At 61.1% G+C, this 57671-nt stretch carries 38 protein-coding genes and 9 pseudogenes (2 of these 47 only partly in view); 21 read left to right on the top strand and 26 right to left on the bottom strand.

Going from position 1 to position 57671, the window contains the following annotated elements:
• From tssK to tssE, 6 genes are all read left to right on the top strand, one after another.
• A protein-coding gene (gene tssK / locus BJG93_RS30165) for a type VI secretion system baseplate subunit TssK (protein ID WP_027194901.1) crosses the window boundary here: on the top strand, positions 1 to 821 show its 3' portion. 532 nt of this gene lie to the left of the window's left edge; only the last 821 of its 1353 coding nucleotides appear in the window; the start codon falls outside the window, past its left edge; its stop codon occupies positions 819 to 821.
• The gene (locus BJG93_RS30160) at positions 818 to 1591 is read left to right on the top strand and encodes a DotU family type IV/VI secretion system protein (RefSeq protein ID WP_027194900.1); all 774 of its coding nucleotides are present in this window, start codon (positions 818 to 820) and stop codon (positions 1589 to 1591) included. The genes tssK and BJG93_RS30160 overlap by 4 nt, the downstream gene beginning before the upstream one ends.
• A complete protein-coding gene (locus tag BJG93_RS30155) occupies positions 1588 to 3390 on the top strand; it encodes an OmpA family protein (RefSeq protein WP_027194899.1) in 1803 nt (600 codons plus the stop codon). The genes BJG93_RS30160 and BJG93_RS30155 overlap by 4 nt, the downstream gene beginning before the upstream one ends.
• A gap of 96 nt (positions 3391 to 3486) precedes the next feature.
• Positions 3487 to 3972, top strand: a complete 486-nt coding sequence (locus BJG93_RS30150; protein WP_027194898.1) for an Hcp family type VI secretion system effector — start codon at positions 3487 to 3489, stop codon at positions 3970 to 3972.
• 139 nt (positions 3973 to 4111) lie between these two features.
• A complete protein-coding gene (gene tssH / locus BJG93_RS30145; protein WP_027194897.1) occupies positions 4112 to 6796 on the top strand; it encodes a type VI secretion system ATPase TssH in 2685 nt (894 codons plus the stop codon).
• Positions 6797 to 6807: 11 nt separating this feature from the next.
• On the top strand, positions 6808 to 7218 hold the full coding sequence (gene tssE / locus BJG93_RS30140; RefSeq protein WP_027194896.1) for a type VI secretion system baseplate subunit TssE: 411 nt from the start codon (positions 6808 to 6810) through the stop codon (positions 7216 to 7218).
• Between the two features lie 373 nt (positions 7219 to 7591).
• Here the strand turns inward: tssE and BJG93_RS30135 are convergent, their stop codons facing one another.
• Complete coding sequence (locus BJG93_RS30135; protein WP_027194895.1) at positions 7592 to 9439, bottom strand: YadA family autotransporter adhesin; 1848 nt, start codon at positions 9437 to 9439, stop codon at positions 7592 to 7594.
• Positions 9440 to 9740: 301 nt separating this feature from the next.
• On the opposite strand from BJG93_RS30135, the pseudogene BJG93_RS36565 reads away from it, so the two are divergent.
• Positions 9741 to 9822, top strand: a pseudogene (locus BJG93_RS36565) (transposase); the annotation flags it as partial.
• 101 nt (positions 9823 to 9923) lie between these two features.
• On the opposite strand, the gene BJG93_RS30130 reads toward BJG93_RS36565, so the two are convergent.
• Positions 9924 to 11198, bottom strand: a complete 1275-nt coding sequence (locus BJG93_RS30130) for a GGDEF domain-containing protein (RefSeq protein ID WP_231337659.1) — start codon at positions 11196 to 11198, stop codon at positions 9924 to 9926.
• 319 nt (positions 11199 to 11517) lie between these two features.
• Between BJG93_RS30130 and BJG93_RS30125 the strand changes: the two genes are divergently transcribed.
• Positions 11518 to 14334, top strand: a complete 2817-nt coding sequence (locus BJG93_RS30125; RefSeq protein ID WP_154671708.1) for a putative bifunctional diguanylate cyclase/phosphodiesterase — start codon at positions 11518 to 11520, stop codon at positions 14332 to 14334.
• Between the two features lie 8 nt (positions 14335 to 14342).
• Here the strand turns inward: BJG93_RS30125 and BJG93_RS30120 are convergent, their stop codons facing one another.
• A complete protein-coding gene (locus tag BJG93_RS30120; protein WP_231337671.1) occupies positions 14343 to 16316 on the bottom strand; it encodes a glycoside hydrolase family 28 protein in 1974 nt (657 codons plus the stop codon).
• 353 nt (positions 16317 to 16669) lie between these two features.
• A complete protein-coding gene (locus BJG93_RS30115) occupies positions 16670 to 16975 on the bottom strand; it encodes a hypothetical protein (protein WP_034477624.1) in 306 nt (101 codons plus the stop codon).
• 305 nt (positions 16976 to 17280) lie between these two features.
• Between BJG93_RS30115 and BJG93_RS30110 the strand changes: the two genes are divergently transcribed.
• The 3 genes from BJG93_RS30110 to BJG93_RS30100 all read left to right on the top strand — a co-directional run bounded on the left by BJG93_RS30110 (position 17281) and on the right by BJG93_RS30100 (position 20445).
• Positions 17281 to 18516 carry a DUF2252 family protein gene (locus tag BJG93_RS30110; protein WP_027194890.1) on the top strand — a complete coding sequence of 412 codons (1236 nt, stop codon included), beginning with the start codon at positions 17281 to 17283 and terminating at the stop codon, positions 18514 to 18516.
• 127 nt (positions 18517 to 18643) lie between these two features.
• Positions 18644 to 19144, top strand: a complete 501-nt coding sequence (locus tag BJG93_RS30105; protein ID WP_027194889.1) for a YciE/YciF ferroxidase family protein — start codon at positions 18644 to 18646, stop codon at positions 19142 to 19144.
• 182 nt (positions 19145 to 19326) lie between these two features.
• A complete protein-coding gene (locus BJG93_RS30100) occupies positions 19327 to 20445 on the top strand; it encodes a patatin-like phospholipase family protein (protein WP_027194888.1) in 1119 nt (372 codons plus the stop codon).
• Between the two features lie 59 nt (positions 20446 to 20504).
• Here BJG93_RS30100 and BJG93_RS30095 read toward each other — a convergent pair whose 3' ends face one another.
• The 4 genes from BJG93_RS30095 to BJG93_RS30080 all read right to left on the bottom strand — a co-directional run bounded on the left by BJG93_RS30095 (position 20505) and on the right by BJG93_RS30080 (position 25972).
• Complete coding sequence (locus BJG93_RS30095) at positions 20505 to 21626, bottom strand: asparaginase (protein ID WP_027194887.1); 1122 nt, start codon at positions 21624 to 21626, stop codon at positions 20505 to 20507.
• A 43-nt stretch (positions 21627 to 21669) separates the two neighbouring features.
• Positions 21670 to 23088 carry an aspartate ammonia-lyase gene (gene aspA, locus BJG93_RS30090; RefSeq protein WP_027194886.1) on the bottom strand — a complete coding sequence of 473 codons (1419 nt, stop codon included), beginning with the start codon at positions 23086 to 23088 and terminating at the stop codon, positions 21670 to 21672.
• Between the two features lie 115 nt (positions 23089 to 23203).
• Positions 23204 to 24499, bottom strand: a complete 1296-nt coding sequence (locus BJG93_RS30085; RefSeq protein WP_027194885.1) for a dicarboxylate/amino acid:cation symporter — start codon at positions 24497 to 24499, stop codon at positions 23204 to 23206.
• 192 nt (positions 24500 to 24691) lie between these two features.
• Positions 24692 to 25972 (bottom strand): DNA-binding protein, encoded by a 1281-nt coding sequence (locus BJG93_RS30080; protein WP_027194884.1) that lies wholly within the window; start codon positions 25970 to 25972, stop codon positions 24692 to 24694.
• 479 nt (positions 25973 to 26451) lie between these two features.
• Here BJG93_RS30080 and BJG93_RS30070 point away from each other — a divergent pair, with 479 nt between their 5' ends.
• Positions 26452 to 28233 (top strand): hypothetical protein, encoded by a 1782-nt coding sequence (locus tag BJG93_RS30070; protein WP_174566139.1) that lies wholly within the window; start codon positions 26452 to 26454, stop codon positions 28231 to 28233.
• A gap of 60 nt (positions 28234 to 28293) precedes the next feature.
• Here BJG93_RS30070 and BJG93_RS30065 read toward each other — a convergent pair whose 3' ends face one another.
• Together BJG93_RS30065 and BJG93_RS30060 are read right to left on the bottom strand one after the other, a co-directional pair.
• Positions 28294 to 29388: a hypothetical protein gene (locus tag BJG93_RS30065; RefSeq protein WP_051374212.1), complete on the bottom strand. Its 1095-nt coding sequence runs from the start codon at positions 29386 to 29388 to the stop codon at positions 28294 to 28296.
• 64 nt (positions 29389 to 29452) lie between these two features.
• Positions 29453 to 30361, bottom strand: a complete 909-nt coding sequence (locus BJG93_RS30060; RefSeq protein ID WP_231337656.1) for an MATE family efflux transporter — start codon at positions 30359 to 30361, stop codon at positions 29453 to 29455.
• Here BJG93_RS30060 and BJG93_RS30055 point away from each other — a divergent pair.
• The gene (locus BJG93_RS30055; protein WP_231337655.1) at positions 30360 to 30581 is read left to right on the top strand and encodes a hypothetical protein; all 222 of its coding nucleotides are present in this window, start codon (positions 30360 to 30362) and stop codon (positions 30579 to 30581) included. The genes BJG93_RS30060 and BJG93_RS30055 overlap by 2 nt on opposite strands.
• Before the next feature lie 181 nt (positions 30582 to 30762).
• On the opposite strand, the gene BJG93_RS30050 is transcribed toward BJG93_RS30055, so the two are convergent.
• On the bottom strand, positions 30763 to 33030 hold the full coding sequence (locus tag BJG93_RS30050) for a polysaccharide biosynthesis tyrosine autokinase (RefSeq protein ID WP_027194881.1): 2268 nt from the start codon (positions 33028 to 33030) through the stop codon (positions 30763 to 30765).
• Positions 33031 to 33429: 399 nt separating this feature from the next.
• On the opposite strand from BJG93_RS30050, the gene BJG93_RS30045 reads away from it, so the two are divergent.
• The 3 genes from BJG93_RS30045 (at position 33430) to BJG93_RS30035 (ending at position 36562) form a co-directional block, all read left to right on the top strand.
• The gene (locus BJG93_RS30045) at positions 33430 to 34362 is read left to right on the top strand and encodes a polysaccharide deacetylase family protein (RefSeq protein WP_027194880.1); all 933 of its coding nucleotides are present in this window, start codon (positions 33430 to 33432) and stop codon (positions 34360 to 34362) included.
• Between the two features lie 231 nt (positions 34363 to 34593).
• Positions 34594 to 35538: a glycosyltransferase gene (locus BJG93_RS30040; RefSeq protein WP_027194879.1), complete on the top strand. Its 945-nt coding sequence runs from the start codon at positions 34594 to 34596 to the stop codon at positions 35536 to 35538.
• Positions 35539 to 35635: 97 nt separating this feature from the next.
• Positions 35636 to 36562, top strand: a complete 927-nt coding sequence (locus BJG93_RS30035; RefSeq protein ID WP_027194878.1) for a glycosyltransferase — start codon at positions 35636 to 35638, stop codon at positions 36560 to 36562.
• 103 nt (positions 36563 to 36665) lie between these two features.
• On the opposite strand, the gene BJG93_RS30030 is transcribed toward BJG93_RS30035, so the two are convergent.
• The 4 genes and pseudogenes from BJG93_RS30030 to BJG93_RS30015 form a co-directional block, all read right to left on the bottom strand.
• Positions 36666 to 37790: a glycosyltransferase family 4 protein gene (locus BJG93_RS30030; RefSeq protein WP_034477617.1), complete on the bottom strand. Its 1125-nt coding sequence runs from the start codon at positions 37788 to 37790 to the stop codon at positions 36666 to 36668.
• 107 nt (positions 37791 to 37897) lie between these two features.
• Positions 37898 to 38497 (bottom strand): annotated as a pseudogene (locus BJG93_RS30025) (sugar transferase); the annotation flags it as partial.
• Positions 38498 to 39557: 1060 nt separating this feature from the next.
• Complete coding sequence (locus BJG93_RS30020) at positions 39558 to 41480, bottom strand: RICIN domain-containing protein (protein WP_231337654.1); 1923 nt, start codon at positions 41478 to 41480, stop codon at positions 39558 to 39560.
• Between the two features lie 53 nt (positions 41481 to 41533).
• Positions 41534 to 42178: an SCO family protein gene (locus BJG93_RS30015; RefSeq protein ID WP_027194876.1), complete on the bottom strand. Its 645-nt coding sequence runs from the start codon at positions 42176 to 42178 to the stop codon at positions 41534 to 41536.
• Positions 42179 to 42865: 687 nt separating this feature from the next.
• Here BJG93_RS30015 and BJG93_RS30010 point away from each other — a divergent pair.
• The gene (locus BJG93_RS30010; protein WP_027194875.1) at positions 42866 to 43951 is read left to right on the top strand and encodes a glycosyl hydrolase; all 1086 of its coding nucleotides are present in this window, start codon (positions 42866 to 42868) and stop codon (positions 43949 to 43951) included.
• Between the two features lie 662 nt (positions 43952 to 44613).
• Here BJG93_RS30010 and BJG93_RS30005 read toward each other — a convergent pair.
• The 6 genes and pseudogenes from BJG93_RS30005 to BJG93_RS29980 all read right to left on the bottom strand — a co-directional run.
• A pseudogene (locus BJG93_RS30005) lies at positions 44614 to 44874 on the bottom strand (alkaline phosphatase family protein); the annotation flags it as partial.
• 533 nt (positions 44875 to 45407) lie between these two features.
• Complete coding sequence (locus tag BJG93_RS30000) at positions 45408 to 46754, bottom strand: NAD(P)/FAD-dependent oxidoreductase (protein WP_027194873.1); 1347 nt, start codon at positions 46752 to 46754, stop codon at positions 45408 to 45410.
• 397 nt (positions 46755 to 47151) lie between these two features.
• The gene (locus tag BJG93_RS29995; RefSeq protein ID WP_027194872.1) at positions 47152 to 47622 is read right to left on the bottom strand and encodes a ribonuclease; all 471 of its coding nucleotides are present in this window, start codon (positions 47620 to 47622) and stop codon (positions 47152 to 47154) included.
• 336 nt (positions 47623 to 47958) lie between these two features.
• Positions 47959 to 48627: a response regulator transcription factor gene (locus BJG93_RS29990; protein WP_027194871.1), complete on the bottom strand. Its 669-nt coding sequence runs from the start codon at positions 48625 to 48627 to the stop codon at positions 47959 to 47961.
• An 18-nt stretch (positions 48628 to 48645) separates the two neighbouring features.
• On the bottom strand, positions 48646 to 49551 hold the full coding sequence (locus BJG93_RS29985; RefSeq protein ID WP_027194870.1) for a S1C family serine protease: 906 nt from the start codon (positions 49549 to 49551) through the stop codon (positions 48646 to 48648).
• Positions 49552 to 49796: 245 nt separating this feature from the next.
• Complete coding sequence (locus BJG93_RS29980) at positions 49797 to 50012, bottom strand: hypothetical protein (RefSeq protein WP_082194495.1); 216 nt, start codon at positions 50010 to 50012, stop codon at positions 49797 to 49799.
• Positions 50013 to 50335: 323 nt separating this feature from the next.
• Here BJG93_RS29980 and BJG93_RS29975 point away from each other — a divergent pair, with 323 nt between their 5' ends.
• Entirely contained in the window at positions 50336 to 50797 is a 462-nt protein-coding gene (locus BJG93_RS29975; protein WP_027194869.1) for a hypothetical protein, read from the top strand.
• Positions 50798 to 50872: 75 nt separating this feature from the next.
• Here the strand turns inward: BJG93_RS29975 and BJG93_RS36560 are convergent.
• From BJG93_RS36560 to BJG93_RS36550, 3 pseudogenes are all read right to left on the bottom strand, one after another.
• A pseudogene (locus BJG93_RS36560) lies at positions 50873 to 51346 on the bottom strand (UPF0182 family protein); the annotation flags it as partial.
• Between the two features lie 61 nt (positions 51347 to 51407).
• Positions 51408 to 51491: pseudogene (locus BJG93_RS36555) on the bottom strand (hypothetical protein); the annotation flags it as partial.
• Positions 51492 to 51657: 166 nt separating this feature from the next.
• A pseudogene (locus BJG93_RS36550) lies at positions 51658 to 51873 on the bottom strand (UPF0182 family protein); the annotation flags it as partial.
• Between the two features lie 351 nt (positions 51874 to 52224).
• Here BJG93_RS36550 and BJG93_RS29965 point away from each other — a divergent pair.
• Entirely contained in the window at positions 52225 to 52644 is a 420-nt protein-coding gene (locus tag BJG93_RS29965) for a DUF1810 domain-containing protein (RefSeq protein ID WP_027194866.1), read from the top strand.
• A gap of 71 nt (positions 52645 to 52715) precedes the next feature.
• Here BJG93_RS29965 and BJG93_RS29960 read toward each other — a convergent pair whose 3' ends face one another.
• Complete coding sequence (locus BJG93_RS29960) at positions 52716 to 53873, bottom strand: Vgb family protein (RefSeq protein ID WP_231337653.1); 1158 nt, start codon at positions 53871 to 53873, stop codon at positions 52716 to 52718.
• Positions 53874 to 53938: 65 nt separating this feature from the next.
• On the opposite strand from BJG93_RS29960, the pseudogene BJG93_RS29955 reads away from it, so the two are divergent.
• Positions 53939 to 54943: pseudogene (locus BJG93_RS29955) on the top strand (FAD-dependent monooxygenase); the annotation flags it as partial.
• Here BJG93_RS29955 and BJG93_RS36545 read toward each other — a convergent pair.
• Positions 54933 to 56596, bottom strand: a pseudogene (locus tag BJG93_RS36545) (IclR family transcriptional regulator). The pseudogenes BJG93_RS29955 and BJG93_RS36545 overlap by 11 nt on opposite strands.
• A gap of 165 nt (positions 56597 to 56761) precedes the next feature.
• Here BJG93_RS36545 and BJG93_RS29935 point away from each other — a divergent pair.
• Positions 56762 to 57671, top strand: a pseudogene (locus BJG93_RS29935) (MBL fold metallo-hydrolase) (it continues 49 nt past the right edge of the window).

The following is a 57671-nucleotide window of genomic DNA, read 5'->3' as shown; positions in this document are numbered from 1 at the left end:
GCGGCCAGTTTCAGGTGGACCACCGCTACGTGCCACCGTGCCTGACCCTTGCCGCCCATTCGCTGCATGTCGAACGGATCGAACGGCTCGCCGACATCCTGCAGGCAAAGAGCACGGCGCTCGGCGGGCGTAGAAGCGAACGGATCGAGCAGGTCGCCGAATATGGCGTGGCGGATGTGCAGCTGTTCTGGTTGCTCCACTGCATCCATACGGCCTGGCCGCAATTGCGGTTTTTTTGCACGCACCCGAGCCAGCCTCCGGAGCGTCTTTACTCGACCCTCGCACAACTCGCGAGCGTCCTCATGACGTTCTCGACCGGCTCGCAGCTCGCCGACATTCCGCCGTATGACCACGCCCGTGCCGACGAGGTGTTCGCCAAGCTCGAGACCATGATCCGCGACTTGCTCGACGCGATCATCCCGTCCCGCGTGGTCTCGATCGGGCTTACGCACAGGAATGCAACGACGTGGGCGGGCCAGTTCCTCGACGAGCGCATCGTGGAGAGTTCGGCCGACTGGTACCTGTCGGTCAACGCCGCGTCGCCGGCATTCGAACTCGTCGAGCAGTTCCCGAGGCTTTGCAAGATCGGTGCGCCGGACGACATCGAGCACATTGTCAATTCGGCGCTGCCCGGCATTCCACTCAAGGCCGTGCAGCGCGTGCCGGCCGCCATCCCGGTGCGGCTGGACAACCAGTACTTCGCGCTCGACGCGAGCGATCCGGCGCACGCGCGCATGCTCGCTGCCCGTGCCTGCCAGATCTACCTGCCGACGTCCGTTTCCGGGGCGTCGCTTGAACTATATGCGGTGTTGCGCTCATGAGCACGCTCACTCCAGTCCGCAGCAAGACGGCCCTGATGGACGGATTCGCCACTGCAAGCCGTACTTTCTCCCCGGGCATCCGCGACCTGCTGCGCGACACAGCCCTGCTGGTGACGCGTTTGTCCGAGGGTGGCCATCCTGAAGACGCTGCCACCCTGCGTCAACGTTGCCAACAACTAATGGCCAGCTTCGCTGCTGCGCTCGATCAGCGCGGCTTTGCGGCCGACGTCCGCGAAGACGCGGCGCTTGCCCAATGCGGCCTGCTCGATGAGGCGGCCCTGCGCAATCTGAGCGCGGAGAACAAGCCGGTGTGGGATGCCCAGCCGTTGCAGGTCGAGCGTTTCGGCAAGCACGACGCGGGCGAGCGCGTGTTCGAGCGGCTGGAACAACGAATGCGCGAACCGTCTGCGAATACCGAACTGCTCGAATGCTACGCGGCGATCCTTGGCCTAGGCTTCATGGGCCGCTACGCGCGTGAAGGAGAAACGAAGCGTGCGGCGCTGATGGCGTCGCTCAATACCCAGCTTGAAAAACTGCGCGCCGGAGGAAGCCCCGCTGGCGGGCGCCCGCTCGCGGGCCGTCCCTTCTTTGCCGATCACACCGGCAGGCGGCTGACGGACTGGTTTTACCGTCTCTCGCCTTGGGCGATCGCCGGTCTCGCGTGCGTGGCCGCTGCGGTGATCTGGCTGATATGGGCACAGGTGCTCGATGCGCACCTTGCGCAACTCTCCCACCTCGCACCGGCCGTACCGACGGCGCGGCGGCCGTGAAGTCCGATCTGCCCGCACCGTCCGGGCCGGCGCTCGAGGACGCAAGCCGCGAATCGAACCATGTGCTGGAGGGGCTGGGCTATCCGTTCCGGGCCATCGTGGCACTGGCCGCTGTGCTCGCGCTGGCCGTTATCTGGCTCGTGCTTCCCGTGGATCGGGGGCTCGCCTGCACGCTCACTGTCCTCATTGCCCTGTCTGCGCTCGCACTGATCTGGCTGCGCACCCGTCAGCTCTCACGCGCTCGCGGACAGAACGCGCACCTGCTCGCAGCGCTTGGCGCGGCGACGGCCGATATTCCGCTCAACCTGCGCATCCGCATGCCGCTCGTGATTGTGACGGGCGATGCGCTGGAAAACCTGTTCGACCGGATTGCCGGCGAGCCAAGGATGGCGCACGTCGGCGACGGTGCGATCTGGCTCAGGGCCGACCGTCCGCGAGACCTGCCGCAGCTTGCCGTCGCGGTGAAGCAGTGGCGCGATGGTCGCGCGCCCGACGGCGTCGTGCTGTCGGTGGCGCCGGCGTTGCATTCGGGTGAAGACGTGCTGGCGCAGAAGCTGCGCGTCGTGCGTCAGTCCGTCGCTGACGCGTCACGCATGCTCGGCGCGCGCCTGCCGGGTTTTGTCGCTGTCTACCAGCGCCTCACCAGGGCGCCGATGACACTCGCGCTGCCTCAATGGTATGGCGTGTCATCGGCCACGCACCTGACGGACGCACAGCGGTTCGAAGTCGTCATCCAGGCGGCCGAGCGTGAAGTCGAGCGGGCTGGAGGCGACCGCATGATGTCGGCAAACGTGGCGGCACGCGCCGCGAGCCTGGCATCGATCGTCAGCTGGACGCAGCGCGTCGTGCTCGGCGTACTGTGCGACCGCCGGCAGCCGGCAACGCCGTGGGCACTGTTCGGCGCAGGCTGGATCGATTGCGGGCCGGCCAGCGGCCCGGGCAAGCCCTGGGAGCGCGACGTTGAAATGCAGACCCGGGTCGTGCCGCCCGCACTGCCCGCGTCACCGCTGCCGTGGCCGCTACCTCAACCGTTGATCGAGGCCATGCCGCGGCGGTCGTGGATCTCGCCGCGGCTGGCTGCCCTCGCCCACGCCGTGGCTCTCGTTGCTTGCGCGCTCGCGGTGACGTTCTGGGGGTCCGCAACAAACAATCAGGCGTTGCTCTCCCGTGTCGGCGCGGATCTCGGCCGGTATTCGATGATTCCCGCCGCTCACGACGCCGCCAAGCGCGATGCGCTGCACGCGCTCGTGGCCGATCGGGACCAGTTGGACCGCTATTCACGCACAGGCGTGCCGCTCCGACTGTCGTTCGGCTTGTACCGTGGTGCGCAGTTGATGCCGGCGCTCGACGAGGCGATCGCGACCTACCAGCCGCCGCCTCCACCGCCCACGGTCGTGACGCTCGACAGCATGTCGCTGTTCGACAGCGGCAAGGCGCAACTCAAGCCGGGCTCGACGCGTGCGATGGTCGGCGCGCTCGAAATGATCAGGTCTCACCCGGACAAGCGGATTCTCGTCGCCGGTCACACCGACAACGTCGGCAATGCGGACAGCAACCTGAAACTGTCGGTCGCACGCGCGGGCGCGGTGCGCGACTGGCTCACCGACGCATCGGGCATCGCGTCCACGCAGTTTGCGATCCAGGGCTACGGCGACACGCGGCCGATCGCGAGCAACGACACCCAGGACGGACGAGCGAAAAACCGGCGCGTGGAAATCACGTTGGTGCCGGACGCACCGAAGGAAATCCGTCGCCTCGGGGCAAGTGCCGTTGGGGCACTGGGGGATTCGGCCAGATAGCAGCAATTTTTAGCCTCCGAAGCGAATGCTTCGGTTTTCAGAGGCTCGGGGGCTGGCTCCGGGCGAGTGTCGTAGTACGAGAAAAGGGAGTGAAAGATGGCAATTCCGGCCTATATGTGGCTCAAGGACGATGGCGGCGCCGACATCAAGGGTTCGGTGACGGTGCAAGGCCGTGAAGGCAGCGTCGAGCTCGTCGCGTTCGATCACGGCGTGCATATTCCGACCGACGGCAACACCGGCAAGCTGACCGGCACGCGCGTGCACAAACCGATCACGCTGACGAAGGAAACCGACGCGTCGACGCCGTACCTGTACAAGGCGGTCACGAGCGGCCAGACGCTGAAGTCGGTCGAGATCAAGTGGTACAAGATCGACGACGCCGGCAAGGAAAAGGAGTACTTCAACACGAAGCTGGACAACGTGAAGATCGTCGCGGTCAAGCCGAAGATGTTCGACATCAAGGACCCGGCGTACGAAAAACATAACCACGTCGAAGAAGTCGAACTGCGCTACGAGACGGTCACGTGGTCGTACAAGGACGGTAACATCATCCACAAGGACACCTGGAACGAGCGTTCCTGATTCTGGCCATCGGCCATGTTGTGCTGAACCGGTTTGCACCCCGCAGCCGGTCTCCTTTTGCCGGCCCCGCATTTGGGCTGGCACTTTCTTGATGTGGGCAGAACGTCGTTTCTGCCCTGTTCCGTGATACGGCATTGACATGACACTGCGCGACTCGACCCATCTGCTTCGCCGGCTGAACCCGCACTGCGCGAGAGCGCTCGAAGCGGCTGCGAGCCTCTGTCAGATCCGCCTCGCAGACGAGATCACCGTCGAGCACTGGCTGCTGAAGCTGATCGAGGCGGACGACGGCGACATCCCTGCGATCCTGCGGCACTACGGAATCGACATCAACGCCGTCTGGGACGCGTTGATCGCGGCGATCGATCATCTGCCCCGCAACCTGCGCGGCAAGCCCGCCATTTCCTTGCAGTTGGCGACCGTGTTGCAGGATGCGTGGAGCCGGGCGTCGTCTGCGGACGAGGACCAGCCGATCCGCTCGGGCAATCTGCTGCAGGCAATCGTCGATGCGCCGCACGTACTGCGCGCGCAACACGCATGGCCGCTGCTGTCTGTTAGTAGTGCGCAAATCCAGCGCCTGATCCCTCGACTCGGCCGCCAGTCGTGCGAAAACCTGCCCGACGAAGCAGTGCCGGCGACAGCGCCCGCATCCGAAGCCGCAGCGACCCAACCGCCGGTGGCCGCCAGCGCGCCCCCGGCGCGCGCACAGCAACGCTCCTCTGACGGCGAGGCGCTCGCCCGGTTCGCAATCGACCTGACCGGCAAGGCCCGCCGCGGCGAAATCGACCCGGTGCTCGGGCGCGACCGCGAGATCCAGCAGATGGTCGACGTGCTCGCGCGGCGACGCAAGAACAATCCGATCCTCGTCGGCGAGCCGGGTGTGGGCAAGACCGCGCTGGTCGAAGGCCTCGCGCTGCGCGTCGCCGAAGGCAGCGTGCCGAACGTGATCCGCGACGTGCGCATACTCACACTCGACCTGGGCCTGCTGCAGGCAGGCGCCGGCGTGAAGGGCGAATTCGAGCAGCGCCTGAAGAACGTGATCGACGAGGTGCAGGCCTCGCCGGTGCCGATCCTGCTTTTCATCGACGAAGCCCACACGCTGATCGGCGCGGGCAACGCCGCCGGCGGCGCCGACGCGGCGAACCTGCTCAAACCCGCGCTCGCGCGCGGCGAGCTGCGCACGATCGCGGCCACCACCTGGTCGGAATACAAGGAATATTTCGAGCGCGACGCCGCGCTCGAGCGGCGCTTCCAGCTCATCAAGGTCGACGAGCCCGATGACGAAGCAGCGTGCCTGATGCTGCGCGGACTCGCGAGCCGCTACGCGAAGCACCATGACGTGCATATCCGCGACGAAGCGCTCGTCGCGGCCGTGAAACTCTCGCGCCGCTATATTCCGGCGCGGCAACTGCCAGACAAGGCGGTCGACCTGATCGACACGGCCGCCGCGCGCGTGCGCATGGGGCTCGAATCCCCGCCGGCCGAGCTGCAGCGCGCCCGCGCAGCGGTCGCTGCACTCGAACTGGAGCGCGCGACGCTCGACGCGGACGAGCGGGCCGGCGTTGACGACGTCATCGCGCGACGCAATGCGCTCACTGCGGCGCTCGCCGATGCGAACAGCGACCTCGTGGTGCTGCAGGCCCGCTACGAGCGCGAACTGGCTCTCGTGCAGGCGCTGCACATGCGGCGAGATGCCAGGGGTTCAGAACCGGAGACCGGCGAGCTTGCCAAAGCAAAGCAGACACTCTCCGATGCACAGGGCAAGACACCGCTCGTCTTTGCGGATGTCGATGCGCAGGCCATCGCCCGCGTGGTCGCCGAGTGGACCGGTGTGCCGGTGGGCAGCCTGGTCGAGGACGAACTTCGGAGCCTGCTCGCGATCGAGGACAGTCTCGCGAAGCGGGTCATCGCGCAGGACGACGCGCTGGCCGCCCTCGCCGAAAGCCTGCGCACCGCGAAGGCGGGGCTGAAGAACGAACAGGCGCCGCTCGGCGTGTTCCTGCTGGCTGGTCCCTCGGGTGTCGGCAAGACCGAGACAGCGCTTGCGCTTGCCGATCTGCTGTTCGGAGGCGAAGCGGCGCTCACGACCATCAACATGTCCGAGTACCAGGAGTCGCACACGGTTTCCCAGTTGAAGGGATCGCCTCCCGGTTACGTCGGCTATGGCCGCGGCGGCATCCTGACCGAAGCGGTGCGGCAGCGCCCGTACAGCGTCGTGCTGCTCGATGAGATCGAAAAGGCGCACCGGGATGTACTCGACATTTTTTATCAGGTGTTCGATCGCGGCATGATGCGCGACGGCGAAGGGCGCGAAATCGATTTTCGCAACTGCGTGATCCTGATGACATCCAACCTCGGCAGCGCACAGATCGACGAGGCGACCGCGGAGAACCCGGCCATCTCGCAGACCGAACTGCTCGACGCGATTCATCCTCAGCTCGTTGCGCACTTCCAGCCCGCGCTGCTCGCCCGCTTCCAGACGCTGGTTTATCGCCCGCTCGACGCACCCGCGCTCGCTTCGATCGTGCGGCTCAAGCTCGCGAAAGTTGCCGAGCGTCTGCGCAGGCAACACGATGTCGCGCTGACCTGCGATGACGCGTTGACCGATTCACTTGCGCAGCTGTGCCTCGCGCGTGAATCGGGCGCGCGCAACGTCGACGCGTTCCTCAACCAGCGGATCCTGCCCGCCGTGTCGCGCGAACTGCTCATGCGGATGGCGAACGGCGCGGCGGCGGCGGAAATCCGGCTGTCGAGTTCGGCTGAAGGAAATCTCACGATCGACTTCGTCGAGCACGATGAGGTGCCCGCCGACGCCGGCATCTAGGAGAGCTCACGATGCCAGCAGGCCCGTCCCTTTACGACATGCTGCTCGGGCAGATCGGTGGAGCGCCGCTCGACGCGTACGACGACAGGACGCTCGAAATCATGAGCGTGCAGCAGAATGTGCGGCGCATCCTCAACACGCGCGCGGGCGCGCTCAAGCATCTGCCCGACTATGGGCTGCCGGACCTCACGAACATCTACAAGGCCCTGCCCGCTTCGTCGCATCTGCTCAGGCAGCAGATGGAGGCAACGCTTCTGAAGTACGAACCCCGGATCCGTGCGATCGACGTCGAGATCACCGACAACCAGGATCCCGGCGTGCTCGTCAGCTTCGAGATGACGTGCCACATGAAGAAGGCTGGACTCGTGCGGTTCGGTACGTACTTCGAGCCGCCCGGACGCATGCGGGTGGAACGGCCCTGAGTGATACCACTGGGCCGTGCGCGTTTTCACGTTTTTTAATGAGCGGGCCCCGGTTTGCGCGCAGCAGGCTGCCAGACGGACAGCCGCGGACCTTGTGACTCGTGATCTACATCCGCGTACCTGTGATCGGGTAGGAACGGGGTTGTCCCGCCGTCCTCCCACAACACCGGAGGTACGGATCACGTATCCGGCGTTTGCTGTCGGCGTCAGACTCGCAGGTCCTCCGCTTGAGCTTGTTCGGTGCGTCGTGTCGCCAGGTATTCGATGGACACCTCCACCACAGCGGACCGGATAGCGCCAGCCGCGGCGCTGCACGCCATGCCTGACGCACCAAAAAAACGAGCCCTCACAAGGGCTCGTCCCGCACAAGGCGTTACCAGCGATAACCCACGCCCGCTCCCGCGCCGACGGATCCATGACCGGACACAGCAGTCGTTACCGAGCCCTTCACCATCCAGCTACGCGTTGCAACCGACAGACCAACGGCCATGGCGGATTGACCGCCGTACGTGCCTGCGCCCATCGCAACGACTTTTTCACCCGGCAGAACGGCCTGCGGCAAATTCGCCATGGCAATTGCGGATGCGGTGCCTGCGTCCGCGTCCTTGCGGATTCGCGACATGTCATTGCGTACGCCGTTGATCGCGTCGTCGAGCTGGCGCACATTCACGCCGTCAGTGGGAGCCGTACCGTCTGCAACGTTGGTAAGCTGACGCTCAGCACCCGGCGCACCAATCGAAACCGTGTTGTCCCGGTCTGCGACCGAATTTGCACCCAGGGCAACCGAATTGTTTGCGGTGACTTTGGAATTCGTGCCGATGGCTGTTCCGTCATTGCCGCTGACGTTCGAACCATTGCCGATAGCAGTTCCGTTCGTTGCAGTGACGACCGAATTCGTACCAACCGCGGTGCCCGTGTCGTCAACGACCGTACCGGCAACAACGCCACCGGTTTCGTTCGTCGGAAGCGAATCGACCTTCGTGCTAACTGCATCGACTTTCGTGTTCACTGCGGTGAGGCCGGTCGTCAGCGCCGACACTTGCGAAGCAATCGAGAAAAGCTGCGAACCGTTCACCGCATCCGTGCTCGTTGCCGACACTTCGCCGGCCGCGACATTCGTGATCTGACGTTCCGCACCGACACCGCCCACGCTCACGACGCCGACCGGAGCCGTTCCGGCAAATCCGCCGTACGTCACGCCGTTGACTACGGCTTCCGTGATATTCGCTGCTGCCTTCGACGTTTCCGACTTGTAGCCGAGCGCCACGGAATTATCGAGCGTGGCTTGCGCGAGACCGCCTACGGCCGTCGAATATTGGCCGCTTGCCGTCGCCTGCGCACCCAAAGCCGTCGAAAAATAGGCGCCTGCCAGCGCCTGGTAACCCATCGCTGTCGCGACGTTGAATGCGGCGCCCGCGTCGTAACCGACTGCCACAGCGCCGCCGCCCGCAGCGTAGGATTTATCGCCGATTGCGACCGGACCCCCGTCGGTGTCCTTCAGGACCTTGGCGACCGAATCCATGCCGATTGCGATTGAACCCGTGTCTGCGTTGCCCGTTGCCGCGGCATTCAAGCCTTGTGCAATCGAACCTTTGCCCGTCGAACTTGCACTTTGGCCGACTGCGACAGCGCCGTCACCATCCGCAAGTGCATTCGTACCCGAAGCAAAGGCGCCGAGGCCGGTTGACGAGCTGCCCGTACCGATTGCAATGCTTTGAGCCGAATTTGCCGCAGCGCCTGCGCCGACGGCCGTGGCGTAATCGGCCGCTGCATTTGCGCCGCTGCCGACTGCTGTCGTATTCAAACCTGTCGCCGCCGAATTCACGCCGAGCGCGCTCGCGTTCTGTCCGTTTGCCACTGCGTTTGCACCGTAGGCTGCCGAACTGTCGCCGGTCGCCTTAGCCATCGCGCCGACGACGGTAGCGTTTGCGCCGGTTGCCGTCGACGAATCACCGACAGCCGTAGCGAAACCGCCGTTTGCCGTCGCGCTTTGACCGAGTGCCGTATTCAGGCTCGTGCCGTCCGCGCCTGCGACTGCAACCGAACCGGCTCCCGCGGTCGCTGTCGGCGCGCTGGTGAGCCCGCCTGGCGTCGCGACCATCGCCGTCGTGTCCGAACCGCCGATGGCGAAGTTGTTCGCCTGTGCGGCCCCCGCCGACAGCGCGAGCGCCGTCAGAACCGCTAACGAGATTTTCTTTTTAGTGGGTTGAGACTTTTGCATTTTTCCCTTGATGAAGCGTGGTCTATCTTTGTCGCTCGACAGCCGGCATGCGGCCGTTTCGCGCCGGTTTCATGTGCCGCTCAGCGGTGGTTTCACATTGTTGTGAATATTCACAAAGAATAGAACAATCTGCCATAAACATCGTCTATTACTGCCGGTATTTAACATAATTCTACATTTAGGCTCCACAACGACACTAGGTGCCGTCAGAAGGAAATGCGTGAATTAGCAGGCTTGACGGCGAGCGTCGAACGCTGGGCGCGGCCACGTGGTCGGGAGCAGGAAGTGATGGAAGGATGGGACGGGGCCGCAGCGCCGACGACGGTGGTCAGCGCAAAAGAGAAGCGGCAATGGTTAGGGAAAGCGTGGAACCGGGCAAGACCCGCAAAGACCACGAAGGGCGACTACGTTGCCTTCATGTGGCTGTGCGTAACCTCGCGGTTGCGTTCGAAGGTTTGACCAACCTCGCCGCCCTCACGGCCGCTCAGGCGACATCAAGCGTCGAGGCGTCCGATCTCTGCCCCGACGCCTCCGTCAGCACACGATTCCGTCCGGCCCGTTTCGCCGCGTAGAGCAGATGATCGGCGCGCGCGAGCAACGCCGCGACCGCCTCGCGAGGCCGATACTGGGCAATGCCCGCACTCGTCGTGACGCACAGTGCTGCATCGATTTCATCGAACCGCGAAGACTCGAGTACGGTGCGCAAGCGCTCGGCGATCCGGTACGCGAACTCCCCGTCAGTGCCCGGCAGCAGAAGAACGAACTCCTCGCCACCGAGCCGTCCCACCACGTCCTTTTCGCGCACCGCGGCCCGCAGGATGGCGCCGAACTCGCGTAGAACGGCATCACCGGCCGCATGCCCGTAACGATCGTTGATGGATTTGAAGTTGTCGATATCGAAAGCGATGAGTGCAAGCGGGTAGCTTTTCATATCCGCGATGCGGTGCCCCGCCAGCCGTTCGAATGCGCGCCGGTTCAGGGTGTCCGTCAGCGAGTCGCGGTCCCGTTCGAGAATGAGTCGGTCGATCACGTCCGACATCGCGGCGGCCAGCAGAACCAGCCCTAACACAGCGCCCATCAATGCGAGCGACAACTGCAGCAAGACCCAGAAAATGGTCTGCCCGAAAGGTGCGGTGCTATGCGGCAATGGCTGAATGACCGTGAGCGGCGTCCTGACAAAAAAGCTGACGCCGCAGATCAGAAGCACCCAGAAAAGAATGTAATTGATGATGCGGCCATTGCAGCGCTTCCGAAGACAGGCCGCGCTAAATAACATCCACAGCCCGGCGTTCAGATTCAGAATGTAGATGCGCACGAGCAGATTCGACGCGACATAGGAGAAGTAATACATGCAGCCCATCACGAGCGCGAAAGTCAATGAGTGCATCGAGACCGGGAAGTGAAGCCCCGCCCTGCGCAAGATGCCCTCGGCCAGCAGCTGGGTGCTGAGCACGTAAAAGCTCGCCGATATGAGCGCGTTCAATCGCCATTCATCCGGCAAGTGCGCGACCTGCGCTATTGAGCCAAGTGCAAAAGCACTGAATGAAGCGGCGAGAAACAGCAGATAGCGCAGCCGCTTGTCATAAACCCATGCACACGCAAAGCTGAGCGAAAAGACCAGCGTGATAGTTGGGATGATCAGTTCAATAAGCTGGTTGGGCGTTATGTTTGCGGCCATGTGGCTCTTTCTCCGCAGTGCTGCCGGACCGGGAATCTCCGGGCCTTTGGACGGCGGTTTAACAGGAGCGCGTATCGTCACTGCCCGCCGTTAGCGATTCAGCTAGCCATAGCGTGGCACCCCGTACGCGTCGACGATTGTACGCCTGATGAGTCGCCGGCCCTTGGCGCCAGGCCGGTGCGCTCACGCGCCTTCAACGCCCTGCGGCGCTATCTCGAAGCCTCGATTGAAACTCAGCCGCGCATGCGCAAATGAACACCAGGAATTGCATGCGTCAATCTCATCGAGGCGTTCGTGGCGCGTGACTCGTGCGGCGCATTTCTTAAGTTCTTCGTATTTCTGCCGATATCTCCAACGAGGAGACAACACCCCGGTTACGGCGCGCAGTAGCCGGTAAAAGATGCTGACGCGCAGCGATGCCGCCGTCGAGTATCAATGTTTCTTTACCCATGCGCGCGCTGATTGTGAATCGATGCAATATATTTCGAGCTTAGGCATCGCCGGCGTCATTGACCGCTGGAGGCGGCGACATCGCGTCGACCGGCAACTCATCATCACCATCGCACTGGTGCTGACTGGCCTCGTCATTTTCGCTCTCGGCATGGGTTACACGCTTATATGGCACGAGCGGTCCGACGCGCTGCGCAATCACGCTCTGCGCGCCCGCGACGACATCGAGACACTGCAAGCAGTGCACATCCAGGCGAACGCCGACTTCCTGCTGGGACTCGACAGTGCACGGGTAGCATCTTTCGCGTGGCCGGTGCCGCGTGTAGTGTCGGCCGCCACCTGCTTCGACCGCCTGGAGGAAAGTTACGCAAGCGACCCGCGAAGCGAACGGGTAGTAAGGCGCCTGCGCGCGGAGACGGCTCGCTGGGCGTGGCTGCTAGCCGACATCGCGGTACGTGCGCGCATGGTGGATGGCCGCGCCACCGTCGACAGCCCTGAGCTACTCGAAGCGAACCGCATGCTGGCCAACATCATCGCCCAGTTGGTGATCCTCCGCGACGCGCAGACCGCCTCCCTGAGAGCCGCGGCCGACAGCGCGACGCGCCACCTGGTGATCGAGCGGACCGTGCTTGCAATCACGGCGCTGGCGGCATGTTTTCTGTTTTGTTATGCGTTGGTTGCTCACTATCGCACCCGGCTCGCACGGCAGCGCGCACGCGTCATTGCCCAGGAAAGCGAGCGCCGCTTCCGTCAGTATTTCTATCATCATCCACTTGCGATGTTGATTTTCGACGTCGACACGCTATCGATTCTCGCTGCGAACCGCGCCGCCGCATCGCAATACGGACGCACGCGCCGTGAGCTAGGTTCGCTCGACATGGCCTCTCTGTATGCGTCCGCCGATTTGCCGTCATTTCTGCACGATCTGCGCGCCCTGCTGGCCGCCGCGACCCGGAGCGGCTCGGCCGGTATGTGCCGGCATCGACACCGCGACGGCACGCCGGTTTACGTGGAACTGTCGTACCACTTCCTCACTTACGCCCGCCGTCGGGCGTGCTTCATCACGGCCGTCGACGTAACGGAGAAGCAGAGCGCCGAACTGGCGTTATTGCTGCGAAGCCGTGCACTCGACGCAATTGGGAACGGCGTGCTCATCACGCGACCCGATCCGCATGGCGACGTCGTCGAATACGCCAACCCGGCATTCGAGAAGATTACCGGCTGCGCGCGCCGGCAGATTGAAGGTCATCACTTCGCGTGGCCGGAAACATCTGGATTGCGCGAACAGATCAGTACGGCCATTGCCGACAAACGCGAGGCCACCACGCTGACGAAAAGCCGGCGCGCGAATGGAGCGGAGTTCTGGTATCAGCTGTACGTCGCACCGGTAAGCGACGAATCGGACAAGGTGACGCATCACATCAGCGTGGTTAGCGACCTCACGGAGCTCATCGAATCACGCGATCTTCTGCTCAGGCAGGCACGCCGCGACGCGCTGACGGATCTGCCGAACCGCGTGACGCTGCGTGAAATGATCGACACGGCGATTCTCGAGCGGCGTGAATTTGCGCTGCTCTTCATCGACCTCGATCATTTCAAGGACATCAACGACAGCCTGGGCCACGGCGCAGGCGATCGCCTGTTGCAGGAAGTTGCGCGGCGGCTGTCGACATCGGTCGGATCGGATGGCGTGGTGACCCGATACGGCGGCGACGAGTTCGTGACGATGTTCAACGGCTCAACCGACGATGTAGAGCTGTCGGCGCTGTTGGCGCGCGTGACCCGAACGCTGAACGAGCCAGTGCAAGTCGACGACATGCAACTGCGGGTCCGGATGAGCATTGGGGTCAGCTGCTATCCGCAAGACGGCACTGACTGCGAAACCTTGCTCAAACATGCCGACCTTGCGATGTATCGCGTCAAGGCAGGCGGGCGCAACGGCGTCGAGCGATTTTCCCCTGCGCTCGCCGATGCAGCCGCTCAGCGCATCGCGCTATCGCACAAGCTACGCAACGCCGCCGAGCGCAACGACTTCGAGCTGGTGTACCAGCCGCAAGTGGACATCCGCCACTGCCGGCTGACTGGCGTCGAGGCGCTGATCCGTTGGCACGACGCGGACTTCGGTACGGTCAGCCCAACGACGTTCATACCCTTGGCCGAAGACATTGGTTTGATTGCGTCAATCGGCGAATGGGCGCTGCAAACCGCCTGTGCACAGGCAAAGCGCTGGGAGGAAGTTCTGCCGGGGCTGCGCATGTCGGTCAACGTGTCGCCCAGCCAGCTTGCTTCCAGCGATTTCGGCAGCGTCGTGGGTCGCGCTCTCGCCGCGTCGCAATTGGCCGCAGACCGTCTGGAACTGGAGATTACCGAAGGCGGGTTGGTTGCACCGGGCGCGCTGCCCACCTTGCGTGCCCTGCACGACCTTGGCGTGTCCATCGCGATCGACGACTTTGGCGCCGGTTATTCGAGTCTGTCTTACCTGCGCACCTTCCATGCTGACCGTCTGAAGATCGACATGTCGTTCATTCGCGGCATTGGCACCAGTCGTGCGGATGAGACCATTATCGGTGCGATCATCGCCCTGGCCCGCAAGCTGCGCTTCGAAGTCGTCGCGGAAGGCGTCGAGCGGGTAGAGCAATTGGCTTTCCTTGCCCAGGCCGGCTGCGAGACCGTTCAGGGATACTACTTCGCCGCCCCACAGCCGGCGGCAAGTATTCCGGCCTACGCGGCAAGCCTCATGACGGAGTTGCAAAACACCCCGTCATGAGAGCGTATTTAACGCGGATCCGACAGCGTCTGATTCAGCGTCTGCCCAGCGATGATCACGTTCTGCAACGTGATGTCGTGCACGTTGTACAGGTAGATCGGGCCGGGCGTGCTGGCGCTCGCGGGGCCTGCGGCCGCAGGCGTGCCGAAGTTACAGTTGGAAATCGTCACGCCCGTGATTGCGGGTACCGTCGGCGCGGGCGCCGGGCCGTTGTAGTCGAACGCCACTGGACCTTGTGCAACGATGGCCTGGAAACAGGAGCCGGTCGTGCTGCCCAATGTCACGTTCGAGGCATTGACGTTTGTGATGTTGACGTTGTCCACCAGCGCAGGGCGAGTGCGGATGGCATCGGCAGCAGGCTGGTAATCGCAATCAAACGTAATCAGACCGCCTTGAGACGCGGACGGGTTAGCAGCGGTTGCGGTGGCGACGCCGATGGGCACGGTGCTGTTGATCGGACTGCCGGCCAGCAACTTGCTGCCGTAGCCGCCGCCCGTGAGGCTCACCCCGTGCGGAAGCGTCACCCCATTCACATAGAAGTTCTTGACGTAGCCCCCGCGGTTCATATTCGTCTTGATACGGATAGCGATGTTCAGCGAATTCGTTGCCCAGAACTGATTGAGCATGGTCAGATTGCGTGCGTAGATGTTCTGCACGCCGCCACCCATCTCGCTGCCGAGCGTAATGCCGCCGTGACCGCTGTTCATCATGCAGTTCTGGATCACATGGTTCTGCGCGGGTCCGTACTCCGTGTCGAGGTCCTTGCCTGACTTGATCGCGATGCAGTCGTCGCCCGTGTTGAACGTTACGTTGTCGCACAGCACCGTGTTGCAGGCGTCGGGATCGAAGCCGTCGTTGTTCGGCCCAATGCTGTCGGCTGTCACGTCACGAATCACGACGTTCGTGCAGTCGGTGGGGTGGTGCTGCCAGAACGGCGTATTGTTGGTTCGGTAGTTCTCCATCAGCACGTTCGTGCAACCGATGAACTCGACCATACACGGCCGCAGATAGTGGCCGAGACCAAAGATTCGCTGCGCGACTGGCACGCCCGCTTCCGAGAGCGCCGGCAGGTAGTTCTGGTCTTGCTGCCACGGCGTAGCGGGATTGGTCAATAGCGTGTAGAGGGCGGCCGAAAGATTGGGGGCGACCACCTTCAGATCGGCGTTGTTCGGGTTCGAATAGGCCTGCGACGGCGTGGACGACCCCGCGCAGCCGTACGCGCCGCTGGTGCCCTTGTAGGTCCACCAGCAGGTGCTCGTGTTTCCGCTTCCGGCGAACGGCGTCATTGCCTGACCGTTCAACACCGATGTCGGGCCTTCGCCAGTCAGCGCAATATTGTTGGCGTTTCGTGCGTACACGGGCGCGCCGAAGTTCAGGCAGTCGTTTGCCTGCCAGCGGCTGTAGAAAAGCTTGCCGTTAGCGCCACAGTCGACGGGACCGTCCTTCGCATAATCGGCAGGGTTTGGGCTGAAATAGATCGTGCAGTTCGCACTCAGGTGGAAGTTGACGTTGCTCTGCAGCACGATGGGGCCCGCGCAATACCACGTGCCCGCCGGCACGACGACCCGGCCGCCACCGGCTGCATTGCATGCGGCGATTGCCGCGAGGAACGCGGGACGTGAATCCACCGATCCCGGTGCGTTGGTCGCGCCGGCACCGGTACTCACGGGCGATGAAGTACCGGTATAGGGGCTGGCCTGTGCGATGACCGCGCACGGTTGCGCACCGTACTGTTCGACCTGGAAATCGACGGCCGGGAACGCACTCTGGGCGACTTTCTGCAGCGCATTGATGATGTTCGTCGCTGAGCCATTGGGGCCCCAGATCGGGTCGGCGGCAGCCGTTGGCGGCGTGCTTCCGGTCCCGGGCGCAGAACTGGTGCTTCCCGCGGGAGCGGACACGCTACTGCCCCCACCGCAGGCTTGCAGCAGCGCGCTGCCCGCTAGTGCGCTTCCAAGCCCGATGAATCCACGGCGCGACATGCGCAAGGAGTCGCCCGTTGCGGGTGCATTTTTATCAAGATCGAACGAAAGCTTGGACATCGAGTCCCCTCCAGACAGATAGTTATAGGTGCGCGCGAATCGGCAGGGCGCTGGTTGTATGACAAGTCTAGAAGAGTAAAGACAAGGACTCCGACCGTACACATGGTGGATACCCTTACGAGACTTTTCCGCCGTGCCTCGAGCGCGGCAGGCAGTCGCCGGGGGCCTTCGGTCACTGTTGAGGCGTGCATGGATGGACCATGCCGATGCGCAAGTCGGGTGAAGCGAGCTAGCCGTGCTGAAGCAAACTCGCCATCATGCGCACAACGACCTGGCGGGAGCATCCGCCGGCCTCAACCCGTACGTGCCTCGGGCCGCGGGCGCCTATCGCCGAGCCGCCGTCGTCGCGACGGCGTCGACAGAATAGAGTCGATGAACGTATGCGCGCGGTTTTCTCCGTATTTGAACGCTTCGTGCTCAGTGAGAAAATCGAACTGCTCCGGCAGATTCGCCAGTTCGCGAGGCGGATCGCCGGGCATGGTCACCGTCCACGACACCCGGAAGCGGCGATATTTGCCGCCGAGCCCGTGCGATCGGGACAGCGAGACGTGAACCTCGATATCGCAGCCGCGATAGGGCGCATAGTCTTGAGTCGACATTTCCTTTCTCCCGCAAACCGACAGGCTGGGCGAGCGCCGGGCATGGCTGGCGTTCCGCTCGCTTGAGAACCTCTTTGGCCGCATTCGCGGTGCGTCTCCCAATTCGGGTTCTTAGCCGATGTGAGTCGAGCAACGCACATTCCCGCGGCGATGAACCTGCCGGCCAACGCACGGCTCGCAGCGGTTCACGCCAATAACGCTTCAGGCCTCGTTTTTGCTCGCCGATCAACCGTCGGAGCCGCTCGTGCAGCGGCTACACGGCCACCGCACGCCGGTAGTTACAGCAAGAACCTAGGGGAAGCGTCGTGACACGGAAATCCGCAAAAATTAAAGCGCTGCCCGGCCCCGATGAAAGGCAACCGCTGCTCACCGCACGTCGCAGACAAAAGATGGCCCGCTCGGCGCATGCCTATGTCCGCGGCAGTGCTTCTCGCTTCTACGCCTGGCTCGATAGCCAGCCTCGCGGCCGATTGCCCGAAGGACCGGCCGTGTGGATCGGCGGTGACTGCCATCTCGGCAATCTGGGTCCGGTCGCCGACGCGACAGGCAACGTTGCAATCCAGATCCGCGATCTTGACCAGAGTGTGATTGGCAATCCCCTGCACGACCTGCTGCGGCTGGGACTGTCACTCGCCACGGCCGCACGCAGCTCGGACCTGCCCGGCGTGATCATCAGCAGCATGATCGATGCGCTTGCCGATGGTTATGAACAGGCGTTCGACGACAGCCGCAGCGACGCGACAAAAAAGGCGCAACGCCCCGACGTCGCGAAGATCGCCATGGACGAGGCGCTGCATCGGTCGTGGCATCGAATGGATCGGCAGACCATCGACAACAGTCGACCGGCAATACCGCTCGGGAAGCGATTCTGGCCGCTATCCGACGCGGAACGTGTGGCGATTCACGCTCTCTTCGAGAGCGAGTCGGCGCCCCGCATTCATGCGGCGCTGACCGGCAGAACGAACGCTGCCCCGAAGATCGAGGTACTCGATGCCGCGTACTGGGTGAAAGGCTGCAGCTCGCTCGGACGGCGCCGCTATGCCGTTCTGTTGAACGTCGATGACACATGTCCATCCGACGGCCCGCCGTACCTGGTCGACATCAAGCAAGCGGCCGCAGCCGCGGCGCCCCAACGGGATGGCGCAAGCATTCCGCGCGATAACGCAAAGCGCGTCCTGGAGGGCGCGCGGCATCTCACCCCAATGCTCGGCGAGCGGATGATTGCGGCCCGGCTGGATGGTTGCACCGTCGTTGTTCGCGAACTGATGCGGCAGGACCTGAAGCTGGAGTCGGAACGGCTCTCCGAAGACGATGCCGTGAAGGCTGCGCATTTCCTCGCGCTGGTCGTCGGTCGGGCGCATGCGCGGCAGATGGACACCGGCACGCGCGCGGCATGGCTTGCCGAACTGGGAAAGGGCCGAGAGGAATCACGCACCGCCCCGCCTTGGCTATGGCGCAGCATCGTGGAACTGATGGCGGTGCATGAAGTTGACTACCTCGGGCACTGCAGAGGGTTCGCGCACGACCGCCCGTCACGGTAGGCCGCGACGCGCTCACGCTTAACCGCGGTCTAGCCGGTGAAACACTCTGGCATCGACGACGTTCTGCCGGTTTCGGGCACAGCGGTTGCGACATTCCAGGCTCTCCCCAACTTCTCAGGAGCGCGAAATGTCTCAACGTAAGACGGTCGACGATCTTTTCATTCATATGCTGTCGGATATCTACAGTGCGGAGAAACAGTTGACGCGCGCACTGGCGAAACTGTCGCGCGCCGCGTCCGATCCGGCACTCAGCGATGCGTTCAAGACTCACCTCGAGGAAACGCATGGACAGGTGCAACGTATCGATCAGGTGGTCGAGACCTGCAACATCCGCCTGAAGAGAATGAAGTGCGTCGCGATGGAAGGACTCATCGAGGAAGGGCAAGAACTCATCGATGAGATTGAAAAGGGTCCGGTGCTAGATGCGGGTCTCGTGGCGGCTGCGCAGAAGGTCGAACACTATGAGATCGCTGCCTACGGCAGTCTTTGCGCGATCGGCAAGCAACTCGGTTTCACTGAAGCCGTGAAGCTGTTGAAAGAGACCTTGGACGAAGAAAAGGCGACCGACCTCAAGCTAACCCAGTTCGCCGAAAACGCAGGCAACCAGAAGGCGAAGCAACAACAGTGAACCGTCGCGGCATAGCGCAGGCTCACCACTTGAAGTATTTGCATGCGCTTGCCGCTTATTCCATTGCCTGCGGAGCCGGGGGTCACCGCATGGATCGACGGCGGTCCGCTATGGCGTGCTGGAATCGTCGCGTACGCGTAAGATGGCCGGGAACGCGATGAAGACGCGAAGGAGCCATGGCGATGGACGAACCCCGGAACTCGACGCGAAAGAAACGCCCCAAGGTCGCGTTCGCCCTGCAAGGCGGCGGCTCGCACGGCGCCTTCACGTGGGGGGTGCTCGACCGTCTGCTGGAGGCGTCGTCGCAGGCAACGCCATTCGACATCGCGGCAATTAGCGGCGCCAGCGCGGGCGGAATCAATGCGACGCTGTGCGCGGCGGGTCTCGCAACCAGCGGGGCAACGACAGCACGCGAGATGCTGCGCGCGTTTTGGGAGGCGGTGTCGCGCGCCGGCGCGCTCGCGGGCAATGCGCTGTTCGGCTTTTCCGAACCCGGCCCATTCGGCGGCTGGAACATCGACTGGAACCCCGCCCCCATCGTGCTGGAGGCCGTGGGACTCGTCGCTTCGCCTTACGGCAATCCGTTCTACCGCGATCCGCTCGGTCCGGTGATTCGTTCGGCCCTCCCCGAACCGGTTCTCGCCACGCTCAATACGACGCGCGATGGCCCGCAACTGTTCATTTGCGCAACCGATGTACGAACCAACCAGCGCGCGATCTTCACACGCCCCGACATTTCCATCGACGTATTGCGCGCTTCCGCATGCCTGCCGAGCGAGTTTCGCGCCGTGAGCGTGGACGGCATACCGTACTGGGACGGCGGCTATCTCGGCAACCCGCCTCTGGCGCCGTTGATCGGCCATGCCCAGGACCTGATCCTCGTTCTCGCGAATCCGTTCGTGCGCCACGACATGCCGCCCAAAGACGCGCGCGGCATTCTCGACCGGCTCAACGAAATCGGTTTCAACGCATCCGTGGTGCTGGAGATCAACGCGATCGAAGCAGTCAACCGCGTGCTCGACTCGGTCGGCGAGGAAGCGGCGCGCAAAAGCCGGTTCAAGCCAGTGCGGTTTCACCTGATTCGCGACGACGATTTTCTCGCGAAGTTCGGCTTTGTCTCGAAGAGCAGCACGTCCTGGCCATTGCTCAAAACGCTCTTCGAGCGTGGACGCGAAGTGGCGGACGTATGGCTCGAAAATGACTACGCAAAGCTCGGGCAAACGTCTTCGTTTGACATCAAGGGTTCGTTGCTCGATCCGACGCTCAAGCACAGCGGCAACCCGAACGCGCAACGAGACTGAAAAGGACAGGCGGCGCAAGACCGATCCGATCCGGCGCCCCCGCCGCCGCGCCCAACAGATCACCAGGTCGCGCTAAACGCCTGCTGTACCTTGACCGGGTCGGTCACGCCGTTGGCCACCAGCAATTGCGTCAGCAAGCGCGCCTTCTGCGGATTCAGATCGAGCGACGCCACGAATCCGCGCTTGTCGTCATCCACCTCGACGTTGCGGTTCACGAAGCCCGACACCAGGCGCGTCGAGCGAACCACCACGATGCCTTTGGCCGCCGCGCGGTCGAGCGCCGCGAGCGCTTCCTTCGACATGTCACCATCGCCTTCACCCGCTACGACGATGCCCTTCGCGCCGTCGGCGATCGCATGATCGATCTGGCGGCCGTCCATGTTGCTGTGGGCGTAGACGATATCGACGCGCGGCAATTGCCCATCCGCGGGCAGGCTGAGCGCAGCGCGCGTCGATGACGCCGCCGGCGCGACGAAGCGCACGCTTGCCGGATCGACATAACCGATCGCGCCCGCGTTCGGCGACGCGAACGCCTGTACCGCCGTGGTATGGGTCTTCGTGATCCAGCGCGGCGCGTGAATCTGGTCGTTCATGACGACCATCACGCCTCTGCCGTGCGACTGCGCGCTCGCCGCCACTTCGACGGCTTCGTACAGATTGTTAGGACCGTCCGCGCTCGTGGAACCGCCCGGCCGCATGGAGCCGACCAGCACCACCGGCTTGTCGGAGCGCAGCACGTTGTTCAGGAAGAACGCCGTTTCTTCGATCGTATCGGTGCCGTGCGTGATCACGACGGCGTCAGCTTCGTTGCGCTCGAACGCCTCGTTGATCCGCCGCGCAAGCTGCAACCAGATCTTGTCGTTCATGTCCTGCGAGCCGACGTTCGAGATCTGCTCCGCGCTGATGCTTGCGAGCTTCTCGATGCCCGGAACGCCGCGCACCAGTTCCTGCCCCTTCACGTTGCCCGAGTTGTAGCCGATCGCCGAGCGGGGATCGGCGGTGCCGGAGATCGTGCCGCCGGTGGCCAGCAACAGAACGCGCGGCGCGGCGGTGACGGCGCTTGCCTGTTGCGATGGCGCGTCGGCCGCCCTCACGCAAGTGCCCGCGGCAAGTCCCGCGATCAGCAGTGCCGCCGAAACGCACAGCCGCATGGCTGATCGATCGATCGTGTCGATGTTCATCTCTCACCTCATCTATCGTTTAAAAGAGTCGCGTGCCCTTCGCTCAACCCGCCGACGTCATTTTTCTCGGTTGCGTCAGCATGGCGGGTTGAAGGATCTCGTCGAGCTGCGCCTGACTCAACAACCCTTTGTCGACCACGATCTGCGCGACGCTTTTGCCCGACGTAAGCGCTTCTCTCGCGATTTCGGTCGAGTGCATATAGCCGATGTACGGGTTCAGCGCGGTCACGATGCCGACCGAGTTCTCGACGATCGCGCGCAGCCGCTCACGATTTGCGGTAATGCCGTCGACGCATTTCGACGCCAGGGTAAGGCACCCCGCACGCAGGTGCGCGACGCTCTTGAACAGGCTGTGCGCGATGATCGGCTCGAACGCGTTGAGCTGGAGCTGCCCGGCTTCGGCGGCGAAACTCACGGTCACATCGTTGCCGATAACTTCGAACGCGATCTGGTTGACGACCTCCGGAATCACCGGATTCACCTTGCCCGGCATGATGCTCGAGCCCGCCTGCACCGGCGGCAGGTTGATTTCGCCAAGACCCGCGCGGGGACCGCTCGACAGCAGGCGAAGGTCGTTGCAGGTCTTCGAGAGTTTTACGGCGACGCGCTTCAATACGCCGGAGAGTTGCACGAACGAGCCGACATCCTGCGTCGCTTCGATCAGATTGGGCGACGTGGTCAACGCAATACCGGTGATTTCGCTCAGGTGTCTGCATGCAAGCTGCGCGTATTGCGGATGCGTGTTGATGCCGGTGCCGATCGCCGTCGCGCCGAGATTGATCTCGCAGATAAGCTGGGCCGCTTCCTTGAGCCGTTCCTGGTCTTCGCCGAGCATCACCGCGAAAGTACTGAATTCCTGGCCGAGCGTCATCGGTACGGCGTCCTGAAGCTGCGTGCGGCCCATCTTCAGGTCGTTGCCGAATTCCACCGCCTTGCGTTCGAAGGATGCGCGCAACACGCCCATTGCGTCGACGAGCTGCATGATTCCCACGTGCGTGGCGATCTTCAGCGCGGTCGGATAAACGTCGTTGGTGCTCTGACCGAGATTCACATCCTCGTTCGGATGAAGAACCGCGTATTCGCCGCGCTGTTGTCCGAGATGCTCGAGCGCGAGATTGGCGATCACCTCGTTCGCGTTCATGTTGGTCGACGTTCCCGCGCCGCCCTGAATGACATCGACGACAAAATGCTCGTGCGCGGCGCCGGAGCGCACTTGCGTGCAGGCGTGCACGATCGCCTGCGTCTTCACTTCGCTCAAAAGGCCGAGATCATGATTCGCGAGCGCGGCGGCTTGCTTCACGCTCGCCAGTGCATTGACGAGGTTCGGATACACGGAAATCGGCATGCCCGTGATAGGAAAGTTTTGCAGCGCGCGCAGCGTGTGCACGCCGTAATACGCGCTCGCGGGCACGGCGAGATCGCCGAGAAGGTCGTGTTCGATACGTTCGGTCGGTGCAAGCATGAATTCCTCTCAGGTTCTGAAATCGACAGGCGAGCGGGGTCATCCGGCACACGTCGTGTGCAGGTCCGTCGCGCTGACTGGTTGATGCGGTTGGGTTAGTGAGGCTCGATGCCGCTCATTTCGCCTCGCCTTCGAACGGGCCGAACGAAGTCGTCGCCATCGGCGCGCGGCGTGCCTGCCGCGCCACGCGCTGGCCCTCCCACTTCGCGATCGCTGCGGTCGCGATGCTGTTGCCGATCACGTTGGTCGCGGTGCGCCCCATGTCGAGAATCTGGTCGATCGCGAGCACCAGCACGACGCCCGATGGCGGCAGATGGAACATCGGCGCCACGGCCGCGACGACGACCACCGATCCGCGCGCGACGCCCGCCATCCCCTTGCTGCTCACCATCAGCACGAGCAGCATCACGATCTGCGTGCTGATCGGCATGTCGATGCCGAACGCCTGCGCGATGAAGATCGCGGCGAACGCCTGGTACATCATCGAGCCGTCGAGATTGAACGCATAGCCGAGCGGCAACGTGAAGCCGACCACTTTCTTGTCGACACCGAATTCCTCCAGCTTCTCCGTCAGGCGTGGATACGCCGCCTCGCTGCTCGCGGTGGAGAACGCCAGCATCGCGGGTTCGCGGATCGCCTTGAGCAAGGCCCAGATCGGCTTGCCGAGAAACGCGTATCCGGCGAGGATCAGCACTGCCCACAGCAGCGCGAGCCCGGTGTAGAAGCTGGCGACGAGCTTGCCGTACGTCGTCAGTACGTCGAGGCCATGCACCGTGATCGCCGATGCGAGCGCGCCGAACACACCCACAGGCGCGAGACGCATCACGTAATCGGTCAGCTTTAGCATGGTGGGCACGAGCCCTTCGACGCCCGCGATCAACGGCGCGACGCGTGGGTCCGACTTGATCACGCTGAGCACGATCCCGAACATCACCGAGAAGACGAGAATCTGGAGGATATCGTTGCGCGCCATCGCATCGACGATGCTGGTGGGGAACGCGTGTGTCACGAAGTCCTTGAAGTTGAGGCTGGACGTGTTGAGACCAGTGGCCACGTCAGCGCTCGTCTGGGTCATGTGCAAACCCGCGCCCGGCTGCAGCAGATTCGCGAGCACGAGGCCGAGCGCGAGGGAGAACAGCGACGCGCACAGGAACCACGCGATGGAGCGCAGACCGATCCGGCGCACGTCGCTCGTGCCTTCCATGCCGGCGAGACCTGACACGAGCGTGGCAAACACGAGCGGCGCGATGATCATCTTCACGAGCCGCAGGAAGATATCGGTGACGATGGAAAAGTAGCCGGCGATCTCTTTCGCCTGCGCGGCATCGGCCGCGGTGCGATGGCAGACGTAACCGACGGCCACGCCGAGCACCATGCCGGCGAGGATGTAGAGGGTGAGCCGATTCTTCATGTGTCTCCGTCCTGGGATTATTTATGTCTGGACGGAATTCTAGAGACGGCAGAAAAGACGTGAATGCTAGTGTTGCATATGGCTATGCAATTTTTGCATAAGGCGGGATAACCCTGAATCTGTATTCGGCGGGCCGCCTAAATAAGCGAACATCAGCTCCCTATCTCGCCGTCACCGAGCAGCTATCAGGCGTCACGCCGACGACCTTTCGGTGTCCAGCTTCGACACCGCTCCCGTATTCACATCGTAGCGGTAGCCTTGTTTCTCGAGGTGAGCGTTGATCGCTTCGACAACCACTTGCTGCTGAGTTTCATTGCGCAGCAATTCATGCTGCGGCTCGACCCGGCCGAGTTCGGCGGCAAGCCGGCGGCTCAATGACGCTTCGCCTGCGCTACGGGCAAGGACGACGATCATTTTTTCATTCGCCTGTGCCAGTTGCTGTTTCAGTCCGTTCGCGTAGTCGGACCATTTCCCGACGGTCTCCCGCGCTTCGGCAATGGCGGCGGAATGCGCTTTTGCGTCGCGCGACATCTGCGCCTTCAATGCGTCGAGCTCCGCCGAGTCGACAGCCACCGCGATTTCAGAGGCGCCCGCATCGCGTTGATCGGTCAAACTGGCGATTTGCGTCTGGACATTCTGCAATTCAAGTGCGGCGGCATCCCGCTCAGCCTGCGCGCCCATCACCTCTTCCCGTCGGGCGGCGTGCGCTTCCTGCTCTGTCTGCAACTGCGCGCGAATCGCTTCGAGCTCGCTTTCAAGACGAGCGACCGCTTCCGAATGCGCCGCCTCGAGCGCCGCGCGCTCCGTTTCTCCGGCCCGCGTTTCGACAACCGACCCAGCCGACTCGCTCGCCCCCTCGCCCTCGCCTGCGGCGTCCGTCTCCTCGAACGAAAGCGCTCCGCGCTGTGCGGCGAGTGCCGCGCGTTCCAGTTCCGCTTCGAGCAGCGAAACGCGTCCAGCGAGTTCCTGCGCGCGCTTTTCCGCCGCGTCGGTCCGTTGCACCGCCAGCGCGATGTCCTCTTCGAGCCCCGCCACGGTATCGACCTTCTCGTCGTAGGCGCTCGTCATCTTGTCCAATTGGACTTGCAGCGCATCGAGTTCCTGGACGGTGGTTTGCAGTTCCGCGAGCGCGTCATCGCGCTCGCTGCTTGCGTCCTCGACACGCTGGCGCATCGCGGCGAGGCGTCGCGCCACGGCGCGTTCGGCTTCGTCCTGCGCTGACGTCCACAGCCGGTCGAGCGCATCACGCATGGTGTGCGTCACGGTTTCCGGCAAGGTAGGACGTTCGACGACCTGTGGCATCCGCGGGGCGCGCGTTTCGCGCCACTTGCGCAATGCCGCGGCCACCGCGACCACCGAACCTGTATGGACTTCTGACCAGATCGCGACGGGAGACACTTTCTGGCCCTCGTCGGCCATCCGATTTGCGATTTCAGCGACGAGTTCGTCCGTGATCGTAATGTTGCTTGACATGCCTGCCTCGACAAAGTGCACGTGGTGACGAATACCGTTTCGTCGTTCGGGAGACAGCCGCGCGCTGCGACTCGCCTCGCATACCTACGAATTGTCGGTTACATCACCGGCGCTCAATCGTTCGAAAAGCCGAGGTTACGGGGAGGTATTCGTCGGATTGGCGCATCGCGCGGCGGGGCATCGTCGGACCAAGACATCGCGCGATTCGCAAGCCGTGCAAGCAGAGTGAAATCTTTCCGCAGTTCGTCCGTTGCGAGAAGAACGATTTTATTTCCGCACAACCCTGCTGCCGCGCGTCGTCTATGCCGACAGACAGGCATGACTTGCCGGACGCAGTGAACGGTCGCAACGAAAGACCGCGCGCGGCCGCACATCGAATGTCCCGACCGGCTCGCGCGACGCACTCGCGATCCGCAGGACTCCCCTACTTCTCTACAGATCTTTTGGTGGGCCGTCTCGCGGCAGCCCGCGCTATTGTCATGATTGGACGACGTCAATTTCTTGGTAGTCTCACCGCGCTCGGCGGAAGCGTCGTATTGAGCGCGTGCGGCGGTGGTGGTAGTGGCACTGCGGATGCCGGCGGCTCTTCCACGGGCAACTCCGCGAATCCATCGGGCACGGCGGCAGCACCCTCTACGGGCACCGGCACCGCCGGCATCGCGAGTTCGACGGGTACGACCAGCTCTGGAATCGCGACCTCGCCTGGCGGCGCGACGACGGTGGCGAACGGCTCGTCGCCGGCGCCCTCGAGCGGCACGGGGCCCACCGACCTATCCGGCTCGACCGCGGGCGAAAGCGCCGGCTCTCCGTCAGACCCGAACTCGGGGTCGACCGGCAACGCTTCGAACGCTTCACCCCAGAAGACGACCATCCCGCCGGCGACGGTCATCATCGACAGTCAGAACGCGGCATGGACACTGGTCAACGGGTCGGTGTACAGAAACGGTGTCGCAGCGGGCAACACGTACAACGTCTCGCTGATACTCTGGTACGGAGGCGCGATCTACCACGAGGGAACCGGCGGTCAGTTTTACGGATGGAATGGCTCGACATGGCGATCGTGCAATGACCCACGTTTGGGCGGCACTTCGGCCGACGGCACCGCGATCCCGCCCGCGACGTATCTGATCGACAAGGGCGGCGCGATATGGACCGTGGCGAACGGCGTCGTGTACCGCAATCGAAGCGCAGTCGGCACGATGTCGAATGCGGCGCTGCTGCTGTGGTACGGCGGCAAGTTCTGGACGCAGACCACCGGCGGTCAGTTCTATGTGTGCGCCGATGCCGATCAATGGTTACCGTGCAACGATCCGCGCATTGTGGCGGCGGCGCCAGCCGGCTCGTTTCACGGCATCAACGGGCACTACGATTACCCGTATTCGACGACACAGCTCGTGTCGATCATCAAAGCGCTCGGCTGCTCGACGTACCGGCTCAGCTGTACCGACGACCCGTCGCAAGTCGCCACCGTCGTCGCGTTGGCACGAGCATTCCAGTCAGCGGGCTTGACGCTTTTCGTGCTGATCGATGTCGGCATCTACGACAGCAACGGCAGCCTTTTTGCGAGCGAATCGGCGGCCTATACGCGGGGCTTCAATTGCGCGGCAGCCGTTGCGACGGCGTTGCAACCCCACGGGGTGACCATGTATGAATGCGGCAACGAACTGACGCGTGCGAGCGGGATGATTCTCGATTCCACCACCGCGGGAACGGCAGTCGTCGACTTCAACAATGCGAACTGGCCGCTGATGCGTGGGGCGATGCGCGGCATGATCGCCGGAGTGAAGTCGGTGCAGGCGGATGCCAAATGCGGCATCAATTTTTGCGTCGCGGATATCGGCGCATCCGACGCTCTGTGGGACGGCAAGCAGCCCGACGGGACGAGCGGCTATCCGACCGTACGGTGGGACCTGACGACCTGGCACAACTACGAGGTGTACGGCGACATCTTCGATATCGGCTCCGACGGGTCCGGCCCGGGTTTCGATTTGCCCACCTATTGCAAGGCCCGATATGGCGTCCCCTTTGTGATTTCGGAGTGGAACACCGGGCCGGAGAAGACCGAGGCGTACCGGGCCGACTACATTGCCTCGCGCCTGCTCAGTTACTACCAGGCCAGAAAGACGAAGAACATCCAATCGGCGATGTATTACGAGCTCGATAGCGGTGACGCCACCTACGGTCTGATGATCAACGGCACCGCGCTTGCGCTTCCGTATAACGCGTTCGCGGGTTTTGTCGCGAGCCATCCCGACAGTTGAGCGTCTCGCTCACGACTGTCGCCCGCGCGCGGCCGGCAATAGCCGACTCGCAACAAACCGTCAACTCCGCTGTTCGGCAACGGGTGCCTTGCCCTTCCGAAGCGATTCGAGGCGCAGAACGAGGAACATGATCATCGGTGACACCGGAGACAGGTGCCGCAGGAATGAGCCATAGTCCGGCTCGAAGATAGCCTGCGTTGCGATGAAACTAACCAGAAAACAGAAGCACAGTTTCTCGAAGCGGCCTACCGGAAATAACGATGTGGCCTTTCGGTAGCGCAGCAAGACCATCCAGAAGGTAAGGAACACGCCAAGACCACCAAGCATTTGCAACGGAGAACCCGACGTGATCAGGCGCAACGGCAACACGAAGGTCGCAAGCGTAATGGCGACGTTCGCTACCCCGATGAACATATTGTTGCCCGGAATGAACTGAACGATGATCGAACCCACTTCATTCGGATCTCGCCACTCGTTGGCACTCTGCCGTGCAAAGTCCAACGATTGGCCGTATACCGTCTGAAACACGACCGCGACGATCACGAACATGACGAGCGCGATCACGACCAACGGCAAAGGCTTTCTGAAGCTTTTCGGCACGAGGTAGAGAAACACGGTCGCGACCAAAGTAATGGCCCAGTACGAGCGGAAGTAAACAGCGACCAGTCCTGCCAGCACGACGAACAAAGCCAGAATCGCGCGAGACGAGCTATAAAACAGGAGCAGCATCACTACGACAGAAATGATGAGCTCTTTCGACGGTATGCCGATGTAGACGGTCTGATTGACCAGCCAGAACGCAACGAGGACAAACTCGGCGGGCTTCAACGACTTGACACTGGAGCGCCAGATGGCGAAAAACATGCCGAGTGTCGATGCCAGAAAACCGGCAAGGGAGATTGAAAAATTCTCCAGCCCAAAGCCCTTGAATATCCACGCGAGGTTGTCGAACGAATCCCCAAAGGCCTGGAACGAGGTGACGGTCTTCATCCGGTCGAAGATCATGGCCTCATCGAGCAGAAAGCGCTCGGGTAGCAATGAATCGTGTGCCGCTGAAACGGCGTACAGCGCAATGAACAACAGGAACCACACCGCCGCTGACACGCCCGGACTCGCACTCTTGCCGATAATGCCAGGTACTTTTACGATGCGCATGCTTTACCCCCGAACGTGCACGTGACCGGTAAAGCCGCAAGCATTGCACGCATGATGGTGACGTTCATGGCGTTCCCCAACCGGGTTGCCGATCCGTATAAGCTTCGGTCCCCTTGCCGATCTTGAGTGCCTGATACGTACCTACGCTTGCCACGATCGTTCCGCTCACGCTGAGCAGCAGCAGCGTGTGGATGAAGCCAACTCCGAAGAAATGCGCCGTCGCAAAGATCAGGAAGATCAGAACCGCATTGGCCATTTGAATCATCAGATCAACCTTCTGCCGGTTCACGACGATAAACACCTGCGCCATCGAACCGTAGATCGCCATCATGATGAAGTACGGAACGAAGAGCAGGTACACCGACATCGACGATTCCCACTGTTCGCCCATCTTCACATGAATAATGAGACTCAAGCCCGCGTAGCAAGCGGCGACCAGCGCGAGGCTGATAAAAGTCAGCGACGTTAAAAACTGGCGGGTCGGATTCTCGCCGCCCTTTCGTTCACCATCGAAATAATCGATCAGATCGCGGCGGAACACGGCCCCAAGACTTTGCGACAACAATGACGCGGGAAAATAGCCGACGCGGTACGCGAGCGCGAAGATGCCGGCGTCGCGATGGTCGAAGATCATCGGCATCAGAATGGCCGACGCATAGATCACGAAGGAATTCAGCGTAGTGGTAGGCACGCCAAATTTAGCGTACTGGATCTGAAGCGCGGACAGCTTCATGAAGGCGGCCGGGACCAGATTTCGCGCCGAGTAAAGATAAATGACGGCCGGCACGAAAGTGGAGGCTAGAAAGATCCAGCTATAGATATTGAAGACGCTTGCGCCCGTGCACTCACCCTTTGACAGCGCCATCAGGCAGATGAAGTAGCCAGCGAATGCAGCATTCGGAAAGAATCGGATCGAGGCGATCTTCGCGTACTTTCTTTCGCTGGTCAGTGCGGCACACAGCGCCTGCTGCATGAATACACCGAACGCCAGGCAGATTACCGGAATGTATTCGAGGTGGCCCGAAATGATTGCGGCCACCGCGAGCGCAAGACCGATCAGTATGGCGACGGCGCTGGAGCTCGTCATCGCGCGCACAGCCAGCGCCTTTTCCGCCGTCAAGCATGCGACCTCGAGCCGCAAGCCGATCACCGAGCCGACGAAAAGACCACCAGCCATCAGTTGGCTGAAGTAACCGAGATCCGTTGGCCCACAATACTTCCCGATTAGAAGTACCGAAACGAAACTGAGCGCCTGACTGAGTACGACCCCAGCGACACTGACGAACGAGTGTTTGATATTCACAGTCTATCTACGCCGAAAGCCGGTTGGTTTGTTGATCGCACTTCACGACAGCGGTCCTCCCGTCGCTATGACTAGCTTTCTTGCGTGTTCCCACTGGCCGGCAATCCGTCGAGATAAGACGCGTTCCGATAGAGTCCGGCACGCGCGCCCAGACTGTAGCGATACATGTCGGTGTTGATGCCGTTGAAGATCACACCCTTCACGTGGGCTTTCGCCTGCTTCAACTCCTTGGTTGCCTCCATCACCTCGGCAATGGAAGTCGTCTCGAAGCGCGTGACCAGCAACACAGTGCCGCAGCTATGCGCGAGCGCGGTTGCGTCGGACACGGCGAGAACAGGCGGCGTGTCGATCAGCACGATGTCGTATTCGCTTGTGTTAGCGAGGAATCGCTGCATGCGCTCGCTCAACAGAAGCTCGGCGGGATTCTCCGGCGTGGCGCCGCGCGGAACAAAATCGAGGCCCGGTACGACGTCACGCATGATGATTGACTCAGATTCACCCTCCGACGACGACAGGTAATCGGCCAGTCCGGGCTTGCAATCGACACCGAAGTACTGCTCGAGGTGCCCCCTGCGGAAGTCCGCGTCGATCAACAACACCCGCTTGCCGGCCGCCGATACGACCGCCGCCAGATTGGCGGAGAGAAACGACTTGCCAACCTGCTCCGTGGGGCCCGTCAGAAGCACCCGGTTATCGCCGGATTCCGATTCGAGCATCGCAAAATGCAGCGCGGTCCTGAGCCGGCGCAGGCTTTCGATCGATGCGTCGCGCGGAAACTCGCTCGCGAGCAAGAACTTGTCACCGGCCGGCGGGTTCGGCGTCTTGCCGATTCGCGCGACTCTCGCTTGCGAAAGCGGCACGGTCGCGTAGACGTTGAGACCCGTTTGCTCTTCGATCTCCTCTGCATCGGTAATGCCCCGATACAGCGCTGCGCGTGCGAACGCGGCGCCCACGCCCAGAATCAGACCGCCCAGCGCGGCATAGATAATCACCAGAAGCTTGTTCGGCTTGATCGGATCTTTCGGGACCACCGGGCTATCGACCAACCGCACCGTTCCCACCTTGCCAGCACGCACAAGTTTGAGTTGCTGCATGTTATTCAACATGCCGACGTATAGTTCGTTGTCGACATTCACCTCTCGCGTCAGACGCACGGCGTTCTGCTCCAGGTCCGGCAACGCCTGTTCCTGCTTCGACAGCGTTTCGACTTTGCTGGTCAGCATGCCGATCTGCTGGTTGATTGCCTGAATGCTCGGATGATCCGGTGCGTAGAGCGCACTCATTTCAGCCCGCTTTTGCTTTAGCTCGAGAAGGCTGCGCTCGGTCGCCACGCTTTGATCGAGATACGATTTGCCTTGCTCGCTCAGATTGAAGACGCCCATGCGGTTGCGCATGTCGTTGTAGCGACCTTCAGCGCGCTCGAGGTCGCTTTTGAGTTGCGGAAGCAGATCGCTCAGAAACGCGAGTGACTTCTCAGCTTCTGCCGCCTTGCGCTCGAGGTTCTGGTCGACATACGCCTTGCCGATTTCGGCGAGCGTGCCGGCCGTGAGCAACCGATCGGAACCCGTCAGCGACGCCGCGATGATGCCGCTGTCTTTTCCCTTCTGCGAAATGTTGAGCTTGTTCTGCAGATCTTCGACCGTCTTTTCACGCGACTGCCTCACCAGAACGAATTCAGTGCCCGGCTTCGCGTTCAGCGAATCGACTCTGAGCGTGATCGCGCCAACAGGCAGCTTCATATCTAGCGATCCGCCGACGACGCCTTCGATCGGCTGGTCGAGATCCGATTGCTCCAACCGGTAGCGGCCGCCGTTCAATACCGTCAATACGAACTTCTCGCCTTCGAATGCTTCCGGAACGTTGAAGCTGGACACTTTGATCGATTCTTTGCCCCACGCATATCCGCCATATCCGAATATGCCTGGCTGAGAAAGGCTCGTGGCTTTCCGGCCCACCCAGTCGCCAATTAACGGAAAGCGTTTCGGCTTTGCGCTGATATCAAGGCCGAGATCGTCAACGGCTTTGCCGACCACCATTCTCGACTGAAGTATTTCCATCTCAGCCGTTGCCTCTGTTTTGACGTCGAACATGCTGGAGACGTCACCCAGAGGGCTTTTCGAATTATTGTTGGTTGGTAGGCTGTCTTCGACCTGAATAAGGATATCGGCTTGATAAACGGGCCGCGCGATATACGCGTAAGCCACACCCAGTGCGAGGACACTGCCGGCGATTCCTCCGACAAGCCAGCGGCTTGCCACGAGCACGTCCAGATAACGCGACAGGTTGACATCGTCATTTCGTAGCGCAGCAGGATTCGCAAGCGGAAAATTGTGATTCATCGAAACCCCACGGATCGATATTCGAAAAAGTCGGAACCTGCATGGGTGCGCAGACACCGCGGCGTACCAAAACAATGCTTGTCACGGGACGGCCACAATTAACCACGATGCAGAGTGTGGGATCCTGGCGTGCAACGCACCGACGCGGAAATCCGCACACGTTGTACCCACCGAGCGCTCGAGACAAATCGTCTTAAAGGAAAATTCCGCCTCTTCTGGCGCGGTCTTCTCCGTTCTCCAGCGCACGACATATGGCGCCAGAAACCAGAGAGATTTATTCATACCAGCAGCAATCGCAGATTAACTTATGGCTTACAGCACCACTGTACGCTGCCGCACATTCTCATTTCTGGCCACAACGGCACAATGCAATTGAATCGCCGGTAATTGGACAGACATATGAAACCCTTGATGCGTGAGATATTCACACGCGCTCTACTTGTCGCTGGTGTGCCGACGGCGGTTAGAGCGCTATTGTGGCGCGACCGTGTCGCGATACTGCTTTATCACGATCCTACGCCCGCAACGCTCGAAGCGCATCTTGAATATCTGAAAGACAAGGTGGAGTTCGTTCCGCTGTCGGAGGCAAACTCGCGCGGCAACGGCCGCCCGCGCGCCGCAATCACTTTCGATGATGGTCATGTCGGCAATGCCGACCTGTTACCCATTTTTGTCAAGTACGGCGTGCGCCCCACCATCTATATCTGTAGCAGCGTCGTGGCGCAACAGCGGACTCACTGGTTCCTGGATCCCGTCGCCAAACATGCCGACGTGAAGCGGCTGATCCGCATGAAAAACGACGAGCGCCTCGCGGAATTGGCCGCGCGGGGTTTTCGGCAGGACCAGCTGAACGAGTCGGCCATCGTGAGTGGCCTGAGCGCCGCCCAGATCGAAACGATGCGCCCTTATGTCGATTTTCAGTCCCACACGCGCTATCACCCGACGCTGACCCGCTGTGACGACGACGAGTGCTTTGAAGAACTTGCCGGCTCCCGCATCGAGGTTGAGCGCCTCGTCGGCAAGCCGTGCGAGCATTTTGCGTATCCCTACGGCATTTACGGTCCGCGCGAAATTGCGATGCTGAAGGTCGCCGGCTACAAGACGGCACGCACGACCGATGTTGGATGGAACGATCAAAGCAGCGATCCGTTCCGGCTCAAGGCGTTCGACATCGAGGATGACTCCTCCGTGTCATGGTTTGCCGCGCAACTCACCGGCTTCACGCTGGCGCCACGCTATCTCCGGCTGGGCCGTGTTCGGCGCTTCTGCGAGCGGTTTCGTGGCAGGTCGCGGTCACTGAATCAGACGTCGCAAGCGCAGCGCCCGCAATAACGTGTAGTGTGAAACACTCGGTCGGACTCGGTCCTTCGACGCGCGGCATCGAACAGATCGCGGTCGATCGTAACGACAACGTCTGGTCGATGAGTTCGGCCAACGATAAATTGAGTGCGGGAGAGACTGGGACGGGACCGCCTGACGAATCAGGAATCGTCTGCGCCTGCGGAGCAATTTCTCATAATAACCTTAATTGTCTTCATCTCCGTATAGCGACAAAGGGGCAACATGCGCAAGATTTTCATCATGCATCCGGGCAACGCCAATTATCCGGAAGTCACGGCCTACAAGAATTACTTTCAGAATCGCGGCGCGGATGTTCTGATTGGATCAACGAGCGAATTCCGAAAACTCGAAAAGAAAAACGACATTATTCTTTGGTCAATCATGGGTTTCTACCCGGACCGCCTTGCATCCGATTTCGTCATCCACGATTACCGTTCGCTTTCCGTGGGCGGCTGGCCAGCGATGAAGGACTTCGCGAAACGGCACTTCAACTGTCAGCCGAACCTGCGAATCTTCCAGAACAAACGGCAGCAACAGATCATGGGCTTTGGCGCCGGCGTGCCCAGCGTGATTTTACCGATGGGTGTACCGAACTGGATTTTTGAAGTTCAGGAAGAAAGCGGTCAGGATGAGAAGAAAGCTGACTTCTGCTATATCGGCGAAATGAGCGTCGAGCGTGGCTTCGATCGCGTGCTGGAAGCGTTCATCAAGAAATACTCGGACGGGAACAAATCTCTTCTGCTCGTCGGCAAGCCGGATCCACACATCCACGAGAAATTCTCGAAGACGGAAAATCTGATCTTTACCGGTCCTTTGCCGCAGCGTGATGCGCTGAAGCACGTGGCCCAGTCGGATGTTGCCGTTTGCTATTTCCCCTATCACCGGCCGCACTGCTATCAGACGCCGACCAAACTGCTCGAGTACGCCGCGCTCGGCAAGAAGATTTTATGTAACGACTCGCCATCCAATATTCAATGCTGCGAGGAAATGGGCATCAATAGCGTCATCACCACGGCAAACATCTTCGACGGAATCGATGAGGAAGCCATGCGCGGTGCAAAAACCAATCGCCGCTCGGACTTCGCCAATCTGGTCTGGGACAAGGTGATAGAGCAATCCAATGTCGTATCATTTTTGCCAGATGATCTGAAGCGGAGGCTCTCCTGACTGGTTCATCAGCGAGACTTTCCTCCCAGCAGAGCTTTTGCCCCGACGGCGGCAATCTGTTCAGACGCAGCGACCCTACTAGACTCTCGGAACAGAAATGCAGATATTCATCCTTCATCCTGGCAAGGCGAATTACCCAGAGATAGATGCCTACACCAAATATTTTTCGGGGAACGGATGCAACGTTTCTTCGGGCACGCCGAGCGAGTATCGGCGGATCAAAAATCCCGAGGACCACGTTCTTTGGTGCATCATGGGCTTCTACCCGAGAACCCCGACCGCGAAATTCGTGATTCACGATTATCGCTCGCTGTCAGTCGGTCGCTATCCGGTGCTGAAGGACAGCATCAAGAAGAAATTCCACCCGCGCCCCGACCTGAGAATTTTCCAGAACGAGTCGATGCGCGCAATGATGGGCTTCGACGACTGCGTAGATACCGTCTTCCTGCCAATGGGCGTGCCGGACTGGATCTTCGCGACGGGCGCGAACCGCAATCAATCGCTCCCCACCGGCACGTATTGTTACCTGGGCGAGATAACGCGGGAACGCGGCTTTGACAACCTGATCGCCGATTTCCTGGCCGCAAAGCAAGCGTCGGACACGCTCGTGTTAATCGGCCCGGTCGAGAAAGAGATCTCGGACTCGTATCTTCGCTCGCCAGGCGTGGTATTCACGGGACGTCTCGCGCAGCGCGACGCACTCGCGGTGGTGCGCAATTGCGATGTCGCCATTTCCACCATTCCGTACAGGCGTCCGTATAACGTCCAAACGCCTACCAAACTACTGGAGTACGCCGCGCTTGGCAAAAGAATCATCTGCAATGACTCGCCATCAAACCTGAACGCCGTCGCCGAGTTCGGCATTCAATGCAAGGTGACGGGCCCGAATGTGTTCTCCAGCATCTCCCATCTCCATCGCGACATGGTGCCGCTGAATGATCCTTCCACACTACTGCATCTGCGGTGGACGAATGTGATCGCCGCTTCGGGGGTGGATCGCTACCTCGCGCGACTTCAAAAATGAAAGATGGTTTGTGCGTTCACGCGTGCAAACCAATTCCTGATATTCCTGAACAGCTACGTACCCGCGCCGCTCCCTCTGCGTTAGGCCACCCCTCTCTCCCCAACTATTCGCTCAGCGCCGGACGCCCCTGACGTATGCCTTTGAGCAGGGCCGAATACAACTGCACCATATCGTTGTAAAAGCGGTCTTCGCTGAATCGGCTGCGCGCTTCCTGTTGCGCGCCGCGTGCAAGTTTTTCCCGGAACACGTCGTCCGCCATTATTCTGTCGATCAGCGACGACGCCTGCGCAGCGGTTCGATAAAGAACACCGGTCGATTCATGACGAACGGTGTCGGTGTTGCCAGCGCAATCCGTTGCCACCACCGGCGTGCCGAGCGTCATGGCTTCGATCAGGGAGATCGGCATGCCTTCCCACGCCGCCGTCGACAGATAGATGTCCGCCTGCGCCACCGCTTCGATCACTTCCGAGCGCGCGACCCATCCAGTCACCCGTACGCCCGCGTCGATGAGCATTCTCTTCAGGTCCGCGTCGCCGTCGCCAATCCATACGAGCTCGACTCCATCGCGATCCAATAAACGTGCAATCTCAGCGAAGAGTTGGGGATTCTTTTGCACGCGAATTCCACCTACCGTTACGATTCGGCGCTTGTTTCCCGCGTCGGTTTTTCTTGCGCTTCCCGGATGATGGTCCGCCTGAACGGCAACGGCCTTGTCTATCGCATTTTCGATCAGCACGGCGTCTCGCCAAAGGTGACGTCGGATCGCGAAGCATTCACTTTCGGAGCAACCGACATACGTGCAAGCTTTTACACTCGCAAGCCACTCCAGCGCGGCAAAGCAATAGCGCTTCAGTTTGCCAACGTCGCGCCTGACGAAAGAGATGCAATGCGGGCTATATAAAAATGCGGTGGAAGGAAGACTGAATAAGGTCGAAACTCGTCCGAAAAACCCGGCAAACGACGAGTGCATATGAACGACGTCAGGATCCAATTCCGCGAGTTGCCGACGCAGCTTGGACAATATGCTCGTCAGCGACGGACCTTTCATCTGAAGATGTTCGAGAACCACACCCGGATGGAACATCGAATGCAGATTCTTTGGCGTTTCTTCCCGTTTTGAATAAATCACATAGACCTCGTGACCTTCCTTGACGAGGCGGGTCGCAAGTGTGCTGACTACCATCAGCGTTCCCGTAGCGGTCGATTCAACCACGTGGACTATTCTCATGGCATTTCTCTCATGAACTGTGCATCCTTGGCGAAGGCCATTGGCAATTCGTCGGCGTGATCGGCGAAAGCGTACTATCTGCCGCGCGCGACGAATTGGATCGCGGCCTAGTAAGCTCCGTCTTTTGCAAAGACGACTTTGACGGTCCTCAGGAGAATGCCGATGTCGAACGCCAGCGAGCGGTTCATTGCATATTTGACGTCGAGCGCAACCCGCGTCGGATAGTCGACATCGTTGCGCCCGCTCACTTGCCACAAGCCCGTTATTCCCGGCTTCAGCGCGAGGTAGTAGCGCACGTCGCGTCCGTATCGCACCAGTTCTTTCTGGACCACGGGCCGGGGGCCAACCAGGCTCATCTCACCACGCAGCACATTCCAGAGCTGCGGCAACTCGTCGAGACTCGTCTTACGCAAGATGCGTCCCACCGGGGTAATACGGATATCGTTCTTCAGCTTGAAGTCACGTTCCCATTCCGCGCGAGCCCGCGGATCGGTTGCGAGCAACTCTGCAAGAACCTTGTCCGAATTCATCACCATAGAGCGAAACTTCAGGCATTTGAAGGTACGTCCGCCACGGCCGATTCTAGGGTGACCATAAACAGCGTTTCCTTTGTCGCGCATCACCGCCAACGCGATAATGACTAGCACTGGTAAAAGCAGAACAAGCAGGATGGAAGCAACACAGACGTCCATGGTTCTCTTCATCACGTCGTCCCACCGGACAAATAGAGAATCCGCGTTCGCCGTATTTGAATGATCGGAGGCGCCCTGCTTTAGATCGACATCGAGACGCGTGTCGTCCAGCTTCGGATCCGCGGCGGCGTCAGAATCAAACATGTTATCTCCTTAAAGATGCAGCCACCGCTGGGGATAGCACCGGCGAGGACGCCAAGGCGAAATGTGGGGCTACGCGCACGGGGCAGTAGCAAAGAAGGGTCTGTTACGGCCTCAGATCCTTAATGTTGTTTCGGACTCACAATCATCGTAACACTCCGCCGGCAGTCAAAATATTATCGATCACGCATACTTACGCCATCTTGCAGTTGGATCGCGACACGTCGTTAAAATACCGAGTCGCGTGTTGCGTGGAGTCCGCGTTATTCGAATAAGCGCTTCGAACGCACTGACTGTCGTTAATTCTCCTTAGTAACGAACACACCTTTTTATGACAATTAACTGCCACGTCACACTCATTTCTTATCAGACGTTTTTCGCGCCTTACGCCAGCGTTTATTCTTGTCTGAACAGGCCACGCGCCATACGTCTATAACCGATGCGTGTCGCCACGACAGACGCGGAAACTCCTGCAACTGCAGGCAACGTCGCTACGGTTTCGTAATGAAATGCCACAGCGCAGAGCACTCTGTATCGGATATGTGGTAATGAGGCATGGCTTTGCGCAACATCACATTGGCTGGGTCGATGCCTTCTCTCAGCGCCGTGCAGAAGGATGCTTGATCGTAATTACTCGCCGGACCGCCTCTTCGACTCCTGGCGGGAAGCAGGGTGGCGGCGGTCAAGGGTGGCGCGAATCCGTCGGCCGCGCCGGTTTGCGAGTGGCAGTTGGCGCAACGGGTGGTCGAGCCGGGCAACTTATGATCGTCGTCGCGCAATTGCGCCTCGAGCACATGCTGCCCGTTAAAGATCGAGCAGCCAAGTTCGTTCGGCCGACAAAGCGGCGCGGCGTGCGCAACATACGTGCTGCACGCCGCAGCGAGTGCCAGTGCTAGAGCCGCACGCGTTGCGGTACCGCGTAACCGTAGTGCCATCATTGGATCTGCACCGTGCGCGACACGCTGGGCACACCCTTCGCGTTCAGACCAAACAGCATGTAGTAACCCGGCACGACGACACCCGGATCTGAAGGAATATTGATCAGATATTCGCCCGCCGTTCCTACCGTGAAAGTCACGGGTACACGCCGCTGCTCGTTGTTGACCGCGTGGGTCGACGAAGACATGCGCATCAACGCAAAGGCCGTGATGCCACTGCTGCCCGTTACGGCGATCGATGTCCCGAGCTGTGCCGTAGTGGGCGCGGCTGTGAGGGTCGGTCGTGTTGCCGCCGAGCCGTCCGCGTTGAGCAGGTAGGGCGGCGTCAGTATTTCGAGGTTCGTATGGTTTGTCGAGCAGCTTCCGCACAGTCCACCGCCACCACTCAGTACGCGACCGTCCGACAACAGCAGTGCGATGCTGTGATAGTTACGCGGCACGGCTTGCGGCGGGAGCACCGAGAAAGTCTTGGTGGCAGGGTCCCACAACTCTGGCGCCAGCACCGCGGTGTCGTCCGAAAACGTTACCGGGAACGCCTCTCCACCTAGGACTACCACCTGACCGTTCGGCAAGACCACGCTGGTGTTAAAGGCGCGGCGGTAATTCATCGGCGTAAGCGTTTGCGTCACCGCGGTGCCGCTGCTGATGTCGATTAGCGTGGCGTCCGCAGTCGCGTTGGAATACTCGTAGCTCGGTGCACCGCCTACAGCCAGGATTTTGCCGATATCGTACATAACGGCGTTGCCGTTCATCGCATCGGTATCGCTGCCCCGGTTGCCGGCAGGCGTCACGCTGCCCCCGCCGGCGGTATCGAACCAGTGCATGGCAACGCTCGGACCGGCGTGGAAGACTCGCCCATTTGCCACCGCAAACAGCCATGCATGATTGTCTGAGCGAAAAATACCAGCCGCGTCATTCGTGAGGATGTAGTCGGCGAGAATGGCGCTATTGAGCTGCCAACCCGTACTGGATGACCAGGTTTCGCCGGTCTTGCCGCCCTCGCCTCCGTTCCACGAGCCGCCCACCAGGAATACGTTGCCATTGCTCAACGTTACGCTGCCGTGGTAGGCGCGCGGAATTTTCATTAGAGGACCTGACGACCATTTTCCAGTCGAAGGCGTGTAGAAACTCGTCGCGTCGCTGCTCGAGCCACCAGTGACGTAAATACGGCCATCCGGAAGATTGACGATGCCCGGGCAGAACATATCGTGGCCGGTATTCGTCACGAAAACCTGTTTGCTCGTGCCGGTAGTCGGGTTAAAGATTGCGGTGTATGTGTTGCCGGGGGTCACTTCGCCAGCCGTAAAGTCCAGCTTCTGGTCGGAGGACCACACTACCACGGTGCCATCGGGCAGATTCGCCGCAGCTGCCGGCACGATCGACAGGTTATAGGGTGTAGTCCACTTCGCCGGCAATGTTTTCGCGGTCATGCCACTGATCTGCCACGTCTGCAGAGGGGCTCCGCTGCAAGGCTGCTGCGTTATCTGCGAGCCCTGCGCCGTGAGGCTGGCAACAGCCAGACACAGGTGACTCTGCGACGCGACGATTGCAAAGCCGCCACCTTGCGGGATCAACTGAAAGCTTTGATTCGCCTGGCCATTGCAGGTCCACTGGTCCGCCCCAGCGCCGGCGTCCGTGCTGACACCGTAGATGTCGAGGCAAAGGTTGCTGTTGACGTTGACGAACTGATAGAGCCCGTTGTTCTGCGTCAATGTCCAATGCTGGTTATTTCCGCCGTTGCACGTCCACTCGATAACCAACGCACCAGGCGTTTTCGATTCGGCGTTGACGTCCGCGCACAAGGTCGTACCGTTGACCGTAAGCGTGCTCGACGTCTGCGCGTCGGCAGCCGTGGACAATGCTGAAAGTGTCGACATGACTGAGATTAGCAGCAGCGCTCTCACGAACCTGTCGAACATTTGGCAAATAACCTTTGACGATCTATTTTTTGACATGGCCTCGATCCAATAAGCTATACGCGCGCTAATGCGCCCAGTACATCGCAAACCTGATCTGCGCGAGGCAAGTCGTCGCTGCGCCAGCGCAACATCCCGTCCGCGTCGAAGCAGTAGATCTGCGTCGAATGATCGGCAATGTTGCCGAGCGGCAGCGTACTCCCCGAAAGTGCGACGCGCATCCCGTCGACGTCCTGCAACGTCGGTGTGGCCGCCCGCCACTCAGGTCCGGCCTGAAAGCGCTTGAGCCACGCATGCAGCGCGGTTGGCGAGTCGGAAAGCGGATCGATTCCGATCGACACCAACTGAACCGGATAGCGAGTGTGAAGCTGTGATATGCGTTGCTGCACGGCGCTAAACAACGCACCCTGCAAAGGACACACTGAAGTGCATCCTGTGTAAATCGTCTGCATCGCAGTCACTTTTCGATGCAACAAATCGCTTAGCAGCTGTTTCCGGCCGCTTTGATCAACCAGCCAGACGTCACCGAGACGAACGGGCGGCGTAACGACTCCTATGCTTGCGTGCTGTGCAAACCCCGGGAAGGACACGCCGGTTAACGCTGCTGCTGATACGCCGCGCAGCAACGCACGGCGCCTCGAATTCTGAATTGGCGCGCGCGCACATACCGCCGCGCGAGTCCGAGCGGATTGACGAAACATGGCAATCATTTCCCCGAATATCTAACGGCCTGCAGGATGACGCGTCGCCATTTGTCGACGCGCGATACTGGTCAATAATGTGCGCGACTCGCGCGACGGCTTTGTTCGCGTTTTGTTGGCGAATCTGTGACATTTCCAAGCGTAGCAGGGAACTTGCGTGAGATGGTGGTATCAGGTCCGCGACTTGCTGCACTCTGTGGGTTTGGTCACATTGCTCTTATACCTTCAATAAAACTGCTTTTATTTTCCTGTGCAGTAGTCGACCGTCTTTATACTTTCCTCAATGCGAGCACTGCAGCAATCTTCGTAATTAACGCGTTCAGATAAAAATCGCGTTATGCGAGTTTGTTCGCAATTCGCAATGTTCGCCGTGCCAGATATTTTGTGATCGTGATGCCAGCGTCGGTTGGACACACGCGTTTGACTTGTCTGGATCAGCGATGCCACTGCTTTAGCGATTGATGTTCATCGCCGCACGTAACTTCAGCGTTTCCGTGCCAGCATGAGTCGGTAGAAGTTTATAGTCGAGCCATGAAACTCAGACTCTTCTCCCTATGCGTCGCTCTGACACTGGTGTGCACCCAACCAATGCCGACGCTCGCCGGGGCAGGTTCTGCCACCGCCTCGCTAAAGCAACTCGTCGCACTTCAGCCGCCGCCAACTGGCAGTGGCAGGGACCGCTTCGCAATGGACGTCAATTGCAATCTCTGGAGTGCGGATCAGACGGCGCTGAGTGAATGTTCGAGGGACCTGGATCTGATTGCCGGACTGGGCGTCGGCACGGTTCGCCTCGGCGTCTCGTGGGAGTTCATGACACTGGCCGATGGCGGCACGCTAGACCCAAACAAAGTCGCTTTCCTGAAGTCTCTTCTGAACGCCGCACGCACGCGCGGCATGAAGATCCTTTTCCTGGTCGGCATGTACGCGCCTGCCAGCGCGTACCAATGCTCGGCCACCCACGATCCGCCGACCGCATCGTCAGCGCGATTCGACTTCTGCGACGCGACATTCAAGAAGTATTTCGGCTCGCTGATGGACGTTGTTCTGCCATTCACGGCTGACATCGAGTTGTTCAACGAGACCAACTGGTCGTTTTCCGCTTCCGACCCGTCTTACGGTGATCCGAACGGTATTTCCGGCTACATTCTGAATCGCAGCAAGACGCTCTATTCGGAAGCCAGGCAGATTCTGAACACGAAGAGCCAGTCGGGGTACAAAACGGTTCTGCACACTCAGGGCATCTCATACTTCTACAACTCGGCGTACCCGAACAACGGCTGGCAACCGCCAGCAGGCAGCCAGTTGATCCAGGCGACCGACTACATCAAGTCGATGGGTAACAACGCGAATAGCGCTTCCAGCCCGTTGAACACCACGATCGATGTCGTCGACATTCACCCGTACTTCAGCACCGGCGACTACGACATGATGATGCAGGCATTGATGATCACGGTGTCGAACCTCGTCAGCAGCGGCGCCAAGCCAATCTGGCTGACCGAAACCAACAACGGCACCGACCGTACGGACGCTGGACAAACGGCCGCATTCAACAAGTTGAAGATTCTGATGAACAAGGGTTCGGTGGCAAAGGCGTTCTGGTATGTCGTGCGTAACGGCGATCCGAGCAATGGCGAAGGCGACGGCTATTCGATCTACGACTACAAGCGCAATCTGATCCGTCCGCAGCTTGCAGCCGCGATTCAGGCCTACACTGCGACTATTCCGCGTTCGCAGCGCTTCCTGTCGGGTGCTTACCTAACGCCCATCAAGTAATCCCTTATTCTGTAACTCATGAACGAAGCGGGCGCCGACATGGCACCCGCTTCGGTTTCCTTTCTGACAACGGTTCGCCCGCCTGGCGGTTTGGGCGATGCAAGACGGCGATTTACTCCACGCTGGCTCGCGAAGACACCGCGTGACTATAAAAAGATCAATTGCCGTCCTTCGAGCTCCTCGCGCGTGCCACGCAAAGTGCGCATGCAAAGACACCAATCGCCACGCCGGCCAACAGACACGCGGCATGCGTCAGGAAACTTACCATCTTCACTCCTTTAAGGACCCGATCAATTCTTTCAAAGCGTTGAGTTGCACGTGCAATCTCACGTCGCGTTGTGCGACGTTAGCATCAAAGACATCCACCAATGAAGTCGAGCGCCGGCGTAAGGCATGCTACCAGACCTTTGTCGGAACGCGTTCGCTGTTGGCTTTGGATGGGCAGCATTTGCTGCCGGTGAGCGGCCCGCGATCGCGGTATCCAGACGTCGGAATCGCGGTCAGCCGAACCGTCAAGTTTGTTCATTGCACGGAGCGTGCGTCGTGATCTGTGGTGGATTGCCAACGATTCCAAAAGAAGGCAAAAAATAAAAATAGAACAGCGCCACCCGCTGGCTAAGAGCCCAGGGCGACGGCCGTCCTCCTGAAGCGCATCTGTCAAGTACTGCGCCGTCGCCGTTATATCCCAGGTTGTAGTTGTTCAGCAGGTAATAGTGCGTCGACGCACAGTTCGGCTTGGGATCATAGGGCAGCGATTCAAGGTACTGGCGGATCGGGCCGACGCCGGGCTGGCTCGCGTCCGAACAATTGCTATAGCTGCCGCCCGAGTAGCCGTCCTGCGTGTACCAGTTGTTGGTGCCGGCCAACGGATCGGGTTTTTCGATCTGGTCCGAGGGCGGCGTTGCCGTTTCGTCGGTGTACCAGGTTCCACACTGACTGGCCATTTGCCGCCTCCTTACCGTTGGTTACAACGGTAAGACCTGAGAGCCACTCCATGAACGTGGAGAGTCGCTGGCATTACAGTCGACTAACGTCCGGCTCCATGGGCGCGTTTTGGCGTGGTATGAGGCGATTGGTGACTAGCAAGCGTCTGAAACGGCCGAACGATGGCCAGCAGAGATCGGTCGCGGCTTGGGCCTGAACCGCCGCTTTCATATGCAGACGACGCGTGTCAGTTATAGCCAAGGACAGCGGCGGACGACACGTCCGGTCTCTCAGGCACATTCGAGGCAATCGTTGCTACCGTTGACGCGAGAAACGATCTATATGACGAGCGAAGACGTTTTTCGGAACCATCCTTACCGTTTCGAGCGCGCGTGTCGCCTTTGCTCAAGTCGACGCTGACGGGCGATAAATCGAAGTTATCCATGATGTTCTCTCTATCTTGCTGGTGATTAGAACCGGTTGCTTGACCTGTCGCGGCCAGACACTTCCGCCATCTACAACGAACTGTTGCTCAGTGCAGCTTGACGTGCGGCGCCGTGCTTCGGCGGAGTCGATGCGCGAGCGTATTGACGATCATGCGTGCATAGCCATGCAGCGCTGCAACATGCATCCGATATAGCGACAGGTACATGAAGCGAGCAAGCAGTCCGTCCACGAGCATGCTGCCGCCGATAAGCCCGCCCATCAGACTCCCCACCGCATTCGCGTGCCCGAGCGATACCAGCGAGCCGAGATCGCGATAGGCAAACTCCGGAAGCTTTTGTCCGTCGATGCGTCGCGCAAGTGCCTTGACTAAAAAAGATGCCTGCTGATGCGCCGCCTGAGCGCGCGGGGGAACATTGCGCTCGTAACCCAACCATGGACAGGCCGCGCAATCGCCGAATGCGAAGACATGGTCGTCGACACTGGTCTGAAGCGTGCGGCGCACATTGAGTTGTCCCAGATGATTGACGGTGAGCCCATCGAGCGTTGAAAGCACCGCAGGTGCCTTGATGCCTGCGGCCCACACTGTGAGATCCGCACGGATGGTCTTGCCGTTTTTCGTGCGGATCAGTCCGGGCGTGATCTCCGCGACCCGCTCGTCGACCATCAACTTGACGTTGAGTTTGCCCAGCAAGCCGGCTGCGGCGGTCGATACGCGTTCTTTCAACGCTGGCAGAATCCGAGGACCTGCTTCAATCAGCATGATTCCGACGTCGTGTGTGGGGTCGAGTCGATGCAGGCCGTATGATGAGAGTACCTTCGCCGTGTTGCGCAACTCGGCGGACAATTCCACGCCTGTAGCGCCCCCTCCGACGATCGCAACCTGGACACGAGGTGTGCGGTCGGCAAGCGTTGCGCAAGCACTCCCCTCCGCGCTTTCTCGTTGTTCGGCGCGAATACAAGCTGCGATCAGGCGCTTGCGAAAGCGCTCCGCGTGAGCGACGGTATCAAGTGCGAGCGAGTTTTCCGCCGCGCCCGGCACTCCGAAATAGTGTGTTGTACTACCGATGGCAAGAATCAACGAGTCGTACTCGATCCGGCGCGGCGGCACCAGCTCGGTTCCGTCGTCATCGAGCAGGGGCGAGAGCAGAACGTGCCTCGAGCCACGATTCAGTCCGACAAGTTCGCCCTGCACGAACTGGAAACCGTGCCACTGGGCTTGCGCGGCATACGCCAGTTCCTGTGCGAACGGATCCAGACTTCCCGCTGCGACCTCGTGCAACAGGGGCTTCCAGATATGCGTCGGGTTGCGGTCGATCAACGTGATGGACGCACGTTGTGCGCCGCTTCTTCGCCGACCGCCATAGCGATCGCCTAGCCTCGTTGCGAGTTCGATTCCGCCCGCTCCTCCTCCCACGATCACAAAACGATGCATGCAGATTCTCCCTGGTCGACGACGCGCGGTACGGATATCCAGCACAACGGCTGAGAACAACTATCGCAGAAGCGCCGCGGCAGGAAAATCTCATAGTTCTGATGGCTGCCTTCAGGTTTTCTGATTGACGAAACACCACCGGCTCATCGCAATGGCTTGGGCGTTCATCGCTGTCACTGAACGAGCCGTTGCGGCTCGGACTCTGCAAACGCAACGCCCCGGCGTTTCCTTGACAGGAAGCCCGGGGCGTTCTTGTTCTGCCGAATGCCGCTCAGCGATCCGTTACGTGTTGCCGCAATACGCGCCGAAACAGGCGCCGTCACCGCTAGTGAAAAGATGACTCGCGACGCCGCGGTCAGCCCGCGGACTGCGTCTGCTCATGAAGTCAATTCCGTCTTTATTCTGCAATGCGCTTGAAACTGGCGTAGTAATCGTCGGTGTAATAGCACTCGCCGGTCTGCCTGCGCGGTCCACCACATACGATCCGACGCTGCCCGCGATCATTCGCGCCCGGCGTGCGAACGGTGTAGGTGTGGTAGTAGCCGCGCGGATGCTTCGGCAGCAAAAGCGCACTGTTACGGAACAGGACGCCGTCGTCGCTGAACGGGAAGGGGCCGCCCGTTTTGATCAACCGCAGTGTTTCGGCTGCCTCTCCCGGCAATTGGGTCGTGGTGACGGTGGCCAGCGCGCCCGCCCCTTGCGCGCCTGATGCGGCGTTTGCATCGCTCGCGCTCTGGGATGGCAGAACCGGCGCCTGGCTTGCGGACGCGCTCGATGCCTCGGTGGCGTTTTGCGATGCCTGCTTGCCGCATCCCCCGAGGATCGCGCTCAATGCGACGATGCAGGAGAAAGCCCACGCTCTCTTCACGAAACAGTTCCCCCTTCGCTGACCAGAACCCGACGACCAGAATAGATGTAAAGGTATCGCTAATGGCAGAGCGAATCAACGTTCGATCGGAAATTGGCACTTTTCGACGACAACCAGGCCGATGTACCGTTTTCGGCGTCCGGGACGGGGCGCCATCGGCATCTTGCCGGTTTTCCTGTCGCGAACATTCGTCGCATGCGACGAAAAAGGTCGGGGTATGGGATGAATCAACACATAGTTGCCCTTTTGGAGCAGTCGTGCCAACCCCGTAATCAATCGCTCGCGCCGCGACGGCGGCGGCGCATCTGTTGATTGGCGGCATGTCGTCGAATCTGTTTACACCATGATGAATCCGTGCCGCATGCCGAGCATCACCGCTTCCGTGCGGTTGGTCGCGCCGAGTTTGCCAAAGATGGAGGAGAGGTGAAATTTGACGGTGTTGTCCGAAATGTCGAGTTGCCGCGCAATCTCCTTGTTCCCGAGTCCGTCCGCGAGCATCGCCAGCACGCCAATCTCTCGTAACGTCAAGGCTTCGAGCGGTTCGCCGGATAGCTTCTGGCGCGGCGCTCTCGTTCCGGCCAGCAACCTTACGAGGACGTCGCGCGTCACCACACAAAGGCCTGCGGCGACGGCTTCGATGGACACGACGATTTCAGCTGGCATCGCGTTGCGCGGCAGGATCGCCGCCGCATCGGCGGGCAACGCATCGAGGATCCAGTCGCTGTCCGGGTCGTCGCTCAACAGGACCAGCGACGGTAACGCGTGCGAGAGTTCGAATAGCGTCTTGAGCGCGTCGCTCGCCTCCGGCGCGATGTCGGTGACGACCACATCCGGCACCGATCCGGCGAGGCAATCGACGAGCTTTTCGGCGTCGGCTGCGCTACCCAGGAACTCAAATGCCGGGTTCGCCTCGACGAGCGCTTGCAGGCTTACGCGCTCTTGCCACGATGTCGCAATCACGGCGACCCGTAACGGCGCCGTCTGTACCGTCTGTCCATCCGACATTTCGTCGCTTCCCGGACTTTACCTGCACGAATTCCGTCGAGGTCGTTCGCCCACTGTTATCGAACACGCGTGGCGTTCGCCACCTCGGATCAAGGCGATTTGCAACTGCTGCCCAATGTTTGCGGAGCCAAGTGCGGCACTCACGTCGCCAATGTCGCGGCAAGGCTTGCCGTCCAGTTCGATCAGTACATCGCCTATCAGCACGCCCGCCTGCTCCGCAGGACCGCCCTGCGCAAGCGAATTGATCAGCAATCCACTGCTGAATGACAGGTTCATTTTATTGACCCAGGCATCCAGCAGGGCGACCTGCTGTGTGCCGACGCCAAGGTAGCCGCGTGAGACGTGCCCTTTAGCCAGCAGTTCATCGGTGACACGCTCCACCGTCATCCCCGGAATCACCATACCGGCGCCGCGCATCAGTGCCGAGGTGCAGATGCCCATGACCTGCCCGCGCATATCCGCGAGGGCCGCCCCGGAGAAACCTGGGCGCAGACCGCCGTCCAATCGCACGAACGCGTCGAGTTGTCCGCCTTTCCACGTGCGCCAGGGACCACCTATGCTGCCGATCACGCCAAAATCAGCGCTGATGCCGGAATCGTCCGCACGTGCGACGGCGAGCGCAAGGTGACCCGGCTTCAGTGAGTGGGCATCGCCGGAATCGATTGGGTCCATGTCCGCGCCGTCCAGTTTCAGCACGCCGACGTCGGACCCCAGATCCAGGCCCGCGAGGACTGCGGCGACCGTACGGCCGTCGGTCAATGTAACTTCGATCCCGTCCTCACGCCTGATCGTGTGCGCAGCCGTCACGACGACGCCATGTCGCCAGATTACCCCACTCGACGGCATGCGATGTCGGCCGTGTACTGCCACGACGCTCCGCCCGACTCGCGTGACAATGTCTGCCAGATTGTCCGACAGATCCATCAAAGGATTTCCGCTTGAGGATGTGGTTTCCATTTCAATTCCCCTGCCAAATGCGTGCGACCTGCTTGTGCCCCGCGTAGTCGTTTGCTCACCTGTCCAGGTAGCGTTACGACGACGTGTTCACAATGACAGAAGGACGGAGGGCGCACACCACCCAAATGGGTAGCCGGGCAAATGCAGTGAGGATGTCACGGTGCAATCTGAGGCAGAGATCGGCCACTATTGTCATTCACTCCAAACTGCGGTTAGCGCCGCCCGCTGCGGCCCCATACGTAGCGCACCCACCGCTGCCACCGGCTTTGCGGCGGCGCGGGTGAATTGCGCCGAGTCTGTACTTCGCGGTCGCGTTGGGCGGAGCTCCGCACCTGTTCGTGGATTTGCCGCAAGGTCATGCCGCCCGGGGCTTTCAGTTGGTCGGGATCGGCAGCAGCATCGGAATCGGGATCGGGATCGTCTGTCATGGGAGTCGCCTGTTCGTGATGAGGCGACTTGATCTTGATACAGATGCGCAATAGCAGCAAGTTGGACGCAGATTGCCGACCGGCGCGGAGTCCGACAGGCCTTGCCCGTGTGCCGTTCGTCAAGTAGATTTTTTCTAATGAGGTCCGAGGCGGCCTTCCAAAGGTATTAAGCGTCTTGCGTCTTGCGTCTTGCGGCATGTTGCTGTCGACCAGCATCTCGCGGTCGACTCGCTGGGCGATGCCGAAAAGGCGTTTGACATTCTACAAAGGGTAGAGGCGCCCGGCATGGCGGCAAATCCAATGCCGGAAGGACGTCGCGAGTGATGAAGACACCGACGACCAGAAGGCGGGTACTTTGGGCGCTCTCGCTCTGCACCATTGTGACCCGCATGGCAGTTGGCGGGGCATTGCTGTTCGAACTGGCGGTGATCGGTCATGCGGTGAGCGATTTCCGCCGGGATACGGCAACAGCGCAAGCAGACATCGCGCGTGGCGAGCCGGCTACGCCCGAGGAGCGCATCAATCCGCCCTATCTAAGGCAGTACGGATTGGACCGCAACCTGTACACGGACATTCACGGAAACTTTTCGCCAACAGGTGCTGACTGGCGGCAGTGGGGATTGCGCACCAAGGTTGCAGCCACTTTGATGTGGCTGGGTCACGATCCACCGGGAACGTGGTGGACCTACGTTCAGATCAAGTGCGTTGACCGGTTTCCTCAAGCTCACGCCGACGACGAGCCGATCGTCGATGTTGCCGACGCTTGCCTCGGCGAACCGCATTGATCGACGCACAGCTTTGAGCGATTCACGCAGCCACGCCACCCGCCAGGCAGCGCGGACCCGGCTAATTTCCCCTGGTCATTTCCGATCATCGGAACGGCCGGCACCGAGTGCCTCGAGCAGCGGCCGGAGGGCATCCAGTTCCGCGCCGAAGCCGCTCCAGTCTCCCGCCTTTAGTAGCTCGATGGCGCGGTCATAGTGGGCAAGTGCCTCTCGCGCGCGAGCGTCCACTGTGCCCCGGTGCGGCGATGCGGCCTACGCGGTCTCCTTGAAGAACGCCGCAAGCGCTTCACCCAGGCTGTCCTCCATCACCACCCGGTCGCCATGGGCGGCAATCACCCGCTTCAACTCCGGCAACTGACCGGACGCCGCGCGCAAATAGAGCGGAGACACGTAGAGGATCGAGTTCTCGATCGGCACTACCACAAGATGACCGCGGATGACCCGAGAGCCCATTCGGTTCACAGTGAGGATCTGCTGCGAGATTTCGGTATTCTGCTGAATCCGTGCTTCGATCTGAAACGGCCCATAGACCAGTTTGTCCTTGGGAAAGACCGGCCTCAAACGGTTTAACCTCGATCTTCGCAAGGCCGTAAGCCTGTCGCGTTAGCGCGATAGTGCGCTCCATATAGGGTGTTTCCAGTTTCAGCTCGCTCGGTTTGACATAGAAGCGCTGAAACAGCGATGGATAGATCACCGCGGACACAAACGAACTGCCGAACAGAGACTTCGCTAGCCGCGATAAGCAGCCCAATGACGACCGCTGCGCAGGCAATGGTGGCGCGCCACGGAACGCGCGGCGCGAGCAGTCCGGACAGATCGCCAGCAACTTCCGTCGCGCGCCGCGGTGCGGCTGCTTCCGCTCGCAAGATATTGACGCCCCTCGCGTAACGATGCGCCAACATCCCGGACCGCCATATCGCGTACGCAGAGACTGCGAACACCGCCGCAAACAGTAGCGCTCTCGCGGAAAGCATGGTCCAGAAAGCGCCACCATAGCCGATCGAAGAGAACCACGGCCAGTCGACCAGGATCCCGGTAATGCGTCCGACGACAATTAGACCTGCGATGACGGCCATCGCCGTGATTGCATAACGTCTCAGGCGCACGCCGGTCTTCAGACCGCATAGTCCCTCCTGTGCTTGTCGTCGCCCATGCCCTGCTGCGAGCGGCCCAGTCGCGCACTGCCGCTCTGCCGGGAGTGCAGCTAAACGGCCCGCCAACGCAGACGGATAGTCAGCGCACAGCCGCCCCATGACCTGTGTAACCCGAGTTCGGATGGAGCGGGTTCGGACCGGTTGAATTATTGTAGTTCGGTGTGGCCATTGGCATTGGCACCGCTTATAACAGTCGCGCCGCGTACCCGGCTGGAAAACAGGTGGGAGAATCGTAATTCAACGATAGGTTTCATGCCCGCCGCGGAGTATGAAATGAACGATTTCGATGACTTTCAGCGCTTCCTCGATGCACAGAACCCGGTATACGCCCAGGTATGCGATGAACTGAAGCATGGACGTAAGCAAAGCCACTGGATGTGGTTTGTGTTTCCCCAGATCCAGGGGCTCGGCGCAAGCGCAATGGCTCAGCGATTCGCGCTTTCGTCGCTGGCCGAGGCGCAAGCTTATCTGCGCCACCCGATACTCGGCCCACGGCTGCGCGAAACGACGCAACTGGTCAACCTTGTCGGCGACCGCTCCATCGAGGAGATTTTCGGGTATCCGGATTACCTCAAGTTTCGCTCGTCGGTCACCCTGTTCGCGCGCGCCACCAACGACAACGACGTATTTGTCGAAGCTTTGCGCAAGTATTTCGGCGGAGAAGCCGATCCGCGAACTCTCGATCTGCTCTAAAACACAGTCGTGGCCAGCCTGCGCACGGGGCGCAGTGCACTGTGGAATTACCGTTGCGGTGCAGTGTGTCGTCACTGCCCGCTAGGGTCGGCTGCACGGGAGCGGTAGAGCAGCAGGTGATCGGTGCCTGATTCGGACAGCCAGAGTTCGCCCGGACGGCCCATCATCTGACGCACGTTCGCGTGGTCACGCGGCAGCGGCAACACGTCGAACCGCTCGGCACGCGGATCAAAGCGCACTAGCGCGTTAGCGCTCCATTCACTGAGCCAGACGATATCCTGGTCGTCGACGAATATCGCGTACGCGTGCGGATGGTTGCCGGGCAGTCGCCATTCGCGCCATTGATGCGTGGCGGGATCGAAAACGCCGACTTTTCCCGCGTTCCATTCGCTGACCCAGACGCGCCCGCTGGAATCGGCCCAGACGCGGCGCGCGCCCTGATTCGGCGTTGGTGGCTCATTGACCTGTGCCGCACCGGTCGTCGGGTCGATGCGGCCAACGTAATTCCCAGCCAGTGACGCGAAATATAGATCCCCGGAGCGGGTCGCGCAGATACCATAGGGCCCGGTGCCGCGTGGTGCATCGAAGACGCGCATGCGCGCTCGCTGCGGATCGAGTTCGCCGTAGATGCCGCTTTGCCCGGTAAACCAGAGATGCCCCTGTTTGTCGAACACGGCGGTGTTCAGATTGGCGTCTGACCGGTCCTTGGGCAGCGGAAAACGCGTGACGGCAAGCGTCTTCGGATCGACGCGCACGATTGCGTTCTGTCCGCCGTCAGTGACCCACGCCGCACCATCGGGACCGACGATGACGCCGTGCGGCGCCGATCCGGGGCCGAGCGCGACGGCGTCGATTTTGCCGCTGCGCGGGTCCAGCCGCCCGACCACTCCGCGCGCCTGCGCGGTGTACCACACGGTGCCGTCATGCGCCGGCGCAACGTCATGCGGCGCGCTGCCGGCCGGGACCGCGAAGCTTTCGAACGATGGCGGCTGTGCTTGAGCCTGCGCGAGGCCAACGATGCCCGCGCTGATCGCGCAAGCTATCGCGTATATAGGTGCCGAAGTGAGGAACCCGCAGAGCCGCGCGCCTGGATACGCCAGATAGGTTCGGGAAGTGTTTGTAGTCACCGCACTGGCATGTTCAGCGCCCTTCATCGAAAACATCGATGGGCCAAACCGGTCCATGACCATCACGAGAAGCCCCGCGAGAAACAACGAATGCGTCAGCATGGGCGGCCTCCACGACTGCTTGTGCCGGTTAACGTATCACGAATGGCACTGCCCGCACTCGACGGCAGATGCGCTGGAAAAGCAACGTGATCGGTGTGACCCAGCAGGACGACTATGTCGAACTGCAAGTCGAAACGCCGGACGGCGTTTATTCGATGCACGCGCAATATGTGATCGCCGCCGACGGCGCGCGCAGCGCGGTGCGCAAGGCACTCGGCCTCGACAGCCACGGTCGCACCTTCAAGGACCGCTTCCTTATCGCCGATGTGAAAATGACAGCGTCGTTTCCGACCGAGCGCTGGTTCTGGTTCGATCCACCGTTTCATCGCAATCAATCGGTCCTACTGCACAGGCAGCCCGACAACGTCTGGCGCATCGATTTCCAGCTCGGCTGGGACGCCGATCCGGTCGCGGAGAAGCAGCCCGACAAGGTGATTCCGCGCGTGAAAGCACTGCTCGGCGACGACACGGAATTCGAGCTCGAATGGGTCAGCGTGTACACGTTTTCGTGCTTGCGGATGGACAATTTCCGGCATGGCCGCGTGCTGTTCGCCGGCGACTCGGCGCATGGCGTGTCACCGTTCGGCGCGCGCGGCGCGAATAGCGGCGTGCAGGACACGGACAATCTCGCCTGGAAGCTGCGACTGGTCGTCGATGGCGACGCGCCGCCCGCGCTGCTCGATACCTATGCATCCGAGCGCCAAGATGCCGCGGACGAAAACATCCTGAACTCATCGCGCGCCACCGACTTCATCACGCCGAAAAGCGCGGTCTCGCGGACGTTCCGCGACGCCACGCTGAAGCTCGCGAAAGAGTGTCCGTTCGCGCGGCGCATGGTCAACAGCGGCCGTCTGTCGGTGCCGGCGGTGCTGCGCGATTCACCGCTGAACACGCGCGACGCCGATCCGTTCAGCGGCGCGATGGTGCCAGGCGCGGCAAGCACCGATTTCATGAACGCGAAGCTGGTGCTGCTGCTGGCGAACCACATTGGCAATGCCGACGTGCTGCTCGAGCCCTCGCACTGGTGCGCGCAGGTTGACCCGGCGGGTCGGCTTGCGTTCAGCGCCCGATCCAGCCGAACCGCCACGACAGCCGTCTGGTCGTCGCCAGGAGCCTTTGCGCGGTCGTGCCTTGCAGGCTGTAATCGAAGCTGCTCGACGTACCGATCACCGCAACCACCAGAGTGACACTGCCCGTGTGATCGAACACGGGCGCGGCCAACGTGCCGATGCCCGGCACCGGCGCATCGAGCGCGTCGTCAATGCCTTCCTTCACCACCTTCGCACGCCGTGCCAGATAGGCCGGGGCCAACGACGTCACACCCTTTTTCGGCGACACGAGCACCTCGCCAACCGGTGCGCCCGCGAGCCTGATCGATTCCTGCGACAACAGCCCAACCAATACGTCGTCCGCGAGATGCGCGGCGAACACGCGTCCTATCGCTGTGTTGACAAGCGACACCACCGTGCCGACCCGCAGGCTCACATGTTGCGGTCTCGCCGATTCTTCGAAGCGGATCACGGTAGGCCCCAAAGGTCCAAGGATCGCTACCGCGACGCTCATGCCGGACTGCGCCGCGAGCGCGACGATCTCCGGTTCGGCATCGCGGATCGGCGACAGGCGCTGCAACGCGATCAGGCCGAGCTCCATGCCGAGCGGTCCCGCGCCGAAGAGACCCGCGTCGTCGCGGCTCAGCAAGCCCACCTTGAGCAGACTCACCAGATGCGGAAACGCCTTGGCGGCGGGCATATCGGCGGCGGCGGCCAGATCGCGCAGCGACAGCGGACGGCCCGCGGCAACGAGTGCAAGCAGGAGTTCGCCGGTATTGTCGAGCGCGCTGATGCCGCGCTGAGCTTTCGTGTCGTCGAGTTGGGGCGGGTTCGCCTCGGAGGCGCCCGGGGTTTCGATCTGCATGGTTCTCAGGCGGCTGGGAGCACCGCTTCGGTGATACGTCGGGAAGTGTCGAGCAACTGACGTGCGACCGCACCATCCCATTCGACGTCGATCGCGCCCGACGGGCCGATCGCCGTCAACGCGAGTTGCATCCGTTGGTCGCCATCGAACACCGGCACGCTCAGACTGCTGACGCCCGGACTCGGCGCATCGATGCCGCGCTCGATGCCGCGAGCGCGGATCTCATCGAGGCGTTTGCGCCACTCGGCGCTAGCCGGCCTTTTGGCAGCGCGGCCACGGGCCGGGGTCGAGTCCGTCGGCCGCGCCTGGCTCTGCGCCATGTCGGCGACCTGCCCGGGCGCGCAGAACGCGCAGAAGACGCGGCCCGTCGAGGTCGCTTCGAGCGACATCACCGTGCCGATGTGCAGATTCACATGCAGCGGCGCACCGCTGCGCTCGTAGCGCACGATGGTCGGTCCCTGCACGCCCGCCACACAGATCGCCACGCTCAGACCGATTCGCGCTGCGAGCGCGGCCGCGTAGGGCGCCGCGACGCGATAGACCGGCTGCTGTTCGATATGCATGAGCCCAAGTCGCAACGAGAGCGGACCCGGCTCGTAGTTTCCGGTAAGGACGTCGCGCTTGACGAGGCCGAGCCGCGTGAGGCTCACGAGATACGTATGAGCCTGCGCCGACGACAGTTGCGCGTCGCCGGCCAGTTCGGTCAGCCCGAGCGGTACGCGCTGCCGCGCCAGCGCCTGCAGCAGGCGTGCGCCGACCTCGACGCTCTGAATGCCCCGCTGTTTCTTTTCGATTGTCGTGTCAGCCATCGTGTTGTGCGGTGTCGCCGTGGAAGGCCTAGATGGTATCCGATCGGACATGCCGACCCACCAACGGAGTTTACCCTGACTTAGTGAATGACAAGATATTTTGTCACTGACAAATATAAGCATGGCGACGACCATTAGTCATCCCCAACCAGTCGCGAGACAGACATGGCGAAGGCTTTCGCATCCCAGGCCGACCTGGAAGAAAAGAAGATCACGTGGACCCAATTGTCGGAAAACGCGTATGCGTATACGGCCGAGGGCGACCCCAACTCGAGCGTGATCATCGGTGACGACGGGGTGCTGATCGTCGACACCACCGCCACGCCGGCCATGGCGCAAGACCTGATCGCGAAGATTCGCGGCGTCACCGACAAGCCGATCAAATACGTCGTGCTGTCGCACTATCACGCGGTGCGCGTGCTGGGTGCGTCGGCGTACTTCAAGGAAGGCGCGCAGCAGGTGATCGCCAGCCGCGGCACCTACGAAATGATCGCCGAGCGCGGCGAAGCCGATATGAAGTCGGAAATCGAACGCTTTCCGCGTCTTTTTGCAGGTGTCGAAACAGTGCCTGGCCTGACGTGGCCGACACTGGTTTTCGAAAAGGAAATCACGCTCTTTCTCGGCAAGCTCGAAGTCCGCATCGCGCATCTCGGCTCCGGCCACACGAAGGGTGACACGGTCGTCTGGCTACCGTCGCAGAAAGTGTTGTTCTCCGGCGACCTGGTCGAGTATGACGCGGCCTGCTATTGCGGCGACGCGCAACTCGAACAATGGCCCGCGACGCTCGAGGCATTGCGCGCGCTGAACGCGCAGAAGCTGGTCGGGGTCGCGGCCCCGCGCTGCTGTCGCCGACCGAAGTGAACAAAGGCCTCGACTACACGAAAGACTTCGTCACTACGCTGTTGCAGGCGGGCCGTGATGCATTCAAGAACAAACTCGATCTGAAGGGTGCGATGGCGCTCACGCGCAAGGCTATGGACCCGAAGTTCGGCAACGTCTTCATCTACGAGCATTGCCTGCCGTTCGACGTATCGCGAGCCTACGACGAAGCGAGCGGCATCAGCCATCCGCGCAT

The sequence above is a fragment of the Paraburkholderia sprentiae WSM5005 genome (assembly GCF_001865575.2).
In the GTDB taxonomy this organism is placed as follows: domain Bacteria; phylum Pseudomonadota; class Gammaproteobacteria; order Burkholderiales; family Burkholderiaceae; genus Paraburkholderia; species Paraburkholderia sprentiae.
The sequence above is the reverse complement of the archived record's forward strand: the minus strand, read 5'-3'. Positions and strand labels throughout refer to the sequence as shown.

Coding starts and splice junctions, on each gene's coding strand:
- BJG93_RS30160 (WP_027194900.1), top strand. CDS start 818: ATGAGCACGCTCACTCCAGTCCGCAGCAAGACGGCCCTGATGGACGGA.
- BJG93_RS30150 (WP_027194898.1), top strand. CDS start 3,487: ATGGCAATTCCGGCCTATATGTGGCTCAAGGACGATGGCGGCGCCGAC.
- tssH (WP_027194897.1), top strand. CDS start 4,112: ATGACACTGCGCGACTCGACCCATCTGCTTCGCCGGCTGAACCCGCAC.
- tssE (WP_027194896.1), top strand. CDS start 6,808: ATGCCAGCAGGCCCGTCCCTTTACGACATGCTGCTCGGGCAGATCGGT.
- BJG93_RS30135 (WP_027194895.1), bottom strand. CDS start 9,439: ATGCAAAAGTCTCAACCCACTAAAAAGAAAATCTCGTTAGCGGTTCTG.
- BJG93_RS30125 (WP_154671708.1), top strand. CDS start 11,518: ATGCTGACGCGCAGCGATGCCGCCGTCGAGTATCAATGTTTCTTTACC.
- BJG93_RS30120 (WP_231337671.1), bottom strand. CDS start 16,316: ATGTCGCGCCGTGGATTCATCGGGCTTGGAAGCGCACTAGCGGGCAGC.
- BJG93_RS30115 (WP_034477624.1), bottom strand. CDS start 16,975: ATGTCGACTCAAGACTATGCGCCCTATCGCGGCTGCGATATCGAGGTT.
- BJG93_RS30105 (WP_027194889.1), top strand. CDS start 18,644: ATGTCTCAACGTAAGACGGTCGACGATCTTTTCATTCATATGCTGTCG.
- BJG93_RS30100 (WP_027194888.1), top strand. CDS start 19,327: ATGGACGAACCCCGGAACTCGACGCGAAAGAAACGCCCCAAGGTCGCG.
- BJG93_RS30095 (WP_027194887.1), bottom strand. CDS start 21,626: ATGAACATCGACACGATCGATCGATCAGCCATGCGGCTGTGCGTTTCG.
- aspA (WP_027194886.1), bottom strand. CDS start 23,088: ATGCTTGCACCGACCGAACGTATCGAACACGACCTTCTCGGCGATCTC.
- BJG93_RS30085 (WP_027194885.1), bottom strand. CDS start 24,499: ATGAAGAATCGGCTCACCCTCTACATCCTCGCCGGCATGGTGCTCGGC.
- BJG93_RS30080 (WP_027194884.1), bottom strand. CDS start 25,972: ATGTCAAGCAACATTACGATCACGGACGAACTCGTCGCTGAAATCGCA.
- BJG93_RS30070 (WP_174566139.1), top strand. CDS start 26,452: ATGATTGGACGACGTCAATTTCTTGGTAGTCTCACCGCGCTCGGCGGA.
- BJG93_RS30065 (WP_051374212.1), bottom strand. CDS start 29,388: ATGCGCATCGTAAAAGTACCTGGCATTATCGGCAAGAGTGCGAGTCCG.
- BJG93_RS30055 (WP_231337655.1), top strand. CDS start 30,360: ATGAATACACCGAACGCCAGGCAGATTACCGGAATGTATTCGAGGTGG.
- BJG93_RS30060 (WP_231337656.1), bottom strand. CDS start 30,361: ATGCAGCAGGCGCTGTGTGCCGCACTGACCAGCGAAAGAAAGTACGCG.
- BJG93_RS30050 (WP_027194881.1), bottom strand. CDS start 33,030: ATGAATCACAATTTTCCGCTTGCGAATCCTGCTGCGCTACGAAATGAC.
- BJG93_RS30045 (WP_027194880.1), top strand. CDS start 33,430: ATGAAACCCTTGATGCGTGAGATATTCACACGCGCTCTACTTGTCGCT.
- BJG93_RS30040 (WP_027194879.1), top strand. CDS start 34,594: ATGCGCAAGATTTTCATCATGCATCCGGGCAACGCCAATTATCCGGAA.
- BJG93_RS30035 (WP_027194878.1), top strand. CDS start 35,636: ATGCAGATATTCATCCTTCATCCTGGCAAGGCGAATTACCCAGAGATA.
- BJG93_RS30030 (WP_034477617.1), bottom strand. CDS start 37,790: ATGAGAATAGTCCACGTGGTTGAATCGACCGCTACGGGAACGCTGATG.
- BJG93_RS30020 (WP_231337654.1), bottom strand. CDS start 41,480: ATGTTCGACAGGTTCGTGAGAGCGCTGCTGCTAATCTCAGTCATGTCG.
- BJG93_RS30015 (WP_027194876.1), bottom strand. CDS start 42,178: ATGTTTCGTCAATCCGCTCGGACTCGCGCGGCGGTATGTGCGCGCGCG.
- BJG93_RS30010 (WP_027194875.1), top strand. CDS start 42,866: ATGGACGTCAATTGCAATCTCTGGAGTGCGGATCAGACGGCGCTGAGT.
- BJG93_RS30000 (WP_027194873.1), bottom strand. CDS start 46,754: ATGCATCGTTTTGTGATCGTGGGAGGAGGAGCGGGCGGAATCGAACTC.
- BJG93_RS29990 (WP_027194871.1), bottom strand. CDS start 48,627: ATGTCGGATGGACAGACGGTACAGACGGCGCCGTTACGGGTCGCCGTG.
- BJG93_RS29985 (WP_027194870.1), bottom strand. CDS start 49,551: ATGGATCTGTCGGACAATCTGGCAGACATTGTCACGCGAGTCGGGCGG.
- BJG93_RS29980 (WP_082194495.1), bottom strand. CDS start 50,012: ATGACAGACGATCCCGATCCCGATTCCGATGCTGCTGCCGATCCCGAC.
- BJG93_RS29975 (WP_027194869.1), top strand. CDS start 50,336: ATGAAGACACCGACGACCAGAAGGCGGGTACTTTGGGCGCTCTCGCTC.
- BJG93_RS29965 (WP_027194866.1), top strand. CDS start 52,225: ATGAACGATTTCGATGACTTTCAGCGCTTCCTCGATGCACAGAACCCG.
- BJG93_RS29960 (WP_231337653.1), bottom strand. CDS start 53,873: ATGCTGACGCATTCGTTGTTTCTCGCGGGGCTTCTCGTGATGGTCATG.